This is a genomic window from Leptolyngbya sp. AN10, from assembly GCF_050565645.1.
Taxonomy (GTDB): Bacteria; Cyanobacteriota; Cyanobacteriia; order Leptolyngbyales; family Leptolyngbyaceae; genus Leptolyngbya.
This window is the reverse complement of record NZ_JBNXVP010000036.1, coordinates 1-56720: the sequence shown is the minus strand read 5'-3', so window position 1 is coordinate 56720 and position 56720 is coordinate 1. Positions and strand designations below refer to the sequence as shown.

At 47.2% G+C, this 56720-nt stretch carries 55 protein-coding genes and 3 tRNA genes (1 of these 58 running past the window's edge); 21 read left to right on the top strand and 37 right to left on the bottom strand.

Features of this window, described 5'->3' with window-relative positions; translation table 11 throughout:
* Window positions 1–434 carry the end of a S1 RNA-binding domain-containing protein gene (locus ACQ4M5_RS32650; RefSeq protein ID WP_430679983.1) on the top strand. 451 nt of this gene lie to the left of the window's left edge, so 434 of the gene's 885 nt are visible here — the last part of the coding sequence; the start codon falls outside the window, past its left edge; the stop codon is at window positions 432–434.
* Window positions 435–502: 68 nt separating this feature from the next.
* Here the strand turns inward: ACQ4M5_RS32650 and ACQ4M5_RS32645 are convergent, their stop codons facing one another.
* Window positions 503–1660: a putative N-acetylmannosamine-6-phosphate 2-epimerase gene (locus ACQ4M5_RS32645; protein WP_430679982.1), complete on the bottom strand. Its 1158-nt coding sequence runs from the start codon at window positions 1658–1660 to the stop codon at window positions 503–505.
* 621 nt (window positions 1661–2281) lie between these two features.
* Here ACQ4M5_RS32645 and ACQ4M5_RS32640 point away from each other — a divergent pair.
* Both ACQ4M5_RS32640 and ACQ4M5_RS32635 read left to right on the top strand, forming a co-directional pair.
* Window positions 2282–3238, top strand: a complete 957-nt coding sequence (locus ACQ4M5_RS32640) for a DUF362 domain-containing protein (RefSeq protein ID WP_430679981.1) — start codon at window positions 2282–2284, stop codon at window positions 3236–3238.
* Between the two features lie 118 nt (window positions 3239–3356).
* Window positions 3357–4157, top strand: a complete 801-nt coding sequence (locus ACQ4M5_RS32635) for a hypothetical protein (protein WP_430679980.1) — start codon at window positions 3357–3359, stop codon at window positions 4155–4157.
* Window positions 4158–4207: 50 nt separating this feature from the next.
* Here ACQ4M5_RS32635 and ACQ4M5_RS32630 read toward each other — a convergent pair whose 3' ends face one another.
* Window positions 4208–5401, bottom strand: coding sequence for a HetZ-related protein (locus ACQ4M5_RS32630; RefSeq protein ID WP_430679979.1), 1194 nt, complete (start codon window positions 5399–5401; stop codon window positions 4208–4210).
* Window positions 5402–5732: 331 nt separating this feature from the next.
* Between ACQ4M5_RS32630 and ACQ4M5_RS32625 the strand changes: the two genes are divergently transcribed.
* A complete protein-coding gene (locus ACQ4M5_RS32625; RefSeq protein WP_430679978.1) occupies window positions 5733–8297 on the top strand; it encodes a M1 family aminopeptidase in 2565 nt (854 codons plus the stop codon).
* Window positions 8298–8339: 42 nt separating this feature from the next.
* Here ACQ4M5_RS32625 and ACQ4M5_RS32620 read toward each other — a convergent pair whose 3' ends face one another.
* The 4 genes from ACQ4M5_RS32620 to ACQ4M5_RS32605 all read right to left on the bottom strand — a co-directional run bounded on the left by ACQ4M5_RS32620 (window position 8340) and on the right by ACQ4M5_RS32605 (window position 12120).
* On the bottom strand, window positions 8340–9473 hold the full coding sequence (locus ACQ4M5_RS32620) for a hypothetical protein (protein WP_430679977.1): 1134 nt from the start codon (window positions 9471–9473) through the stop codon (window positions 8340–8342).
* Window positions 9474–9708: 235 nt separating this feature from the next.
* Window positions 9709–10131 carry a hypothetical protein gene (locus ACQ4M5_RS32615; RefSeq protein WP_430679976.1) on the bottom strand — a complete coding sequence of 141 codons (423 nt, stop codon included), beginning with the start codon at window positions 10129–10131 and terminating at the stop codon, window positions 9709–9711.
* A 141-nt stretch (window positions 10132–10272) separates the two neighbouring features.
* Entirely contained in the window at window positions 10273–11292 is a 1020-nt protein-coding gene (locus ACQ4M5_RS32610; protein ID WP_430679975.1) for a long-chain acyl-[acyl-carrier-protein] reductase, read from the bottom strand.
* A 132-nt stretch (window positions 11293–11424) separates the two neighbouring features.
* On the bottom strand, window positions 11425–12120 hold the full coding sequence (locus tag ACQ4M5_RS32605; RefSeq protein WP_430679974.1) for an aldehyde oxygenase (deformylating): 696 nt from the start codon (window positions 12118–12120) through the stop codon (window positions 11425–11427).
* 176 nt (window positions 12121–12296) lie between these two features.
* Here ACQ4M5_RS32605 and ACQ4M5_RS32600 point away from each other — a divergent pair, with 176 nt between their 5' ends.
* Complete coding sequence (locus tag ACQ4M5_RS32600; RefSeq protein WP_430679973.1) at window positions 12297–13115, top strand: carbohydrate ABC transporter permease; 819 nt, start codon at window positions 12297–12299, stop codon at window positions 13113–13115.
* A 4-nt stretch (window positions 13116–13119) separates the two neighbouring features.
* Window positions 13120–14175: a histidinol-phosphate transaminase gene (hisC, locus tag ACQ4M5_RS32595; RefSeq protein ID WP_430679972.1), complete on the top strand. Its 1056-nt coding sequence runs from the start codon at window positions 13120–13122 to the stop codon at window positions 14173–14175.
* Between the two features lie 73 nt (window positions 14176–14248).
* Here the strand turns inward: hisC and ACQ4M5_RS32590 are convergent, their stop codons facing one another.
* Genes ACQ4M5_RS32590 through ACQ4M5_RS32565 form a run of 6 tightly spaced genes read right to left on the bottom strand, consistent with a single transcriptional unit; the run spans window position 14249 to window position 21951 of the window.
* Window positions 14249–16000, bottom strand: a complete 1752-nt coding sequence (locus tag ACQ4M5_RS32590) for a succinate dehydrogenase/fumarate reductase flavoprotein subunit (protein WP_430679971.1) — start codon at window positions 15998–16000, stop codon at window positions 14249–14251.
* A 30-nt stretch (window positions 16001–16030) separates the two neighbouring features.
* On the bottom strand, window positions 16031–16597 hold the full coding sequence (locus ACQ4M5_RS32585) for a hypothetical protein (RefSeq protein WP_430679970.1): 567 nt from the start codon (window positions 16595–16597) through the stop codon (window positions 16031–16033).
* A complete protein-coding gene (locus ACQ4M5_RS32580; protein ID WP_430679969.1) occupies window positions 16578–17786 on the bottom strand; it encodes a sulfite exporter TauE/SafE family protein in 1209 nt (402 codons plus the stop codon). The genes ACQ4M5_RS32585 and ACQ4M5_RS32580 overlap by 20 nt, the downstream gene beginning before the upstream one ends.
* Before the next feature lie 2 nt (window positions 17787–17788).
* Window positions 17789–18562: a class II glutamine amidotransferase gene (locus tag ACQ4M5_RS32575; protein ID WP_430679968.1), complete on the bottom strand. Its 774-nt coding sequence runs from the start codon at window positions 18560–18562 to the stop codon at window positions 17789–17791.
* Between the two features lie 3 nt (window positions 18563–18565).
* The gene (locus ACQ4M5_RS32570; protein ID WP_430679967.1) at window positions 18566–20167 is read right to left on the bottom strand and encodes a DUF697 domain-containing protein; all 1602 of its coding nucleotides are present in this window, start codon (window positions 20165–20167) and stop codon (window positions 18566–18568) included.
* A gap of 47 nt (window positions 20168–20214) precedes the next feature.
* Window positions 20215–21951, bottom strand: coding sequence for a tetratricopeptide repeat protein (locus tag ACQ4M5_RS32565; protein ID WP_430679966.1), 1737 nt, complete (start codon window positions 21949–21951; stop codon window positions 20215–20217).
* A 183-nt stretch (window positions 21952–22134) separates the two neighbouring features.
* Here ACQ4M5_RS32565 and ACQ4M5_RS32560 point away from each other — a divergent pair, with 183 nt between their 5' ends.
* Complete coding sequence (locus ACQ4M5_RS32560; RefSeq protein WP_430679965.1) at window positions 22135–22665, top strand: DUF937 domain-containing protein; 531 nt, start codon at window positions 22135–22137, stop codon at window positions 22663–22665.
* 97 nt (window positions 22666–22762) lie between these two features.
* Here ACQ4M5_RS32560 and ACQ4M5_RS32555 read toward each other — a convergent pair whose 3' ends face one another.
* Window positions 22763–23119, bottom strand: coding sequence for an RNA recognition motif domain-containing protein (locus ACQ4M5_RS32555; RefSeq protein WP_430679997.1), 357 nt, complete (start codon window positions 23117–23119; stop codon window positions 22763–22765).
* Between the two features lie 464 nt (window positions 23120–23583).
* Between ACQ4M5_RS32555 and pstS the strand changes: the two genes are divergently transcribed.
* The 4 genes from pstS to pstB all read left to right on the top strand — a co-directional run bounded on the left by pstS (window position 23584) and on the right by pstB (window position 27496).
* A complete protein-coding gene (pstS, locus tag ACQ4M5_RS32550; RefSeq protein ID WP_430679964.1) occupies window positions 23584–24699 on the top strand; it encodes a phosphate ABC transporter substrate-binding protein PstS in 1116 nt (371 codons plus the stop codon).
* An 88-nt stretch (window positions 24700–24787) separates the two neighbouring features.
* A complete protein-coding gene (gene pstC / locus ACQ4M5_RS32545; RefSeq protein WP_430679963.1) occupies window positions 24788–25744 on the top strand; it encodes a phosphate ABC transporter permease subunit PstC in 957 nt (318 codons plus the stop codon).
* A gap of 27 nt (window positions 25745–25771) precedes the next feature.
* On the top strand, window positions 25772–26647 hold the full coding sequence (pstA, locus tag ACQ4M5_RS32540; protein WP_430679962.1) for a phosphate ABC transporter permease PstA: 876 nt from the start codon (window positions 25772–25774) through the stop codon (window positions 26645–26647).
* A 42-nt stretch (window positions 26648–26689) separates the two neighbouring features.
* Window positions 26690–27496: a phosphate ABC transporter ATP-binding protein PstB gene (pstB, locus tag ACQ4M5_RS32535; protein WP_430679961.1), complete on the top strand. Its 807-nt coding sequence runs from the start codon at window positions 26690–26692 to the stop codon at window positions 27494–27496.
* Between the two features lie 33 nt (window positions 27497–27529).
* Here the strand turns inward: pstB and ACQ4M5_RS32530 are convergent, their stop codons facing one another.
* Complete coding sequence (locus tag ACQ4M5_RS32530; RefSeq protein WP_430679960.1) at window positions 27530–28309, bottom strand: LmeA family phospholipid-binding protein; 780 nt, start codon at window positions 28307–28309, stop codon at window positions 27530–27532.
* A 132-nt stretch (window positions 28310–28441) separates the two neighbouring features.
* Here ACQ4M5_RS32530 and ACQ4M5_RS32525 point away from each other — a divergent pair, with 132 nt between their 5' ends.
* The 3 genes from ACQ4M5_RS32525 to ACQ4M5_RS32515 all read left to right on the top strand — a co-directional run bounded on the left by ACQ4M5_RS32525 (window position 28442) and on the right by ACQ4M5_RS32515 (window position 29810).
* Window positions 28442–28786, top strand: coding sequence for a hypothetical protein (locus tag ACQ4M5_RS32525; protein ID WP_430679959.1), 345 nt, complete (start codon window positions 28442–28444; stop codon window positions 28784–28786).
* A gap of 122 nt (window positions 28787–28908) precedes the next feature.
* Entirely contained in the window at window positions 28909–29367 is a 459-nt protein-coding gene (locus ACQ4M5_RS32520) for a hypothetical protein (protein ID WP_430679958.1), read from the top strand.
* A 5-nt stretch (window positions 29368–29372) separates the two neighbouring features.
* Complete coding sequence (locus ACQ4M5_RS32515) at window positions 29373–29810, top strand: hypothetical protein (RefSeq protein ID WP_430679957.1); 438 nt, start codon at window positions 29373–29375, stop codon at window positions 29808–29810.
* Here ACQ4M5_RS32515 and ACQ4M5_RS32510 read toward each other — a convergent pair.
* From ACQ4M5_RS32510 to ACQ4M5_RS32495, 4 genes are all read right to left on the bottom strand, one after another.
* Window positions 29785–32907, bottom strand: a complete 3123-nt coding sequence (locus tag ACQ4M5_RS32510) for a toll/interleukin-1 receptor domain-containing protein (protein WP_430679956.1) — start codon at window positions 32905–32907, stop codon at window positions 29785–29787. The two genes, ACQ4M5_RS32515 and ACQ4M5_RS32510, sit on opposite strands and share 26 nt — an antisense overlap.
* Window positions 32908–33012: 105 nt before the next feature.
* Window positions 33013–33600 carry an L-threonylcarbamoyladenylate synthase gene (locus ACQ4M5_RS32505; protein ID WP_430679955.1) on the bottom strand — a complete coding sequence of 196 codons (588 nt, stop codon included), beginning with the start codon at window positions 33598–33600 and terminating at the stop codon, window positions 33013–33015.
* A gap of 21 nt (window positions 33601–33621) precedes the next feature.
* Window positions 33622–34554, bottom strand: coding sequence for an XdhC family protein (locus ACQ4M5_RS32500; protein ID WP_430679954.1), 933 nt, complete (start codon window positions 34552–34554; stop codon window positions 33622–33624).
* 7 nt (window positions 34555–34561) lie between these two features.
* Window positions 34562–34810, bottom strand: coding sequence for a hypothetical protein (locus tag ACQ4M5_RS32495; RefSeq protein WP_430679953.1), 249 nt, complete (start codon window positions 34808–34810; stop codon window positions 34562–34564).
* 139 nt (window positions 34811–34949) lie between these two features.
* On the opposite strand from ACQ4M5_RS32495, the gene rpsD reads away from it, so the two are divergent.
* Complete coding sequence (gene rpsD / locus ACQ4M5_RS32490) at window positions 34950–35558, top strand: 30S ribosomal protein S4 (protein WP_430679952.1); 609 nt, start codon at window positions 34950–34952, stop codon at window positions 35556–35558.
* Window positions 35559–36016: 458 nt separating this feature from the next.
* Here the strand turns inward: rpsD and ACQ4M5_RS32485 are convergent, their stop codons facing one another.
* The 10 genes from ACQ4M5_RS32485 to ACQ4M5_RS32440 form a co-directional block, all read right to left on the bottom strand.
* Complete coding sequence (locus tag ACQ4M5_RS32485) at window positions 36017–36163, bottom strand: hypothetical protein (protein ID WP_430679951.1); 147 nt, start codon at window positions 36161–36163, stop codon at window positions 36017–36019.
* A 43-nt stretch (window positions 36164–36206) separates the two neighbouring features.
* Window positions 36207–36917: a transposase family protein gene (locus ACQ4M5_RS32480; protein ID WP_430679950.1), complete on the bottom strand. Its 711-nt coding sequence runs from the start codon at window positions 36915–36917 to the stop codon at window positions 36207–36209.
* A gap of 291 nt (window positions 36918–37208) precedes the next feature.
* Window positions 37209–37391, bottom strand: a complete 183-nt coding sequence (locus ACQ4M5_RS32475) for a hypothetical protein (RefSeq protein ID WP_430679949.1) — start codon at window positions 37389–37391, stop codon at window positions 37209–37211.
* Between the two features lie 698 nt (window positions 37392–38089).
* On the bottom strand, window positions 38090–38404 hold the full coding sequence (locus ACQ4M5_RS32470) for a hypothetical protein (RefSeq protein WP_430679948.1): 315 nt from the start codon (window positions 38402–38404) through the stop codon (window positions 38090–38092).
* A 201-nt stretch (window positions 38405–38605) separates the two neighbouring features.
* Window positions 38606–38791, bottom strand: a complete 186-nt coding sequence (locus tag ACQ4M5_RS32465; RefSeq protein ID WP_430679947.1) for a hypothetical protein — start codon at window positions 38789–38791, stop codon at window positions 38606–38608.
* Window positions 38792–38797: 6 nt separating this feature from the next.
* The gene (locus tag ACQ4M5_RS32460; RefSeq protein ID WP_430679946.1) at window positions 38798–39751 is read right to left on the bottom strand and encodes an Arm DNA-binding domain-containing protein; all 954 of its coding nucleotides are present in this window, start codon (window positions 39749–39751) and stop codon (window positions 38798–38800) included.
* A gap of 185 nt (window positions 39752–39936) precedes the next feature.
* A tRNA-Thr gene (locus tag ACQ4M5_RS32455) sits at window positions 39937–40008 on the bottom strand.
* Between the two features lie 10 nt (window positions 40009–40018).
* Window positions 40019–40100 (bottom strand) — tRNA-Tyr (locus ACQ4M5_RS32450).
* Between the two features lie 57 nt (window positions 40101–40157).
* Window positions 40158–41708, bottom strand: coding sequence for an NAD(P)H-hydrate dehydratase (locus tag ACQ4M5_RS32445; protein WP_430679945.1), 1551 nt, complete (start codon window positions 41706–41708; stop codon window positions 40158–40160).
* A gap of 228 nt (window positions 41709–41936) precedes the next feature.
* Window positions 41937–42095: a hypothetical protein gene (locus tag ACQ4M5_RS32440; RefSeq protein ID WP_430679944.1), complete on the bottom strand. Its 159-nt coding sequence runs from the start codon at window positions 42093–42095 to the stop codon at window positions 41937–41939.
* Between the two features lie 106 nt (window positions 42096–42201).
* On the opposite strand from ACQ4M5_RS32440, the gene ACQ4M5_RS32435 reads away from it, so the two are divergent.
* Together ACQ4M5_RS32435 and ACQ4M5_RS32430 are read left to right on the top strand one after the other, a co-directional pair.
* Window positions 42202–43674 (top strand): TldD/PmbA family protein, encoded by a 1473-nt coding sequence (locus tag ACQ4M5_RS32435; RefSeq protein ID WP_430679943.1) that lies wholly within the window; start codon window positions 42202–42204, stop codon window positions 43672–43674.
* 393 nt (window positions 43675–44067) lie between these two features.
* On the top strand, window positions 44068–45408 hold the full coding sequence (locus ACQ4M5_RS32430) for a TldD/PmbA family protein (RefSeq protein ID WP_430679942.1): 1341 nt from the start codon (window positions 44068–44070) through the stop codon (window positions 45406–45408).
* 125 nt (window positions 45409–45533) lie between these two features.
* On the opposite strand, the gene ACQ4M5_RS32425 is transcribed toward ACQ4M5_RS32430, so the two are convergent.
* The 5 genes from ACQ4M5_RS32425 to ACQ4M5_RS32405 form a co-directional block, all read right to left on the bottom strand.
* Window positions 45534–45956, bottom strand: a complete 423-nt coding sequence (locus ACQ4M5_RS32425) for an ATP-binding protein (RefSeq protein ID WP_430679941.1) — start codon at window positions 45954–45956, stop codon at window positions 45534–45536.
* Between the two features lie 3 nt (window positions 45957–45959).
* Window positions 45960–47609, bottom strand: coding sequence for a SpoIIE family protein phosphatase (locus tag ACQ4M5_RS32420; RefSeq protein WP_430679940.1), 1650 nt, complete (start codon window positions 47607–47609; stop codon window positions 45960–45962).
* An 80-nt stretch (window positions 47610–47689) separates the two neighbouring features.
* On the bottom strand, window positions 47690–48451 hold the full coding sequence (locus tag ACQ4M5_RS32415; protein ID WP_430679939.1) for a hypothetical protein: 762 nt from the start codon (window positions 48449–48451) through the stop codon (window positions 47690–47692).
* A gap of 27 nt (window positions 48452–48478) precedes the next feature.
* Entirely contained in the window at window positions 48479–49207 is a 729-nt protein-coding gene (locus ACQ4M5_RS32410; RefSeq protein ID WP_430679938.1) for a PIN domain-containing protein, read from the bottom strand.
* A gap of 112 nt (window positions 49208–49319) precedes the next feature.
* Window positions 49320–50789, bottom strand: coding sequence for a site-2 protease family protein (locus tag ACQ4M5_RS32405; RefSeq protein WP_430679937.1), 1470 nt, complete (start codon window positions 50787–50789; stop codon window positions 49320–49322).
* A 424-nt stretch (window positions 50790–51213) separates the two neighbouring features.
* Here ACQ4M5_RS32405 and ACQ4M5_RS32400 point away from each other — a divergent pair, with 424 nt between their 5' ends.
* Together ACQ4M5_RS32400 and ACQ4M5_RS32395 are read left to right on the top strand one after the other, a co-directional pair.
* Window positions 51214–51822: an NYN domain-containing protein gene (locus tag ACQ4M5_RS32400; RefSeq protein ID WP_430679936.1), complete on the top strand. Its 609-nt coding sequence runs from the start codon at window positions 51214–51216 to the stop codon at window positions 51820–51822.
* 195 nt (window positions 51823–52017) lie between these two features.
* Window positions 52018–52905, top strand: coding sequence for an SGNH/GDSL hydrolase family protein (locus ACQ4M5_RS32395; protein ID WP_430679935.1), 888 nt, complete (start codon window positions 52018–52020; stop codon window positions 52903–52905).
* 209 nt (window positions 52906–53114) lie between these two features.
* Here ACQ4M5_RS32395 and ACQ4M5_RS32390 read toward each other — a convergent pair whose 3' ends face one another.
* The 3 genes from ACQ4M5_RS32390 to ACQ4M5_RS32380 form a co-directional block, all read right to left on the bottom strand.
* Window positions 53115–54164, bottom strand: a complete 1050-nt coding sequence (locus ACQ4M5_RS32390) for a tetratricopeptide repeat protein (protein WP_430679934.1) — start codon at window positions 54162–54164, stop codon at window positions 53115–53117.
* Between the two features lie 89 nt (window positions 54165–54253).
* Window positions 54254–55153 carry an alpha/beta fold hydrolase gene (locus tag ACQ4M5_RS32385; RefSeq protein ID WP_430679933.1) on the bottom strand — a complete coding sequence of 300 codons (900 nt, stop codon included), beginning with the start codon at window positions 55151–55153 and terminating at the stop codon, window positions 54254–54256.
* An 80-nt stretch (window positions 55154–55233) separates the two neighbouring features.
* On the bottom strand, window positions 55234–55722 hold the full coding sequence (locus tag ACQ4M5_RS32380; protein ID WP_430679932.1) for a hypothetical protein: 489 nt from the start codon (window positions 55720–55722) through the stop codon (window positions 55234–55236).
* Window positions 55723–55870: 148 nt separating this feature from the next.
* Between ACQ4M5_RS32380 and ACQ4M5_RS32375 the strand changes: the two genes are divergently transcribed.
* Window positions 55871–55942, top strand: a tRNA-Gly gene (locus tag ACQ4M5_RS32375).
* Window positions 55943–56140: 198 nt separating this feature from the next.
* Entirely contained in the window at window positions 56141–56344 is a 204-nt protein-coding gene (locus ACQ4M5_RS32370; RefSeq protein WP_430679996.1) for an Arm DNA-binding domain-containing protein, read from the top strand.
* On the opposite strand, the gene ACQ4M5_RS32365 is transcribed toward ACQ4M5_RS32370, so the two are convergent.
* Window positions 56259–56462 carry an NblA/ycf18 family protein gene (locus ACQ4M5_RS32365; protein ID WP_430679931.1) on the bottom strand — a complete coding sequence of 68 codons (204 nt, stop codon included), beginning with the start codon at window positions 56460–56462 and terminating at the stop codon, window positions 56259–56261. The two genes, ACQ4M5_RS32370 and ACQ4M5_RS32365, sit on opposite strands and share 86 nt — an antisense overlap.
* Window positions 56463–56720 lie beyond the last annotated feature (258 nt).

The following is a 56720-nucleotide window of genomic DNA, read 5'->3' as shown; positions in this document are numbered from 1 at the left end:
ATCTGGATGCCTTAAAAGGTCAGACGCTTTCTGCAACGATTTTGGACTTGGATCGCGATCGCAATAAGATCGTTCTCTCGAATCGTCTCGCTGCCAGAGCCGCCAACTTTAGTCAACTCGAAGTTGGTCAATTGGTTGAAGCCACCATTACCAGTTTGAAACCATTTGGAGCTTTTGCAGAATTCGATGGCACAACCGGATTGTTGCACATTAATCAAATCAGTAAGAACTATGTCGAATCACTGTCTTCACTGCTAAAAGTGGGGCAAGTGATCAAAGCAATGATTGTCGATTTGGATGAAGGGCGCGGGCGGATTTCGCTTTCGACGAGAGTGTTCGAGAACTATCCGGGAGAAGCGATCGAGGATTTCGCCAAAGTGATGGAAGAGGCAGAATCCCGACAAGAACGAGCTAAGAAGAATCTTTTGGGTTGAGATGGAATTGATTGATCGGATTGACTAAGCAACAGGCTGACACGATCGACAGTGCTCGATCCGATCAATCAAAACTCTTTCTTTAACTGAAAGAAACTATAGCCTGATGGATAATCATCGACCTGAGCAAACATTTCATACCCCAATTTTTCGTAAAATCCTTTCGCCTGAAAGCTAAACGTATCTAGAATCGCTTCAGTGCAACCGCGTTGTTTTGCCTCCTGCTCTGCCAGCATCATCAATCGACGACCAAATCCTTGATGCCGCAGCGGTTCTTCTACCCAAAGCGCCTCAATTAATAACCAATTCCAGCGAGTCAACCCGACCAATCCCGCTCGAATCTTTTGTCGATCGTCAATCAAAAAAATCTCTAGCGGCATTCCTCGCAATGCGCCCTGCTCAAAGAATCCATCTTTCACCGTACTTTCGCTGTTGTACTGGCGCAGTTTCGATCGCACATAGCTTCGATAAGACGGATGCTCCTGGGAAAACATCGCAAAATGATAGGCTTCGCTATGTTCAATCACCTGGGCTGGCAGTTTATGTCGGAGAGCACGATCGAAGGATTGAACTTGAGCTTCAATTCCGGTAATTGCAGTCCCGACAACTACAGCATAAGCTCCTAAATCAAGTGCCTGTCTTGCCATTTCGGGAGTTGCAATCCCGCCTTCACAAATGACCGGAGTCTTGATTTTCTCGGTAATTTCCCTCAAGAGATCGAACCCTGGCGGCGTATGTGGCTCGGTTTCTCTCGTGTAGCCGTAGAGTGTAGTTGCAATTAAATCGGCTCCTGCATCGACCGCCGCGATCGCAGCTTCTACACTATCCACATCCGCCACGACGGGCTTATGAAGTTCGGTGTGAATTCGCTCAGTCAGGGTTGCGACAGATTCAGGACGATCGCGTAAGGTTGCATCGATCGCGATCAAGTCGGCTCCCGCTTCAGCAATGGCGGCAGCGTGTTCAAACTTTGGAGTGATATAGATTTCAGAATCGGCAAGGGGTTGTTTCCACAGTCCGAGAATGGGAGCTTTTGTGCGTTGGCGAACGGCGGCGATATGTTCAGGCGTATCAATTCGGACGGCGACTGCATTTTGATTGAGAGCAGCTTCCGCGATCGCAGCAATAATAAATGGATGACGAAGGGGAGATTCAGGTGGGGCTTGACAAGAGACAATCAGCCCATATTCAAGCAGCTTTAAAAGTTGGGCGAAATCGTTCGTCATGAATCCGTTCACTACCTCCGTTTTTACGGGATTTCAGTTCGCTTGCCTTGTAAAGAGTTTATAGCAGAAATAACTCGTGCCTAAATATTAAACTCTAATGTGCGTTTAAGCAATCTTTTAGTAGAAGAATGAGGCGAAAGATTGGATTGAGATTGCAAAGAATTTGGCTGATATTTCGATTGAAAAACAAATTCTTTAGGCTTTAAGTCGTTATATATAAAGCGACTGCGCTAAATCATCAAAGATAAACTAAACCCGTTTCAGTAAAAAGATAAGTTGCTAAAGATTCAATAATCAATTCAGCATCTCTCTAATCCGGAGAATCTTTAAAAAGTGAAAAAATGTGACTGTCTGAAGAAAGATTTCTCCAGCATAAGAAAGAGCTTTCGGATTAGAAACTTAATTGCGATCGGACTTAAGATCCCGGATGAGAAAAACTAGAAAAGTCCGCAACACTAAACATTTCTAAGTTTCAGCAAGTTAAGTCGAGTGAATCAGTTGTTATTGTGCTGAAAAAGGTCGCATTGATCACAAGAATCTCATGGACGCAAATTGGTACAACAGATTGGAATTCTAGGAAATCGAGGGTACAGTATCAAAAACCTCTATCTCTCTGACCTTATGAATTCTGCTGTTAGTTTGCTGCGGGCGACTTCCTACGATTTGACTAAACTGCGAGCGGCACTGGAAACGCTGCTGGAACCGTTAGGAGGCATGAGCACGATCGTTAAACCGGGCGATCGCGTTTTATTAAAGCCGAATTTACTTACAGGCGCACGTCCAGGAAAAGAATGCGTCACTCGCCCTGAAATCGTTTACTGTGTGGCGAAAATGGTACAGGAAGCAGGCGGAAAGCCATTTCTCGGAGATAGTCCTGCATTCGGAAGTGCTCAGGGAGTCGCGAAAGCCAGCGGGTATCTGCCACTGATCGAATCGATCGACTTACCGATCGTAGAATTCAAAGGAAAATGCTACGAAACGATCAATGAAGAGTTCAATCATTTGTTGCTGTGCAAAGAAGCGATCGAGGCGGATGTCGTGATTAACTTGCCGAAAGTGAAATCGCACATGCAACTGACAGTCACAATGGGCGTTAAGAACCTATTCGGCTGTGTTCCTGGCAAGATGAAAGCCTGGTGGCACATGGAAGCTGGGAAAGATCAATCGCGATTTGGCACGATGTTGGTCGAAACTGCGAGAACGATCGATCCAGATTTGACGATCGTAGATGGCATTATCGGACATGAGGGCAATGGTCCAAGTGGCGGAGAGCCGAGAGAATTAGGAGTATTAGGAGCGTCGCGGGATGTATTTGCGCTCGATCGCTCGATTGTTGAAATTCTCAAAGTCGATCCGGCAACAGTTCCAACGATCGTAGAAAGTCAGCGGTTGGGATTGTGTTCGTCGATCGATGAAATTGAATTCTCACATCTGCATCCCAGTGAATTGCAAATTGCAGACTGGCGACTCCCTGATAAATTGATGCCGATCGACTTTGGTGCGCCTCGTGTGCTCAAATCAACCTTTAAGCATCTCTACATCCGATTTATCAAAGAACCAATGGCAGCTTATCGTTAATTGAACCTTTAGGGAGCTAGATCTATGGATCTGGCTCTTTTTATAAGGATCTGTGACTCGATCGCGCAACTGCTCCTCAAAATCACGTAATATCTCAGAGGTTTTTCGATCTACCGATATGAAGTTTCTGAGTCTGAGTATTCTACTTGCCAGCATGACCGTTTTTGCTACGTCTACTCCCGTGAAAGCTCAAGTTGCGACCCGCTGTCAAATTCAGCCTCGCGCCAATCAACCGAGTCCGTTAGGAATGCGTACTACACTCGATGTTGAAGAAAAAGGTGGAGATGTCACATTCACGTATAAGAATCTGCCAACTCCAGTGAGTGCTGACCAACCGCCTGCGACGATCGAGCAATCCCGCACGATGATTTTCTACAAGACCACATTGGCAGCCGCAAGAGAACGGATGTTGAAAGATCCGAAGTATTTCAATGAGCTTCGTGGTTCTAGCGATCCTCAAAGTTTCAAACCGATTAATGACTTGCTAGTGTGTCAAAATCAAGCCGCTCAGAGCAGAGCCACGATCGCGGATTTGGCAGATGGTTCCTACCGAATGTGGAATGGTGCACCTTCTTTCAACGTAACGGATCAACAATTGCTTGACAAAGGAGCTTATACTTTCCTGTTCACCAAAACCGGAAACAGAATTGTCGGTTTCTTTGCTCGTCCGAGTGATGATTCGATGTGCATCACCGGAACCGTTCAAGGCGATTTCATCACAGGCGTTGTGAATCCTCCTGCCAGATTTGCCAATCCTGCTTCGAGACAAAGACGAGCATTTGACCCGGCTGGAGCTTTAAGACTTGGAACTTGGACTAATCAGGGAAATCTGGGTGCTTTCAGCCCTTCCACGCTGGATTTAACGAACTTCAATCGCATCAACCTTGGACCGCGTAAAGCTCCAACTTTGTGCCGATAAAAAAACGGGATGGAGCGATCCGTCCCGTCACTCTACCAAGACCTAAAAGCTTACTTTGCTTGATTTCGTTGTTGTCGAGCTAAATCGAGCAAAGCGCCCCACCGTTTCTGGAGTTGCTTTGATGTGCATTTGAGAATTTGCACAATCTCTTGGTCACTGACTCCCGATCGCTTAAGGTGCAGTAATTGATGTTGCTCTTCAGAAATCGAGTCTAGGAACGCATCCCATTGATTCGGAGACAGTCCTAGATTCTGATCTAAATCGGCTCCTAACCATTCATGAACAATCTTCCAGTTTCCCGACGTGATGAACTTATCGACGTGGTACTTGAACCGCTGCTGGAGATAGTCCCGTTTGCGCGGAGTCAACCCTAAGATTTCATCAATCTCTGGGACTGATAGATCTTGAAGCTTCAAAGTGAGATAGTCTACACAGTCTTTTTGATCTTGAGATTTGAGGTAGCGCATTAGTTCGATCACCACTCGATCGCGTAACACCGATTCAGACGGATCAGCTTTTTCCGAAACCATCTGTTCCCGGATCATCTGCATAATTCCAGAGCGTCCATACGCTTCGGTTTCATCACCTTTCGCGGTTTCCATTGCAGTTTCAATATCTACTGCAATTTCTTGAGGTTGGCGACTGGCGAACCGTTGAGCGCGAAGAATGATTAACTGTTGATTGTGCTGACTGGGTAGCGTAATTCGCCGTTTCCCGTATTGTTCAGTAAATGCCATGTATTCTGCAAGTTCTAACCGGGTACGCGGCTGATAGTTCTCTGGCAGTTCATTTTCGCGGCGGAAGGCTCTGAGCGATTCAGTGTAAAAGCCTTGTAGAAAGTCTTCGATTAGTGTGTAACGCGCTTGGAAACTTAGCTGCAAATGAGCAGGCGCGATCGGGCGATACACCATTGTGCTAAGAGTACTGTGTAGCTCGACTCGTCCCCGTTGCGACCCAAGTTGGTAGAAATGCACACATTTTTGTAAGCGATACCGCGCCAAAGTCAGTCGCCAAGAGCTAATTTGTCCTGATGATTGAATCCGATCGCTCTTTGCACAAATGCGATCGACTTCAGTTGCAATCCGATGAGCCACACGTGCGATCGTGCTTCCGGTAATGTTCAATTCAGTAGAGAGTTCGGTAGCTAATTGGTTCGCGAGTTGTTCGGTTGGCGAGATTTCGGTTTCAGGAGCGGTGAGCAGAGCGGAATCGCAGTTGGGCGCTTTGGGAGACTTTGCTTTCATGAGGTTCGGTCTTGGTAGATACATCAGTCGCTACACGCCGCATCGACGCAGCTTCGGGAAATTCTCGCGAAGTGTGTGTCAGTTTCTTGAGTGGTCGAGCGCTGAATAAAACAGGGTTGTGGTTGTTGTCCCGTTTGAGTGCGGCAAAGTTCCGAATGTTCGTGATTCAATGCAGGACGGACTGGCTCAAGGTTGTGATCGAGTGTACCCTGATGAGAGTGACACTCACCACACTGGCTCGATTTGCGGGGTTTGCGTCAATTTTTTCCTCAGAGAGTTCAAATCAGCGAACTCTCGCTAAACTTGAAAATCGTAGGATCAGATAGAGATTATGCTTCATCAATTTTCGCTGGATACAGAGAATGGACACCGATCGTTTGAGCTTCCAGGCGCTCGTCCTCACTACAATCCCGATCGTCCTGGTCAAGTCGAGCATATTTTTCTCAATCTGATCCTTGATATTCCGAATCAAAGCTATCAAGGGACTTGTACGATCCGAATCAATCCGATTCGCAATGGTATTGATCGATTAACGTTAGATGCCGTTAACCTCAATATTGAATCGGTCAGTATTGATGATGTTCCTCAACCGTTTGACTATGACGGGGAGCAATTGCAGATTCAGCTTAAACAACCGACGAAGATTGGCGAAAAGATCGAGTTAGCGATCGCATATCACGTCGAAAAACCCCAACGCGGTCTGTACTTTATTGCTCCAACTGAGGACTATCCAAATAAGCCGACTCAAGTTTGGACACAGGGCGAGGATGAGGATTCGCGCTTCTGGTTCCCGTGTTTTGACTATCCTGGACAGTTAGCGACTTCGGAAATTCGAGTCGAGATTCCTAAGCCATTTATTGCGGTTTCAAATGGTGAATTGATTTCGACAGAAGATCGAGGAAAGACTCAGATTTTCCACTGGTATCAGAGAGAGATTCATCCTACTTATTTGATGACATTAGCGATCGGAGATTTTGCCGAGTTGCGCGATGACTGGAAAGGTAAGCCTGTTACTTACTATGTGGAGAAAGGGCGCGAAGAACAAGCCCGTCTTAGCATGGGTAAAACGCCTCAAATGATTGAGTTTTTTAGCCAGAAATATGGTTATCCGTATGCGTTCCCGAAATATGCTCAGGTTTGTGTGGATGACTTCATTTTTGGCGGAATGGAGAACACATCGACTACATTGCTTACCGATCGCTGTTTGATTGACGAGCGGGCTGCGATCGACAATCGAAGTACGGAATCTCTAGTTGCTCACGAACTAGCACATCAATGGTTCGGTGATTTAGTCGTGATCAAACATTGGTCACATGCTTGGGTGAAAGAAGGCATGGCTTCTTATGCTGAAGTGATGTGGATTGAGGAAGAATACGGACGGGAAGAAGCGCTGTATTACTTACTGGGACAGGCACGAGAGTATTTGGATGAAGATGCTTCTCGCTATCGTCGATCGCTGGTGACGCACGTTTATCGAGAAGCGATCGAGCTTTACGATCGACATATCTATGAGAAAGGCTCTTGTGTGTATCACATGATGCGAGCCGAGCTAGGAGATGACCTGTTTTATAGTGCGATCGCGACTTTTCTCAATGACAATGCTCATCGAACAGTGGAAACCATTGATCTGTTAAGAGCGATCGAGAAAGCAACCGGGCGCAATCTAGCATTCTTGTTTGATCAATATGTCTATCGCGGTGGACATCCTGATTTCAAAGTGAACTATGCTTGGGATTCTGATAGTAACCTCGCAAAGATTACAGTTAGCCAAACACAATCAGAACTCTTTGACTTGAGAATTCCGATCGGTATCAATTTTGCGAATGATAGCAAAGTCGATCAAAGAACATTCACGGTTCGCATTCACGAGAAAGAACAGAGCTTCTATTTCCCATTAGAGAAGAAGCCCGATTTTATTAGCTTTGACGTGAATAACTACCACCTCAAAACCGTTGAGCTAGAGTTTCCAATGCCCGAACTCAAAGCCCAATTGAAGTATGATTCTGACCCAGTTTCGCGACTTTATGCCGCACAAGCGATCGCGAAAAAAGGCGGACTCGAAGCCGTTAAAGTTCTCTCTGAAGCATTAAACAGCGATCGATTCTGGGGAGTTCGCGCAGAAGTGGCGGAAAGTCTAGCATCCATCAAACTCGATCAAGCCGTTGAAGCTTTAATTGCAGGATCGAATGATCCAGAAGCGAGAGTAAGACGGGCGATCGTCGGTTGTCTTGCTCAGATTGCAACACCTGAGAGCTATGCCGCACTTAGCTCGATCGTAGAAAAAGGCGATGCCAGCTACTATGTCGAAGCAACCGCACTCCGAAGCTTTGGAAAAGTAGCTGCCTCTGGACTGAGCGGCTCATCTGAAGAGCAAACCTTGAAATTGATTGAGACTGTTCTGAAAGAGCGACAAGGTTGGAATGAAGTTGTGAGATCGGGCGCGATCGGCGCTCTAAGCCAACTCAAAACTTCAGAAGCTGCCTTAAATCTAATTTTGGAATACACTCAGCCTGGAGTTCCCCAACCGCTTCGACTGGCTGCAATTCGAGCTTTGGGTCCAATTTCAACGGGACAAGACAAGATTAATTTAGAACGAATTCTGGAGCGGTTGAGAACGTTGTCGCGTGAAACGTTTTTCCTGACTCAAGTTGCGATCGCGGTTTCTCTAGGACAAATGGAAACCACAAAAGCGATCGGGCTTCTACAGTCGCTGGCGGATCAAACTCCTGATGGTCGAGTTCGCCGCATTGCTGAGGAATCGATTCAGAAGGTGCAAAAAAATGCTGGATCAGACAAAGCGGTGAAACAGTTACGCGAAGAACTGGATCAACTCAAGAAGGAAAATCAAGACCTGAAGAGCCGTCTGGAGAATTTGGAGGCAAAAGCAAAAAATTAATCAATCCTCTGGCTCTCGATCGACAGTTCATTCGGGAGCCACTTATTGCTGCAAATCAATCTGAATGTTCAGAATCCGATACGCATCTACATCTTTCGATTCCATCTTGACATCAAACGCCAAACTTCCGTCCGCATTCGCTTTCAAAATCAACGCATTCACGATCGATTGAATATCCGCTCTAGATTGAGGATCATTCAAATTCGGATTGTTCTGCAATGTTGGACTATCATCCAGCACACTTGCATCCACAACCTCTCCAGCTTGTGTAATCGTAAGACCTAATCGCAAATTCAACGTCTTCACAGGAAGCTTACTGGGAAAGTCAAACTCAATGTTCGGCAATTCAGCAGACTTTAAGGTGACCGTCCCTTTAGCAAACTGTTCAGGTCGGAATGTCGCTTCTTCCAGCCGTCCAGTTATTCGACCCTGAACGTTCGTCGCGATCACTAGCGATTCTCCTGAACCCGCTGGAGAACCTGTGCCTGCCGATGGTTCCCCAGAGGTTCCAGGGGTTTCAGGGTTTGGAGTTTCAGGGCGAGTCGTACTAGGAGGTGAGGGAGTCGTTCCAGGTTGATTCGTTCCGGGCGTAGTTGTCCCAGGAGTAGATGCACCAGGCGTAGAATTCGTTCCGCCTGAATTAGGTGTGGGGGTTGTCGGACGAGGAGAAGTTGTTGGATTTTGTTTGGGAGTTGTTCGATCGCTCGGTAATTGTCCTTGTGGTGTCGTGGGCTGCGATCGATTCGGCTGATTAATCGGAGTCGTGGGTGAAGGACTCGGAGAAGGCGTGATGCGAGGCTGCGATCGCTCTGGGGTCACTTGACGAGATTGCGATCGCTCTTGTTCAATTTGACGCGGCAGGTTTGCAATTGAATTCGGAGCCTGAGTCGTTTCCGTTTCTTGAGGCGGCGCAGCTTTGGGTAATTCTGCTTGAGTCTGTGTATTAGAAGGCGCGATCGGCTTTGCGTTCTTCAATGGAGGCGCATTCGGATCGATCTCAACAAAATCGATCGGCGCTTGAGTCAGTCCCGCTGGCGCACTTGCAGTTTGTGAGAAATACCAGCGACCAAGCAAAAGTAATACAAGATGCAAAAGGAGCGATCCAGCTACAAGAGATAGCCAGAGCATTGGAGAATCTTGGGATTTCGATCGCTTAGTCAGAACAGAAAACGCCATGCTGAACTCTCACACAGGGATGCCACGGGAACGATTCTATCCTAGCTCCAGTTCAAGAAAGCAGCGATCGAGAGTGATCCCGATCGCTCTGTAGCAATCCTAAATTAGTTGTAAGTTGCACGGTTGATCTAGCCCCCTAGCCCCCAATTTTGGGGGAACAAGACTCTTAGCCCCCAGAATTGGGGGTTTGGGGGCTTTCCCGAATCTTACAACTCAAATTGAATCGCTCTAGTTGCTAGTGTCGATCGCGTTGTAAATCGTACTTCACTTTCTCAATACACCACTGACGCGATTTTTCTGGATGTTTCCGCTGCATTTGCGAGATCAATCTTTCGGTTGCCGCTCGATCTTGGTGCATCAAGAGCAATAATTGTCGATCGAGTTGAACCCGATTCACTTGAGTACCAGAAGGCTTTCTCGATTGCGACCAACCGTAGCCAATCGCACCGAGTCCGAGAGCCGCAAGCACGATCGCAGCCGTCGATCGATTATCTGATTCTGGAGATTCGACTTGAATCGATCGAGGTTCAGAAAATTGGGCTGTGTTGAGCGGACGTGAAGCGAGTCCAAAAAATCCTTGAGCGGTCACAATACTTCCAACGAGTGCCGCCATCCAAACTGAGGAACGTTTAGCAGAATTTGAAGAGGGGTGAAACATCGTAAAGGAGATGAATCAGAAACGATATTTTTATGATGAAGAAGATTTATGACACCAGAATGACAGGGTAAATTGTCGCGAAAAATCCCCCGTATAGACGCGATTTACCACATCTACACGGGGGATTCGAGGGGAAATAAACTAAATCAACAATGGGCTGAATCCGTGTTTCACCGAAGCCGCACCAATTTGTTCCATTTTCTCCACCGTGATGCGATTGCGTCCCCAGGAGAAATTCGTGTGCAACTTCTCAAACTCCAACAGCATCGACTCGGCAAAACACGCAAACAATTGACGCGCCGGAACATCCATATTCACGATGCTCATAATGCGCCAATCGATATCGAGCGAATGCTCCACGATACCGCCATTCAAAACAGTCACACCCGGATGCTGAACCTTCGTGCCCAGGTTCTTCGGATAGCCGCCATCAATCAACAGACAAGGCTGTTTTAACTGGGTTGGATCAATCTCGACACCCTTCGGCATACTTGCCACCCAAACGATGATGTCCGCTTGCGGTAAAGCTTCCTCTAAACTCTGGATCTTGCCGCGTCCCAGTTCCGCTTGCAGATCGCGCAACCGTTCCTGATTTCGAGCAATCAACAGCAGTTCCGCAACATCAGTGCGAGAATTCAACCAGCGACACACCGCGCTACCGATGTCCCCCGTTGCACCACAGACCGCGACTGTCGCTTTTGATAAATCAATCCCCAATTGTTTCGAGGCTTGCTCCACCTGGCGACAAATAATATACGCTGTGTGCGTGTTTCCCGTCGTAAACCGCTCGAACTCCAGCATCACATTTCGCACTTGGCGAATCTGCGACAGATTGAAATTCTCAAAAATAATCGATGAAAATCCGCCCAGTGCAGTGATGTTAATGCCCTGCTTTTGGGCGTGAGCCATTGCATTAATCACTTTTCGAGTTGCAGCTTGAATTCGGCGGGTCGCCAGCATTTCTGGCAAAAAGCACGACTCAACGTAACGCCCTTCGATTTCTTGACCTGTGATGCTCTTGACCCGGATTGTATCGACAATCAGAGGGGGAGCGCTACACCAGAAATCTAACCCTTGATCCGCGTATTCGGGATACCCTAGCTCTCGTGCAACAGACTGAGCGTGTTCTAAGCTTGTGAGATGACCAATTAGACCAAACATCGATCGTATGAAGAAGCCCGACTACAGGCGGTGAGATGGATAAAAGAATTTAAAAAAGAAAATGCCACAAATCGGCGATGGACGCAAGAGAGTCCGGAGTCCATCGCCGGAGTATTAAAACAGCGGTGCGAGTTAGACCGCCGCGAGTCCGTGAGCCGACATCCGCATGACATCGCGGGTCGTAAAGCCAATATTCGTCAGCGCTTCACCGTATTGAATCATAAAGTCTTCGACCAGAGCTTCCCGCTCCATGCCAAGCACGTGAGCGTCTGCCTCAACTTGATTCAGCATTTTCCAAACTAAGGGAAGGTTCGCTTTGTTTGCTTCTTCCAGTTCGGCTTTGGATGCCTCGAAGTTTGCTTTCAGCCATTCTTCGCCGTAGTTGAGGTGGAGATATTCGTCTTTAATCACCCCTTCGGTGATTTTACGAGCGAAGTCGTCCGCAACGGGGATGTAAATGTTGTATGCCGAGATCGCGAAACATTCGATGATCAGGGATTGGATCAAAAGACAGGTGACAATTTTGCCTTCGGCTGCGGCAACTTGGAAATTGTTGTGCAGTTGAGCGAAAAACTCACGGGCAAAGTCCATGTCTGCAACGACGCTCAGATTCTTTCCACAGGCTTGGAAGCCTTTTTTGTGGCGGTTTTCCATGCGTGCGAGTCCGATTAACTGATCTTTGTCATCGGGCAGAAGTTCTGCCAATCTTTGATAGTTGGAATACGCTTCTTCTTCGCCTTCAATGACGATCGCGTTAATTCGGCTATAGGCATCTTTGTATTGTTCACTTTGGAAGTTAATCTCTTGGGTCGCCTCAAGTTGGGGCATAGATCAGATATCTCCTGGTCATGACAACAATTTGGGTACGGTTTGGGTACGGTATGCCCATTCTTTCCCTCTCTCACTTTACCGTCTTCGGTTGAGGATGACGCTAAGAATCGATAAAATATCTGCACTAAAGGGCATTGAGGCGCTAAAATGACCGATTCTCTAAGGGTTTTGGGATGAAGTGGAGAGAACGTTTTCCCGGTTTAAACCGCGCACTCAGCTTGGGATTGCTGTTTTTCGGGGCAGGAGTAATTCTGCTGCCGCTGATCGTGGTTCTAGTTACGTCGTTTAAGCCGCCAGGAAGTTCCCTGGATTCTCCTGGTTGGTCGATCGAGAATTATCGCGAAGCCTGGGAGCGGGGTCAGTTTCTCTTGGCGTTTGCGAATTCGATGTTTGTGGCGATCGCAGTAACGCTGTTTCAAATTTTCACTTCTGCACTGGCTGGATACGCACTGGCTCGATTAAAGTTTCAAGGAAAACAAGCGATTCTGTTAATCGTTCTCGCGACTTTGGTGATTCCGTTTCAGATTTTGGTGATTCCGATTTTTCTTGTGCTGAAATGGGGGCATTTGATTAATACGTATGGGGCGCTAATTCTACCAACTGCGGTGAATGGCTTTGGGATCTTTTTGATGCGGCAATTTTTTCAGGGAATTCCGATCGAGTTAGAAGAAGCCGCAATGTTGGATGGAGCCGATCGCTTATCAATTCTCTGGAAAGTAATGCTGCCGTTGTCGCGTCCTGCCTTGGTAACGTTATCGCTGTTTACGTTTATTGGCGAATGGAATGATTTGTTTAAGCCGCTGGTATTTACAACGCGCCCAGAGTTGAGAACGGTACAGTTAGCGCTTGCGAGTTTTCAAGAGCAGTTTACGAATAGTTGGACATTGCTAATGGCTGCGATCGTCATTGCAACGATTCCGATCGTGGTGATTTTCTCGATCGGGCAACGTCAACTAATTCGCGGTATTGCTACAACTGGAATTAAAAACTAAAACGATGTCTTCTTACTTTCGCTCTAGTGTTGATGCGATGACCGGATATATTCCCGGTGAGCAACCCAAACCCGGAACTCCGATCATCAAACTCAATACGAATGAGAATCCATATCCACCGTCACCGAATGCGATCGCGGTTCTCCGTTCTCTCGATCCTGAATGGCTCCGTCGCTATCCCGATCCGTATGCGAATGACTTTCGACAAGCGACAAGCGAAGCTCTAAACATTCCCAAAGATTGGATCATGGTTGGGAATGGTAGCGATGATCTCTTAAATGTGATTGTTCGAGCTTGTGCGGAACCAGGACGAAAAGTAGTTTATCCGATGCCGACTTATGTTTTGTATCGGACTTTAGTTGAAATGCAAGTTGCCGATCGCGTAGAAATTCCCTACGGCGAGAACTATGAATTTCCGATGGATAAACTAATTGAGGCTCAAGGAGCTATCACGTTTATTGCTTCTCCAAACAGTCCATCCGGTCATAGTGTTGCAATTTCAGATTTAAGACAGCTTGCATCAAAATTAGCTGGTGTTCTCGTGATTGATGAAGCTTATGTCGATTTTGCTGAAGAGACTGCTTTATCCTTAGTGCATGAGTTCGAGAATGTATTGATTCTTAGAACACTTTCAAAAGGCTACTCTTTAGCAGGATTGCGGCTTGGATTTGCGATCGCACAACCTCACTTACTCAGCGGACTATTCAAGATTAAAGATAGCTATAACATTGATGCGATCGCGACTTTAGTAGGTACTGCTGCAATGCGAGATCAGGACTATAAGAACACCTGTGCAGAGAAAGTGAAAAAATCGCGTAAAGCTCTAGCACTGGACTTAATGCAACTGGGATGGAAGGTTTGGGACTCACAAACAAACTTTCTGTTGACTCAACCTTCAAACAGTGCAGAACAGATTTATCTCGCTCTGAAAGAACGCGGAATCCTGGTGCGATATTTCAAGCAACCAGGATTAGACGACAAACTTAGAATTACGATCGGAACTGATGAACAGAATCGAACATTGATTGAAGAATTGAAGGATGCTCTGCAACGGTTATAGAACATCCCATAGAGCTACTGAGATCTTACTCAAGAAGAAACTGCGATCGAGCAATTGTCGCTCGCAGTCGTTTCTAATACTTCCGCTCTTGAGGCTCGAACTGATTGATCACCACAGGCATATAGTTAATGTCAATTCCAGCCGCAGAATAATACGCCAAGGTATGTTTTAGAAATGCAGGATCATTGCGTTCAGCATAGTCCTCTCGGAAATGTGATCCTCGGCTTTCTTTACGATTGATCGCAGAAAAGAGAATCATTTCCCCAACTACAAACAGCGATCGTAGTTCTAAAGCTTCAATCAGTTCTGTGTTCCAAGATTTTCCTCGATCGTCTAATCGAATCTGCGTGTATTTCTGCTGCAATTCCCGTAATTTACTGAGTCCCGTTTGCATCACTTCCTCAGTTCGGAACACGCCACAATGTTCAGTCATGCAGTCCTGATACGCTTGTCGAATTTCTTGAATCCGGTACTGTCCAGATTGATCAAACAAAGCTTGGATCTGTTCTTTCGCATCTTGAATATAGCGATCGACGTTCAACTCCGGTAGCTTCCGATTTTGCACATATTGAGCGATCGACGCTCCAGTTCTGCGCCCATACACCACACATTCAAGCAGCGAATTACTTCCTAACCGATTCGCGCCATGCACTGACACGCAAGAGGTTTCACCCGCTGCAAAGAATCCTTCAACGAACTCATCGGCTCCCGCTCGAACTTTTCCATCCGTATTGACTGGAATTCCGCCCATACAGTAATGCACCGTAGGACGAACGGGCATGGGTTGAGTCACCGCATCAACTCCGACCAAACGATGAGCTTCTTCCCAACAGAAAGGAACGCGACTCATGATTTTTTCTTTGCCCATGTGCCGCAGATCGAGATAGACATGATTGCCGCCTGCGCTGCCATCGGGATTGATTCCGCGTCCGGCTCGAATCTCAGATACGATCGCACGAGAGGTAATGTCACGCGGTGCAAGCTCCATTCGACTCGGAGCATAGCGCTCCATAAATCGCTCACCTTCGCTGTTAATTAAATACGCACCTTCACCCCGAACGGCTTCTGAGATCAGCACTCCAACCGGATACAAGCCTGTCGGATGAAACTGCACAAACTCCATATCTTCGAGCGGCAACCCTGCCATTGCAGTCATCGCCAGCCCGTCACCCGTCGAAGCATAATCATTAGAAGTGGTATTGTAAACACGCCCATAGCCACCTGTTGCAAACATCACAGCTTTGGCGCGTACTACTTCGATCGTTCCATCTAACAAGTGATACATCACTACGCCTTTCGCCTGTCCATCTTCCAGGATCAGCCGCATCACGTACCATTCTTCGTAAATCTTGACTCCATATTTCATCAAGTTACAGATTAATTCATGCAAAATCGCGTGTCCGGTTTTATCTGCGGCGTAACAGGTGCGATTGTGCGAATGACCTCCGAAAGCGCGTTGAGCAATCCGACCATCCGGAAGGCGCGAGAACAATACGCCCATGTGTTCGAGATCGATCACGACATCGGGAGCCTCTTGGGTCAAAATGGCGACTGCATCTTGATCCGCAAGATAGTCTGAGCCTTTGACCGTATCAAAAGCGTGAGCTTCCCAAGAATCGGTTTCATCGACGTTTTTGAGAGAAGCTGCCATGCCACCTTGAGCGGCAACAGAGTGCGATCGAATGGGGTGAGTTTTCGCAACGACGGCAATACTCAGACTCGGATTCGTCCGCGCAATTTCCAACGCTGCACGCGATCCAGCGAGTCCACCACCCACAATAATGACATCGTGATCAATCATGGTTCGTCCGGGAATGTTTCGCATTTCCCATTTTCGCCTGATTTCGGGATTCTGCTAGTTTTTCACGCTTCTTTTTACAAACCAGGCAGTGGTGAGAAGGACAATTCCAGCGATCGTACCTGGAAGCAACCAATTCGGTTGAGCTTCGGGTGCTGGATTTTGAACGGTTGGAACTTGCGCTATAGGACTCGATTGGGGAGCGGCTCCTCCTTGAACCGTAACATCGTAGGCAAATTTGAAATTATTAAAATCGTTTTTGGCTTTAGGAGCACCACTAATCTCTAGTGTGTAAATTCCGGCTTTGGGAAAGGTGATCTGTGCGCCTGGAATGCCTTTGTATTGTTCAGCAGAAATGGATTCGAGTTGAGGTTGCGCGATCGTTTGATTGTTAGAAATGACTTTTAACTGGCAATTACAGCGATCGAGTGAAATGATTTCGCCGCCTGCTTTGGTCAATGCAAACCAAGCCTTAGAAGGTTCTCCAGCTTTTGGATTGTGATTCGGCTCAATGTGAAAAATCGATGCGACATTGCCCTCTGTCTTAACATTGTGGGCGTAAACAGGTGAGGCAATAAGTAAGAAAGGAACAAGATAAATAGATTTATTTTTTAGCTGAGACATACCATTTTTCTAATGACAACAAAGACCAGAAAAAGCGCGATCGCACTAACAATACGCTGATCACCAAAAAGATTAAAACGCCAACTCTTACACGATTATTAAAATCAATGCTAATCTCACCTAAGTAATTTGATCCAGCGAAACTGGTATGAATCGCTGCAAGAATCAAAGCAGGAATACTAAATAAATGAATCTTTCGCCAAGCCGAACCCAGTTTAGAAACCGCTTGATCAAAACTTGTCAACGCTGCGGGAATCATTAAGCCAAATGCTGAAATTCCCGACCACATTCCGAATTGTTGAGTCGGAAGTAGAAACACGATCGCGCCTAAATTCCAATTAAACGTGTGATCCAAAAAGTGACTAATGTGCGCCACAGATAAAACAAACGCTCCCACCCCCAACGCCCGTCGATACTTCATCGGAGCCGCCCAAATTCGGCTGATTGGTCGAGCAATTAGCGCCAACATCAGACAAATTAAAGCTGCGTGTCCGGTGTAATCGACCATATCGCTACTTCTGAGCAAAGTCAAAAGACCGATCGTCAAAGTTACCCAACCGCCTAATTTGAACAATTGACTTCGACGATCGCGACTCAGTGCCGACGCAAATAATCCAGTGCTAATCATCATTGGCGCGGTTCCCAATCCGAACGCCAACATCGTGATCGCGCCCTGTGTCGCATTCCCAGTTTCGGCAGCTTTAATCTGTGCAGTGTAGAGAAATCCACAAGGAATCAAGCCCCAAATCATTCCCAGTAATGCAGGTGTTCCCCAATGATTCGATCGAGCTAATTCCGACATGAGCGAATTAAATCGATCGTGCAATTTTCCCTGAATCGGATGCAAAATCGGAACTCGTGGAAGCCAACTCGCATTAATATTTGACAATCCAAACCAAATCAAGAGCAATCCAGTGACGATCGCGAGTCCCCGACGCAGTCCGCTATCAATTCCCGCCAGTTGTCCACCCGCAATCAGCACCGATCCCAAAGCTCCGATCGCAGTTCCCACGATCACATAACTCAGAACCCGTCCAAGATTCAGCAGAACATTAAATCGGACTTGCTGCCACCGAGATTTGCGCTCATGAGACAGCGAAAACGCCACGGTCAAAGGGCTACACATTCCCAAACAATGCCCGAAGCTTCCCAAGAATCCGACGCTGGCAATCAACAATAAATCAAGCATTCTCAACTAAATCGCACAGGTAAGCCGTCCTGAAATGCTAACAATTCTCCAGGCTCGATCGTTGTCCAAACCTCATTATCGGTTAAAGGCGTAGTTGCGATCACTGCGACTCGATCGTTCGCTGTGGTTAATTCCTGAAAATCCACGGTCAAATCGGCATCAATCAAATGCGCTGCTGCAAATGGAGCCTGCCGCACAATGTAGCAAAGTTTCGTCGAGCAATGAACGAAGAACGTTTCCCCATCAGAGAGCAAATAATTGAATGTTCCGTAGTTCGCGATCGCACTGGTGATCGATTTCAAAACTGGATACAACTCAGCAGCGTTCGGTTTCTCGATCGGAAATGCTTGGCGCATCGTATTCAACATCAAACAAAACGCCCGCTCACTATCGGTTTGTCCCACAGGTCGATAGATTCCTTCTGGCTCTGGCTCAAAGTTCGGCAAATCCCCGTTATGAGCAAACACCCAATACCGTCCCCAAAGTTCTCGCCGAAACGGATGACAATTCTCCAAAGCAACTCTCCCAAAAGTCGCTTTGCGAATATGAGCAATCACATGAGTAGAACGGATCGGATAGTTACGAACTAATTCCGCGACTGGAGAACTGGTTGCAGCTTTAACATCAATAAATGATCGACATCCTACTCCTTCAAAAAAAGCAATTCCCCATCCGTCTTGATGTTCATCGGTTCGCCCGCCCCGCGCAGAAAATCCTTCAAACGAGAAGCAAATATCAGTCGGGACGTTGCAGTTCATTCCAAGGAGTTGACACATCGTTTATTTCCAATCGTCGATCGTATCTTCGCTCGATCGCGGTAGTTCCTCATATTCTGGCATTCTTAGTTCTTCTAAAGGTTCTGGCTCATATTCCGCTTTCATCTCAATCTGCAAGGGTCGAATCACTCGCGTCACTGCTTCCTGCATAAATGACTTGATAAATTCATCGCGCCGATTCAGTTGGAATTGTTTTTGCACCACTTCAGAAATGCCACCATCACCCCAACTTTGATTGTTGCGGAAATATTCGATAAAGCTTCTCCCCGCAATTCGAGTGAGATAAGCAGCACTGACACCTTGAATGGCTCGACCTGCGATCAATCCAGCGACAGTGACTTGCATTGCAGTGGTGACAAGCTCGATCGCACCGCGCACAATTCCCAATCCCACGAGTGTTTTTGCAAGTGAAATCGCCATTTCTTTCGCGTGTTCAGTTGTAATCTCACAGCCATAAATCCGCCCAATTTCTACGACCATTTGAGCATTCACAGCCGCAGTTGCTAACAAATCCACCACAGGAATTGGTGTTGCTGCAATCACTCCTGCTCCAATCCATTGATATCGATCGACTAATTTCTCGGCTTGTTTTCGTCGCTGTTCATCAATCAATCGCCGCGCTTCTTCGCCCAATCGCTGAGACTGAATCAAAATATTGTCTGCTAATAAATCCTCGCCTTCAGTTCTGAGAATATGAACAATCCGATCGATTAAATCCGTAACTTCTGGATCAGGGTAAAGCCAGTCTCCAGTCTCAGTTTGCATTCTTGGCGGATTAGCCGCGATCGCGACCACATCATCTAGAGCAACTGTTCCCCGAACTCGCTCCCGCAATCTTGCCAAAATCGCCTCTAAATCTTCTTGCGTATAGAGATCGGCTTTGTTCAGAACCACAATCGATCGCTTTCCAATCTGCGTCAATGCTTGCAACGGCTCATATTCCGACTGTCGCAAATCGTTATCCAGCACAAATACAATTAAATCCGCCTCAGTTGCCAATCGTCGCGCCAATGTTTCCCGTTCAGTTCCCGCGACTCCCGCTTCGAGAATTCCAGGCGTATCAGTAATCACGACTTCTCGATCGACTCCCTGCAATTTCATTCGATAAATTGCGCCCGCCTCAGTCGTTCCCATCGGTGCGCCCACTTTCCCAACGATTTGCCCCATTAGCGCATTCACAAGCGAAGTTTTTCCCGCTGATCCCGTCCCAAAAATTACCAATCGAAATTCTCTTCGGGCAAGATCTTGCTCAATTTGTTTCGACCGAGCAATTAATTCCCGTCGCGCAATCTCATCCTGAATCTGCGCCACCTGTTGCCGCACCGCTTGTAAATTCTCTTGAGCCGCTTCAGTTTTCACCTCTGAAACTCTCGGAGGCGGCATCCTCTTGCGTCGTCTCGCTCGATTCGGCAACCAGAAAAAATAATAAGTAAACGCTGCAATCAACACGCCGAGCAGCACAATCACCAGGAAAATCACCAGATTTGCCAAAAACGGATTCGCGATCGCCCAACTCAATTGCGTGATCGAATCGATCAGCCAGATCACCAGTCCTAAAATGACCGCAATACCGATAACTAGCGTAATCAGTCGAGATGGACGCATAGCGCTAAACACTTGAGGGATGTCTTCTCATTCTGACGGATTCTGCATTATTGCGATCGTTCCATCAGCGTCCTCCAGCGATCATCTTTGTGAAGAGTGTCAAAATCAGGGTCGGTCGTTGCTCTTTGCCGATATTCAGAATCCAGTGAGATCGCAGCTTTGAGATTCTCGATCGCCTGTAAAGCATCTCCAATCCTTGAGTAGCAAGCGGCTCTGGCATAAAGCGTATTGGCATCATTGTGTTTAACCTGTAGCGCTTTGTCATACAGAAAAATTGCGTCTTGATACTGTTCATTTTTCTGTAATGCCTTTCCATGCCGATACCAGACCGCAATATCATCTGGCTGGATCTCCTGAGCTTTTTGATAATCTGCGATCGCTTGTTCTAGATTGCTGACCTGATCAAATGAGTAAGCACGTCCCAGCCATGCAATATAGTCGTTTGGGTCAATTTCTAGCGCTTTGTTGTAGTTCTCGATCGCGGCTTCATAACGCTCTAATCGCCCGTTCACATGAGCGCGATAATGCCAGATATCTGAGTCATTTTCGCCTAATTCTAGCGCTTTATCGTAGTTCTCGACTGCTGCTTCAAAGCGTTCCAATTGAGCAAACAAAATACCGCGACAATACCAATTTCGAGCATTATTCGGGTCGTAATTGATTGCTCTACTGTAAGCTTCAATCGCCGCTTCGTAGCGTTCTAAACAATGGAGGGCAAATCCTCGATTGCTCCAAACTTGCTGATATTCTGGATTGAGTTTTAAGGCTTGGTCATAACTCTCGATCGCATCTTCGTAACGTTCCAGATTACTCAGTAACAGCCCACGATTGTACCAAGCTTGATAGGAGTCTGGTTTGAATTGCAGCGATTGGTCATAGCTCTCGATCGCGGCTTCATAGCGTTCTAATTGCTCAAGTGCAACGCTCCGACTATACCAAACCTGAAAATCGTAAGGTTCGTATGGCAAGGCTTGGTCGTAGTTCTCGATCGCGTCCTCATAACGTCCTAAGTAGTGTAAAGAAATTCCACGGTTATACCAAGTCCATGCAAAATTTGAGTTGAATTGCAGAGATTGATCATAGTTTTCGATCGCTTCCTCGTACCGTTTCAACCGATGAAGTGCAAGCGCCCGATTGCCCCATGCGGTGTGACAGTCAGGCTTAAGTGGAATCGCCCGATCATAACTTTCGATCGCCGCTTCATAGCGTCCCAAACACTTCAGTGCAATTCCTCGACATTCCCAGGCATTATGATTGTACGGATTGAGTTCTAGAGCATGGTCATAACACTGGATTGCTTCTTCGTAGCGTTCTAATGCCGCACATGAATAACCGCGATTTCTCCAAGTCTCATGATTATCTGACTCGAATTTTAGTGCTTGGTCATAACTTTCGATCGCGTCTTCATGTCTCCCCAAATCTTTCAGCGAATCGCCCCGTTTTTTCCAAGTTTCATGATGTTCTGGCTGCAATTCAAGCTGGCGATCGTAACTTGTGATTGCCTCTTCTTCAGATCCCATCGCATCTAACGAATTACCACGATGAAACCAAGCATCTGAATAATCCGGCTTGAGATGAATAAGTCGATCGTAACTATGAACTGCCTCCGTGTAACGTCCTACTTTATAAAGCAAATGAGCACGATCGTACAGCGCGATGAGGTGATCTGGCTGAATCTGAAGGAGTTCGTCATAACTCTCGATCGCTGTTTCAAATTCCCCAAAGGTGCGGTACAGATTGGCTTGCTCTAGCAAGATTTCTACTGGTTCTGAATTGGCAGACATGAGTTGACGATCGCATTTCTTGAGACTCCAAAAGTTTTCCCTGTTCAAATCTTAAAACCACTGCTTTCCTTCCACTAAATCAATTCCTTTCTCCTAAAATCACAATTCTTACCCCCTTGATTTTCTGAATTAGATTTTTTATCGTCAGGAAGTTAACGCTCACAGATTTAGAAGCACAACATTATGAGCCTTTTTGATCAAATTATGAGTGCGGTCGCAAATCCGCAACAGCAAGCCTCAACCAATCAACTGGGCAGCATTTTAGGCATGGCTCAACAACTCACAGGCAACCAAGGACTCGACTCAAACGCCACTCAAGCCGTAATGTCCCTCCTCGGTAGTCATGTTCGATCGTCCTTACAGAACCAGCAAGCCAGTCAAGGCAGCGGACACGTTCAATCCCTCGTGAATCAATTCGCTGGACTCGGCAGCAATCCACAAGCCGTCAGCGCTCTCTTTCCCGGAGGCGCACAGCAGCAAGTTTCTGAAAACATCGCACAACAAACCGGACTGAACGCTGGAACGATTCAATCAATGCTGCCTGTTCTCGTTCCACTCGTGCTCAATCTGCTCCAAAGCGGCTCAGTCCAGCAAGGCGGACAGTCGGCAGGAAATCCCGTCCTGAACGCCTTTTTAGATGCCGATCGCGATGGCGATGTCGATATGGGCGATGTCATGGGTATGGCTGGACAATTCCTCAACCAACGGCGCTAGAGCCAACTGGCAGACGAACCGAGATTCGCCTCCACTCGATCGAGTCCCAAAACCAGAAGAGCGGGCAGATCCTCAAATCCACCCGCTCTTTTCGCGATTAGTAATTTCCTTTACTGAAACTCTTTGCTCCGGCAGGACGCGACTCACGTGACTCACGCGGCTTCGCCTTATTCACCTTCAACTCTCGACCCAGCCATTCTGCACCATCCAACTCCGCGATCGCGGCATCTTCTTGGGCATCGTCCGCCATTTCGACAAATGCAAACCCGCGTTTCCTGCCTGTCTCTCGGTCTGTCGGAAGGCTCACTCGGCTCACTTCGCCGTACTCCGCAAACACTTCTTTAAGATCGTCTTCAGTCGCCTGAAAGGACAGGTTGCCAATATAAATAGTCACGTTACTCTCCAAACCATTCGTGTGAGGGGCGAACTCGGAGAAAGCCGATCGAGCAGAAATCAAACCGCTCAGCCATTTAGCTGTCGCCGAACTCTTGTTTTGAGAGTATTATACTAGACTCACCTCGAAATGAGAAGCACAAGAACTGCCATTCGTCTACCTATAAAAATAGGAATTTCTATCGTTCACCCTGTGAAATCTTATGAGTCTTCCGATGGAATTTGTGACGAAACATTTTTTCAATCCTATGAATCAAAAGAATAATTCTCAGAAAGTTGACAAAACGTTACAGTATTAGGGAAGCTTAAGAATAGGAATCAGTGCTAGTGCGCTGTCCTAGACCGAGCGAGTTTATATCGGAAATGAAGAGGATTCCAAATTTTTTAAGAATTACTTCATTTCTGTCTGTAGCGCAGGCAACAAGCCGTAAGGTTGGGCAAGAAAAGATACCTTCTTAACCTTGCCTTAAGTCTGTAGGTGTACCGTAATGGAGATACCTACATACGTTGCCCTGCGTTTTATTTATGGCGTTTTTTCAAAAGAAAGCTCAACTCGGAGCGTCTCTTTCCTCCCTCGCTGCCCTGACCTTCGGATTGGCAGCTTGTACTCCTCAAACCGCAACCGCTCCTCCTCAAGGCGGTGGCACAACGGGAAGTAGTCCTGCTGCGCCTGCTGCGGGTGGCGGAACTGTATCGATTAATGGAGCGGGTGCTTCGGCTCCGAACTTGTTGTATCAACGTTGGTTTCAGGAATACAACAAGCAGAACCCGAATATTCAAATCAGCTATGACTCGGTAGGTAGCGGCGCGGGTGTCAGACGATTCTTGGATCAAACCGTCGATTTCGCAGCAACGGATGATCCTTTGAAGGATGAAGATCGGGCAAAAGTGCCTGCCGATCGCGGTAAAGCGGTTCAGATTCCATCCACCGGATTGTTTATCGTCATGGCGCACAATTTGAAGGAAGTGCCCGACTTGAAACTGTCACGTGAAGCACTCTGCGGCATTGTCGATGGTTCGATCAAAACTTGGGACGATCCAAAGATCAAATCGAATAATCCCACGGTTCCCAGTCAGCCTCTTACGTTTGTTCACCGCTCAGACGGAAGTGGAACTACAGCAATTTTCACCAGCCACATTGCTAAAGCTTGTCCAAATTGGAAAGGCGGCTCTGGGAAAACAGTGGAATGGCCCACGGGAACTGGAGCGAAAGGAAACGAAGGTGTGACCGCTCAGATTCAGCAGACTCCAGGCGCGATCGGATATACCGAGTTTTCGTTCTCTAAGCAGAACAACTTACCGACTGCGAGCTTGCAGAACAAGTCGGGAGCTTTTATCGCTCCGACTCCTGAAGCGGCTGCAAAAGCATTAGAGGGCGCAACGGTGCCAGATACATTTGCTGTGAGTGTGCCTGATCCAGAAGGCAAAGACGCTTACCCGATCGTGAGTTTGACCTATTTGCTGCTGTACGAAAACCCCAGAGATCCTGCGAAGGCGAAAGCGTTCAACGACTTCATGAAGTGGGCTTACAGCGACGCTGGGAAGCAGTTTGCAACTGAGTTGGGTTACCTGCCACTGCCTGAGACGATTACTGCTAGAGCCACGTCGGCATTAGAAAGCATCAAAGTTGCAGCGAAATAAGCGAGATTGATCGACTAGAGGGATTATTCTCTCTAGTCGATGTGCGATCGCATGGTATTGTTTTCATCACTTTGAGTAAAGAGTTGTTATGGCTACGTCTGCGGATCGTTCATCGCGTATGTCTTGGCGGCGCACAGGTGCGTCTCGCTGGATCGATAATGGATTTGTCTGGCTGACGGCTGCCTTTGCGATCGGGGTCGGCGTATTGCTGTTGACGATCGCAGGTCGAGTCGGAACAGATGCGCTTCCAGCCATTCAAAAGTTTGGACTGGAATTTTTGGTTACAAGTCGGTGGAGCGTTCAAGATGAAATATTCGGCGCACTGACTCAAATCTATGGAACGCTGGTCACTTCGTTTTTGGCGTTGTTGTTAGCAGTGCCCGTCGGCGTTGGAGTGGCACTGTTTTTGAGTGAAGATTTCCTGCCGCCACGAGTGAAACAGCCGATTGTGTTCATGGTGGAACTATTGGCAGCGATCCCCAGTGTGGTTTATGGACTTTGGGGTATTTTCGTCTTGATTCCAGTTCTACGTCCGTTTGGAATTTGGCTAAATGCAAACTTCGGCTGGATTCCGATTTTTAGTACGGCTCCCGCAGGTCCAGGAATTTATGCGGCTGGAATCATTCTGGCAATTATGATTTTGCCGATTATTGCAGCGATTTCGCGAGATGCGCTGGTTGCCGTTCCTGGAGAATTACGCCAAGCCGCGTATGGATTAGGCGCAACACGCTGGGAGACAATCTTTAAGGTACTCTTGCCTGCTGCATTTTCGGGAATTGTGGGCGGCGTGATGCTGGCACTGGGTCGGGCAATGGGTGAAACGATGGCAGTCACGATGGTGATTGGAAACGTCGATTCGATTCGATCGTTCTCGATTCTGGCTCAAGGTTCGACGGTAGCATCGTTGCTGGCGAATCAGTTTGCGGAAGCGAGTGGACTGCAAGTCGCATCCTTGATGTATGCGGCATTGATTCTGTTCTTGCTGACACTGGTGGTTAACGTGTTAGCAGAATTTATTGTTCGTCGATTCAGTATGAAGCTCTAGGCACTCTCGAATTAGTTAAGGACTTGTATGACTTCTCCAGAATTTGTGTCTGCCGGACGGGGCTTAAAGCGCAATCCCAAGTCACCCCGCACCTTGTTCTCTTCAGTGATGACGGTTGTGGCGTTTATTTGTGCTGCACTGGCGCTGATTCCGCTGGCTGCTGTTACCTTCTACGTGGTGGTGAACGGAGCTTCTCGATTGACTCCGAGCGTATTTTTTGAATTGCCTCCGGCTCCAGGATTAGCGGGGGGTGGATTTGGGAATGCGTTTGTGGGAACGTTACTGACTGTTGGAATTTCGGCACTGATGTCCATTCCGTTCGGCATTATCGCGGCGATTTACCTGTCCGAGTTTGGACGCGATACGAAGCTGGCGGAGTGGGTGAGCTTTTTAACCAATGTCTTGAGCGGGGTTCCGTCGATCGTGATTGGTGCGTTCGCTTATGCGATCGTGGTTTTGAACACAGGAACCTTTTCAGCCGTGGCGGGTGGATTTGCACTTGCGGTGTTGATGTTGCCTACGATCGTAAGAACTGCGGCTGAAGCACTCGAAGCGGTTCCAAACGAGTATCGGCAAGCCGCGATCGGGTTAGGATCAACTCGAATGCAAACCACTTTACAGATTGTGCTTCCGGCAGCGATCCCCGCGATTACGACAGGGATTATGCTGGCGTTGGCGCGGGCAGCGGGTGAAACCGCTCCGGTCTTGTTTACGGCTTCGTTTAATCGATTTTGGGCAACTTCTTTATGGGAGCCGATCGCAACGATGTCGCGGTTGGTGTTTGATTTTGCAACTTCTCCCTTTCCGGCTCAGCAGCAACTTGCTTGGGCGGGTTCGTTAGTATTGGTTCTGTTGGTGCTGATTACCAGTGTTCTGTCTCGCATGGTGATTAAACGTCGGTAAAACTTTTTTGAAACGCTCCATCCTTTATCTTTCATGTAACTTATGACTTCCAAAGTTCAGAACGCTCGTCAAACTGAGACGGTCTTTCGCACTGAGAATCTGAATATCTACTACGGCAGTTTCTTAGCAGTGCGGGATGTGACGATCGACATTCCTAAAAATGCGGTGACGGCTTTTATCGGTCCTTCGGGTTGCGGTAAAAGTACGGTAATTCGCTGTTTGAACCGATTAAATGATTTGATCAAGTCGTTCCACATCGACGGCAAAATTTTCTATCACGATCAAGATTTGTACGCGCCAGAAATCGATCCGGTGGAAGTGCGGCGACAGATTGGTATGGTGTTCCAGAAGCCGAACCCGTTCCCGAAAACGATTTATGACAATATTGCGTTTGGTCCTCGACTGCTGGGCTACAAGGGCGATATGGATGAATTGGTTGAACGATCGCTGAAGCAAGCGGCACTTTGGGAGGACGTGAAAGATAAGCTCAAGGCTTACGGGACGGATCTTTCTGGAGGTCAGCAACAAAGACTTTGTATTGCTCGTGCAGTGGCAGTTCAGCCGGATGTAATTCTGATGGACGAACCTTGCTCAGCACTTGACCCGATTTCTACTTTGAAAGTGGAAGATTTGCTGCAAGAGTTGAAGCAGAATTACACGATCGTGATCGTGACTCACAATATGCAGCAGGCTTCTCGCGCTTCGGACTACACGGCGTTCTACAACGTGGAAGCGAACTCGAAAGGACAAAGAACTGGATATATCGTGGAATACGATCGTACCGAGCACATTTTCCAAAATCCACAAGAGCAAGCGACTCAAGCGTATGTCAGCGGTCGTTTTGGTTAATTCTGCAATTCGATAGGCTGGGATAAGGAGGCGCTAGTTTGCCTCCTTTTTTTGTGGGTTGCGGATTTGGATGAAAGTTGCAACTTCTAATCGAGACGGAGCAAATTTCAGGTCGAGAATTCGAGCGGTGATGTTTGAGGATTCGAGCAAACGAAGATCAGTACGCTCTCGAATTACGTTCGCGATCGCTCTTGTAACAGGTTCTGGACTTTCTTGCCCGTTTGCCCAAATTCTTAAATTGTTCAATTGCAGCGATCGACCTTGAATGATTTGCGGTTGTGCTTCTGCAACAATCCTCAGTTTCGCAGGATCGCCTTGTTCTTGGAGTTCGACTTGGAATCGGACGCGGTTCTCTGGCAGTAAGGTGAGTTGCGGATTGAGAAAGTCGTATCGCTCGACTTGTCTGACATCGCGACGGAGCAATCGAATTCCGAGATTTCTTAGTCGAGCGGTGACAAAAGGAGATTTGAGAGCGCGATCGAGATCTGCTTGAGTCAGAACCATCCGAACGCCTGCCTGTAAGGGTTTTTCTAATCTACGGGTTTTGAGTTGAAGCGCGATCGCATCGGTTTCAAGCTCTAAAGTATCAATGCGGAGGTCTTTAACTGGAAACAGTCCGCGTCCTGCAATGCGAATGCGATCGGCGCGACCTTGAACAATCTGATAGCTCGGAGCATTATCGACGCGAACTTGTAGCTGTTCTGCGGCGATGAGTTGCTTGCGGATTTGAGATTCTGCAATGCGATCGACCACGATTCCGGTCGGGGAAAGAATGCCAAATAACGTTGAGAGTAGGACAGTGAAGAAATCCATACGAGGGCGAACTACGTTTATCGTTAAGGTTATCAAGTTCTTTATCAATCTGATGCTTGGGCTTCCGTCACTTTGGGTTGTGCTACGATCGATGAGCTAAGCGAGTAGTACATAAGATTATCAATCGACGCTATGCCTGAGAATGTTCGTTACATTACTGATGAGACTGGCAAACAGATCAGCGTAGTACTCGATCTAGAGGCATATCAGCAGCTTTTAAATCCTCTATTAATAGATAAGAAATGTTTAGTTGGGCTAACCCGCGAGGAGTTGGAAACTCTAGCAAATTGCCGACTTGCATCATCTGAGCAAGCTGGTTTAGAGGAGCTTTTGATCAAGCAATCAGAGGGTTCTATTTCAGCAGCAGAAAGAGTTGAAATGGATCGGATTCTGGTTGAGGCTGATCGGCTCATGGTTCTGAAAGCACGTGCTTCATATACTCTGAAGCGACTTGACGAGGCGGCTACCGTTGGATGAGTCGCTATATTTCTGTTGAATTACAACGCCAGCTTCGGACTCAGTTTCGCGATCGCACTTGTTTATTTCGATCACTCTCTTGTCCGTGTTTCTGGATTGAACTTTAGGCTTGGATCGATTGATTGCGCTTGGCGGTATTTGGCGATCGACATCTCAAACGACTGCAACCTCGCACCCCACTCCGGGCACATCCTTCTCCCGATGCCGAAAGATTAACAACCACCCACGGATATTTGATGGTACATGCTACGATCGACGAATTCTCTCAGAGCGCTGATATGACTCTTTCGATCAATCATTCTACTGCTAATGAGATCGCGGCTTCAATTTCTGCTGAATTGCTGGACTATTTACAACAGCAGCAGGAATTGTTTGAACAGTCTCGATCGCGATTAGTGGAAGGGTATGAAAGAAAGTTTGTCTGGTTTGAAAATGGGCAAGTCTTAGATAGTGATGTAGACGAGTCTACTTTGTTTTTGAGAATATCGGCTGAGTTTCCTGAGCGTCCTTTGTTTATTGCACAAGTTTTACGAGCAGAGCCGAAACGAGTTGTGCATTCAGGATTTCTGGGAGCTAGGTAGAGATCGTGACGAGTTTTGAATATCAAACTTTTGCAGATGGAATTCCAGCGATTCCAATTTTATCTGTGAGACTGTTTCAGCCTGGTCAACCCACCTCGGCGCAGTTTGAATGTGCAAGCATTTTAGATACAGGCTCAGACTGTACGCTCTTACCTTTACCTGTTCTGGTGAAGGCGAAGGGGCAACCGATTCACAGAATGACTTGGATTCCAGTTTGTGGAATGGAAGTCCTTGCGATTCCGATCATTGTTGGATTGGTATTTGCTCAGCATGAGCTTTTAAGTGTGCGAGTTTACGGATGTGCTGTTGAGGAAATTGGAGAAACAGGTTTAATGGGTCAAGATATTTTGAATCGCTTTCAGATCGAGTTTGATGGACTAGCACTTACTTTCCATGTTAGGAAGGTGTCTCCACTCCCTACCCCTGTGGACACACCTTCCTAACATCTTCTCGATGCCGAAAGTCCTTCAACTTTTCACACCCTTGCCGCAGCAGGTCATCAAGTCCGCCATCAACGGTGAGTCCTTTGTCGATATCCCAGATACGGAGAATACGATTGTTCGTAAGCGTAAGAATTTGAGTGCCATCTTGAGTAAACCCAAGCGCAAGATTGTCGGATTCGCGGCGGCTTATCTGTCTAAACTGCAAATTTGATGAAGTAGAGCCTGAGTATTCTGCAAGTAATCTGCCTCGCAAATCGTAAAGTCGGGTGATGTCTTCCTCTATGGAAGTTGCCAACACTTGCTGACCATCTGGGCTGAAAGTTGCAGCAACACCTGGAACTTCTAAAAGTTTCTTACCTGCCAAATCATATAAATAGCTTGTATTCTCATCGTCAAGCAAAATCTTCTGACCATCAGGACTGAAGCTGGAGAGTATGCCTGGAAATTCAACGAGTTGTTTGCCGGATAAATCGTGCAGATATGTCTTACCGTGATGTCTAACCAAGATATGATTACTGCTAGGGGTAAAGGTGGAGTCGCTACTTTGAAACTCTGCAAGTTGCTTTCCTGTTAGATCATGTAGCCGACTAATTGCACCAGATCCAGTGGTAAGGATCTTCTTGCCATCAGGGCTAAAACTGGCAGAAACACCTCGAAACTCTGACAGCTTCTTCCCAGACACACCATACAACATTTGAGCGTTTGCAAAAATTGAAGTAAGAATCTGCTTACCACTAGAACTGAACTGCTGAGGAGCGCCTCGGAATTCTACAAGCTTTTTACCTGATAGCTCATACAACTGACTTCTATCATAATTTCCAGCAAGGACATATTTGCTATCAGGACTAGAGATAGGATTACTGCCCTGAAATTCTGCAAGTTTTTTACCCGATAGATCATGGAGATAACTCTTATAATCGTCCCAAGTAAAAATTCGGCTGCCATCTAAGCTGAATTTAGGCATAGAACCTTGAAATTCTGCAAGTTTCTTGCCAAAAAGATTATACAACCGAACTCTCTTGTCATCTGAAGTGAGGATTTTTTGACTATCAGGGCTGAAAGCATTCCGTTCTTCTAATGAGATTTGTAGTTTTTTACCTTCCAAATTGTAGAGCCGAATATTGCCAAAAAGATCCTGAGTGACAACTCCCTGTCCGTTGAAATTAAAAAAGTGAGGAGAAGAACCTCGAAACCTCAAAAGCTCTTTACCCGACAGATCATACACTTGGCTGATTTCGCCATTTCCCGTAATAATATGATTACTGTCAGCGCTGAAGCTAGGAAAGCTCCCTTCAAAGAGTTCATTCAGTGTTCCGTCTGTGAAATTGTATCCTTGAAGTGTGTTCCCATTCCACGTTTTCAATTCCGCAAACAAGAAAGATGTCCCAAAGTTGCCCCGAAATTCTGTAAGCTTTTCACCTGTTAAAGCATGGATTTGGATTACGTCCTCACTGACAGTCATTACTCGTCTACTATTTGGGCTAAAGCGAGGATATTTCCCTTGAAATTCTGCTAATTTCTTGCCTGCTCTATCGTATAGTCGAATTGTGTTATCTGCCCAGGTCAGTATTTTTTTGCCATTTGGACTAAAGCTAGAATTGATCCCTTGAAATTCTACTAATTTCTTGCCTTTCAAATCACATAGCCAAGTTTCAGTACCATTTTGTTTTAGAATCTGTTTGCCATCTGGGCTGAAGCTGGGAAAACTCCCCTGAAATTCTGCCAGCCTTCTACCTGCCAGGTCATATAACCGAATTTTTGAACTATCCCACGTTAAAATCCGTTTGCCATCTGGGCTGAAGCTGGGAAAACTCCCCTGAAATTCTGCCAGCCTTCTACCTGCCAGGTCATGTAATTGGCTTTTGGTACTATTGCCAATTAGAACCAGATTACTGCTCGGACTAAAACTAAGAAAGCTCCCCTGAAATTCTGCCAGTTTTCTACCCATGAAGTTATGTAAGTAGATTTTGTTATTATTATGTACTCCAATCTTTTGGCTGTCGGGGCTAAACTTAGAAAAGATGCCTTGGAATTCTGCTATTTTCCTGCCTGATAGATCTTGAAGTTGAGTCGTCGAGCCAGTCCCGATCAAAACATACTTATAATCGGGACTGAATCTGGGAAAGAAGCCTTGAAATTCTGCTTGCTGCATGTTTAAGTTTACTGCTGTCCTTAGTGCAAGTAATGGACTAACTGCAACAAGGGCATTGTTACTATCTAAATTCTTTTTATGCGTTAGCGATTGAACTTCACGACCCAGCTGTAATGCTTCGACTAGCACAGAGTAATCGCGGTAATAGTGGATAGGCTGTCTTAGAAGTGATATCCCTTTGCGCTCTAGCACTGTTCCTTGCTGGACAGTTTCTTTCTCTAATTCTGCTGCTTGTCTAGCTTTCTGCGCCTCGATCGACCTTACCCCTAAAAAACCTGCTCCAACTGTAGCAACTCCCAACATTGCGGCACTGATTCCAGTTGCTATTGCCAGCCGCTTCTTTGCTTGGTCTTCCGTCTCTTCAACTGCTCGACTCGCCCGAATATAGTTCTGTTGCAACTCAGTCGGTTTTGGCTCCTTCGTTTCTCCCTGCCTTAACCATTCCTCAGCCACACGCAACTCATCGCCCTTTAAGCCAAAGCTCTCATTTCGCTTTTGTTCCTGCCACTCGATCGCTCTCAACTCCAGTCGAGTGTGCATTCTCACATGCTCCAAATCCCGATCCATCTCGGTGATCAATCTCTGAAACTGCGGCTCAAATCGATCGGGGTCTTGAAAAAAGATCCACTGCACAGGCTGAAGCGCAGCATGAACTGGAACCCCATCAACCGCACGATACACGATCGGGATCAATCGCTTATTGTGCTGCACCGCATGATCAATCTCCCGTCCACAAACCTGCGAAACCAAAGAATCTGGACTAATCACAAACACAAACGTATTTGCCGCCTCAATCCCACGCTGAATTTCTTGCCACCATTCTGCGGTGAGTGGAATATCATTCCAATCCACCCAAGTATCACGGTTTTGCGCCTCTAGTGCTTGATGTAACTTCTCGACAAACGGCTTATCCTTCCGGGAATAAGAGATAAAAACGTCGCGCATGGTGCTTTCGTTGATTTTTTCTCAGCTTCCCATACTATAAAACCTCAGTGGTCGAAAAAGGGGATGTGCTGAATGTTTTTGCAGATGGTTCGTGTAGGAGGAAAGTTAAGCCTCTTTAAGATCGATCGCGCCTTGTCTCAAGATTTGCCATCCGTCACCCGTCCATTTTGCAACGGTTGAGGGTGTTCCCGATGCGACTTCATCAGAATTCGACTCTAGGATTAATACTTCTGGAAACTCTGCGGCAATTTCTGCCATTGATAGCAGTGCAGGTTGTCCCGATCGATTGGCGCTCGTAGTGGCTAATGCACCTGTTTTTGCGAGAATTTGACGGGCGATCGAATGATTCGGAACTCTTACACCGATCGTGGTTGGGTCAGCCGGATTCATTGCCGCAGGGACGCGATCATTTGCGGGAAGCACTAACGTTAATGCACCGGGTAAGTATTGTTTCGCGATCGTATTCCAGGTTTCTAATTCTCGATCGCTTCCGGTGACGTATTGCCAAAGTTCTTCGATTTCGCTTGCCATTAGAATCAGCGGTTTATCAAGACTGCGCTGTTTTGCGGTGTAGATTAAATTTGCTCGATCGGGCTTTGCTGCTAGAGCGGGAACGGTATCAGTTGGAAAACTCGCGAGATGTGTTCCGGCGCGAACGGATTCAACTAGCGTTGCAAAAGGGACTTGTGGCATAGGTCATTCAAATTGAGGCTCTTAGTCTATCATTCTCAACGATTGTGAGAGCGATCGCCCTGTTCCCCCACGTCGAACTAAGATCAATTCTGCACTGATGCTGATTGCGATCTCTTCGGGGGTTAACGCTCCAATGTCTAGACCGATCGGGGCATGAATCGATCGTAGTTTTTCTCGTGAAATTTCTGAGGTTTGAAAGACTTGTCTCACGCGCTTTTCACTGCCAATCATTCCAATGTAGCGACAGGGAATTGCTCGATCGACTAACGCTTTCAATGCTGCTAAATCGTATTGATAGCCGCGTGTGACTAAGGCTGCATAAAGTTGTGTGTGTGTTGAAAGAGTGCTGACTACTTCATTGATTGAGTGATTGAAAATCTTTGCGTTGGGATAGCGATCGACATTTGCCCATTCCGTTCGATCGTCTTGTACTATCACTTGAAATCCAATCAAATCTGCAACTTTCGCGAGTTGAATTCCACAATGTCCTGCTCCAACAATTAATAGAGTTGGCGGAGGTTCGATCGTTTCGATAAAAGCTGAATCAGGACAATCATCGGATAGATAGGGGAATGAATCGAAAGGAGTCACGATCGACACGGATTGCCCCGATTCGAGTTGGCTTAAGATTTGCTCGATTAAAGTTGCTCGATCTTCGTCCCATCGTTCCAACCAAACCCGCATCACGCCGCCACAAATGCCCTGAGTATCCCGCTGCGGTGCGCCTGTGAGATCAATCTCTACCGATTGGTTTTCGCCTGTTTCCAGTACTCTTAATGCCTGTTGAATGACTTTTGCTTCCCCGGCTCCACCCCCGATCGTGCCAAAGATTTGCCCAGTTGCATCAATGATCATCTTTGCACCCACTTCACGCGGCACAGACCCTTTGATTTGAACGACAGTTGCTAGTACAGCAGGCAGTCTTTTGAGAAGCTGGCGATAACAATCAAGCATAGTGAAATTAGGTTGAGATGACTTGGCGGGTGATGAGATGCAGAAGTCGATCGACGTTCTCAAAGATTTTAACGATGTTGGAGAACTGGAAACACGATCGCTCTATCCTTCGCCTGCCACTCATAACACTTGCTGATAAACTAAAATCGATGACGCTGGCTTGCACTTCCATCCGAAATTTAGTAATGCTTTCAGTCATTTGTTTCACCTGAATCGATAAAAATTTCGATTTTTCGTTATTGTCCAGGTGAGACATATCACGATTTCAAATTTGGTGAGTATAAGTACACCACCTACACATCACGAGAAAAATAAATTTCGGTTTATCGCTCGACCCGGCTAGGTACTATACTAGAAAAGTTGTTTAAATCTTCGAGTCAAACGAGGAACGTTCAATGTCGCGATATCGAGGACCCCGCCTCAGAATCACCCGTCGTCTGGGAGAATTACCCGGACTGACGCGAAAATCCGCTCGTCGAGCTTATCCGCCCGGACAACACGGACAAGCTCGTAAAAAACGCTCAGAATATGCGGTTCGTCTGGAAGAAAAGCAAAAATTGCGATTCAACTACGGTGTGAGCGAAAAACAACTGCTTCGCTATGTGCGGAAAGCGCGTCGTGCAGCAGGTTCGACCGGACAGGTTCTTCTGCAACTGTTGGAAATGCGGTTGGATAACACCGTCTTCCGTTTAGGAATGGCTCCCACAATTCCGGGTGCCCGTCAGTTGGTCAACCACGGTCATGTAACTGTCAATGGCAAAGTTGTAGATATTGCAAGCTACAACTGCCGTCCGGGAGATGTGGTCGCAGTGCGCGATCGCGATCGTTCTCGCAAGTTAGTCGAGGCGAATCTGCAATACCCTGGATTGTCTAACTTACCGAGTCATTTGGAGTTCGATAAGAACAAGATGACTGGAAAAGTGAATAGTGTGATCGATCGTGAATGGGTCGCGCTGCAAATCAATGAACTGCTGGTCGTTGAGTACTACTCACGTCAAGCTTAAGGTTTTGTCCGACATCGATATTCACCGCGGCAATTGAATATCTTAAACAACCTCCCACGTTCCGTCAGCGTTGGGAGGTTTCGTTTTCTAACGATTTGAATCGATCGCCGCTCTCGAAATAGATTCGTCCTGTAGATCCCTGTGATCAATAAGCCGAGTAGTCCGAGACCATTGATGATCAGAAAAAAGGTTTCCAGTCAATGTGATCTGAAGCTAGATGTAATATTGGCAAATTGACAAGACTGCCAAAAAAAATCTGCTACAGCTATAGCAATCCTACCTGAGATATGAAATAGACCTTTCCAGAAATTTACAAGCGTTACTGTTCCTGGGTTTGAGGATGGTCTCACCAGAATAGTTGCCGAACGCAATCATGCGGGTTTGCAGCAGTTTCCATCAGCCATGAACAATCAACATTGAGGACTTACATCGTCATCACCTCCCGTTTTTTCTACTGCTTAAACAGGCAATTGAATTGCTCCTAACCGCAGTCGGACTAAGCCACAAATCGCTAAAATCACCTCTGAATAATTATCTTTTCTCAATCGCACAACCTCTTTGGCAGCCCGGAAGATTTTCAGGTGGCGCATCAGATGTTCAATCACAATCCGTTCCCCTGCAAAAATGCGATTGGCTTCGATTTGTGGCTCACTGAGTTCCCGTCATGAGCGGCTTTTTGTGCGGCGTGCGAGTGCGATCTGCTCCTTGATAGGCTTTGTCTCCAGCAAAGGTCTGCATCTGTTGAAACTGAGACTGCTGTTGCCGAAACAAGGTGACATCCGCACTCGGTCCGGGATGGGCAACGGTGACATCGACAATATCACTGCCATCGGGCAAGCCAATCACCGATTGCTCGTAGGTCGTCTGCTTCTTTTTGCCAGAGTAGTGTTGCTTCTGAAGTTCCAAGTCACCAGGGCGTTGACGCACCTGCTCGGTGCTATCAACAATCAACTCCCACTCCACCAGCATTTCTGTGATGACTGCCCATGCTGCCTCGCAGTCCTCAAATTCCTCACACAGACTCGCGGGCAAAGCTTGGCGCAAAAACTGCACCCAATAGTACACCACTGCATGAGCTTGGCTGGCACTCACCTCAAACGTTAAGCCTAAAATCTCATACGTCGGGTAGTGTCGCAAGTAGTACAAGCACAACAAAATCTCGGTTTCGGCACTCAACGCGCTTGGACGACCTGCTCCAGCGGCATTGACTCGAATCTTGCGGGCATTCTGTTCGGCTTGATGGTCTGCTTCTAACTGTCGGAGATAGGTGATTAACGGCAACAATTGCTCATATTCAATCCCCAAAAGTGAGCGACTGCGATGCGGAAAAGTCTGGATATAATGGAATAGATTTTTCATTCGATGGTGAGCGGTAAAAATTCCGTCCTACCATCTTTTTTCTGCCTAATTTAATTTTTGAATACGTCTAAAGGAACCTGAATTTGGCTGAAGGGGTAAGCGATGACCGTTGTATTCGCTGTACTCTCCGGGAAGTGCATAAGCTTTACAGTTTGGAAAAATCTCAAGCTGTCCTAGAGAAATTGAGATTTCCTGCGCTTCTAGGCAACGTTTAAGAGTTCTCGCTAATCCAAAAGTCGAAACCTCATAAGGAAGTGGAATGTAAAGATGCAATCCTTCTGAGTAACTAGATCAGATGAGAATTGTGCGATGGATGCCGATCGTTTCTAGTGCAGCTTGTATTAATGGAAGTGATTCTGGGTTCTGAACAAGGTGGTAAGCACTACCTCGATCGATGTCAATCAGAGCGTATTGAGTCTTAGAGCCAAACCTTACACCGATTAATTCGTCTTCCTGCCGCTTCTGCCATAACAAACGAGGACTCAGACAATACTTAACGGTTCTCCACTCTGAATCAGGCTCATTAGCGCGGGCGATCGCCTTCCATTTGTAAGAAAAAATCTCACTCAGACGTTGAGCTATTCAGCAGCAGCCCCGCGCTCTATGCGAAGCATGAGCGTCGGGAAGAATGCGAGCGAGTCGAGGAGCGTTCTCCGACCAATGCCGCAGGCGAGGGAGGAGAACAGCGACGAGACGAGCAATCTCCTATGCTGCAAACGAGTATGGTACAATTGGCTTACCCGCCAAAGTGGGCTTAGTGTTTCAGGGCTTCCCGCCTTGCTGTCTAGCTCGAATGCCTCTGAACGACTTGCGAGAGTCGTCATGTACGATGAAGGGCTAGAACTGGGAGTAGAAAGCAATTTCTTCACAAGTTTTCTCGCAGATACAAACTCAATACGTTGTCTCCGGTGGGTCATCACGGGGACGTAAAACCAAAGCTCAGGAAATGTCCGATGCAATAGCAGGAGTCACTGAGAAGCCCGCGTTCTATCGCTTTGCGATGAGCGTCGGGAGATGTCACCTATTGGATTACCTGGTAAAGCATCACGAGACTTATCAGGGAAAGCCATTTCTATTTGCCTCTATGAATTTCATCAATGTGGAATTTGAACTCTAGTGAATTTACTTAGCTACTGGTAATTGATAGTGAGTGCTTTACAGCATCACAAACCTTAAAAAGTCATAGTGTCACTGGGGCGTTTTGATTTACGCCAAGCCTTTTTTTGGTTGCTAGGTTGATTCTCAAAGAAGATTGCGATCGCTCGTTCATGCGCGTGCAAATCATTGCGGTTAATCATCCAATCTAGAAGAAGACTTTTGTTGTAGCGGATCGATCGAGAATTGACTCTAATCCAATGGATGCCTTCTCGCAAAAGCCCTTTAGCTCTGAACTTCTTCAAAGTGTCTGGAGCAAATCCAATGAGCTTCGCAGCTTCATGCTTGCCAATAAAAATGCACTGTTCGGAAAAGTCGCAATTATTGTTCAAAGTTGTTTACCTTTTACACAGTAGGAGGACTAAGCGCAATCACTTGCGCGGATTAAGAGGTCCCATTGCGAGGTAAACCGATAAATTTTAGCGCTCCAGTCTTTTCCGCTATCTAGCTAGATTTCGTGAAGCATAGGCAACACTAACACGAGAATCGGAAACGATCGCATTTTTTTGAGATTATTAGCTCTGTTGAAATTGTTAAATTTCAGGAAGTGCGGGATGACTGCCAACAACTCCAGCATAATGCTTCAACAACGTTTCCAAATCGTGCCCAGTGAATTTCGCAACTAGCACAGGACTCTTTCCACTTGCAAGAACAAGACTGATGTATGTATGGCGAGTGTTGTAAAACTTTCGGTAGGAGACACCCGCCGCTTCTAACATTTTCCTCTAGCCGCGCTGCGAGAAGTTGTGGTCATCAATTCCTAGTCCTCGTGGCGATGGAAAGACCAGATCATCTGGTTGTGCATTGGCTGATTTTCTAGCCAGTAAGAGATTTTGTACTTTGGGATTGAGAGCGAAATGCCGGTCCTTGTTCATTTTTGGCGGGCATCGTTTTCCCCGACTCCATATCTCACCGATCCAAATCCTTGAGCAATTATCGAATAGATGCTTCCAACGAAGACCGATCGCTTCACCAGTTCTACAACCTGTGCAAAAGCAAAATTCCACCAGGTCAGCGTACCAGGCATAATATTTGTCCCGTCGAAATGCCTGGATGATTGCCTCCATTTCCTGTTTGCTAAACGGTTTAGGTTTCTGCTTGGGCGGGACTTTGACCCGCTTCGCCGCTGTTTTCCAAGGGTTGTGGCTTTCTTCATGCCATTTCCAAGCTGCTTCTAACTCCTGCAAGCGGCGTTTGACCTGGTTTTTAGACAAGCCCTGTTTAAATTGATGCTTGACGAATTCTTCCACACTGCGATCGTCCAAGAGTTTCACAGACTTATTGGGAAAATGCTGTTTCAAATAATTGCAAGTCGCTCGGTATTTCTCCATTGTTTTGGGCGTGACTTCTTTCGCTTTATATTCCATAAAGTTGCGAAACAAGGCGATTACGGTTAACTGAGGCGACTGCTCGATCTCCGCTTGTTTTTGCGGCTTATACCTTGCAAGCGTTGGGTCAAAGTGCCCAGATTTAATATCCAGCTCAATTTGCGTCGCAGTCTGTTGTGCGATCGCTCGGTTCGTTTTGGTATCGGGCAACCCAATGGCAAAAGCACGGCGTTTCCCTTGATAGGTAAATCGCAAGCGTAACCACCCTTTATCGGCTTCAGTTTTAACCGTTCCTTTAGGGGTCTTAGCAGCGTTGCTTAATTGGCTCACACTGGTTCTAGCAGCAATCATAAGCGTCAACGTTCCTTTAGTACGCTCGCATTATATTCGCCCGATTTTCGTCTACCAGTTGTCTACCAATAATGGGTCTAAACTTCCCAATAAATCCCCAATCTAGTGCCTTGTTGAGAATGGGCAGCCGATACAAATTGAGCATAGAAACGCGAAAACCCGCTCATTGAGCGGGTTTCAAATAAAGCCCGTGACGAGGATTGAACTCGTGACCTCACCCTTACCAAGGGTGTGCTCTACCACTGAGCCACACGGGCAGGCTGTGAATGGGCCGAGCTGGATTTGAACCAGCGTAGGCGTAGCCAGCGGATTTACAGTCCGCCCCCATTAACCACTCGGGCATCGACCCTTGCCATTCACAGTTACTAATCATAGCACAGGATTGCGGATGAGAAGACCTAAAAATCTAAGATTTTTTGGACAGGACGATCGCAGGAATCAAAAACTGAGTCAACGTATGGGCATCAACCCCAAGTTCTGTCCGGGTTTGAGCCGCCAAAATTCCCGCTTCAGCGTGCCACCAAGCAGCCGTTTGGGTGAGATCTAAGAGCGGAACTTTGCTTTGAGCGGCTGAATTTTGCGCTAGGAGTCCGCCGAGTAGCCCAGTTAGCACATCGCCACTACCACCGCGAGCCAGCGCGGGAGTACTTTCTGGGTTGATTCGGACTTGTTCTTCAGGAGATGCGATCGCAATTCTCGCCCCTTTCAATAAGACGATCGCACCCGTCGATTTCGCCGCTTCTTTTACCGCAGTTGCCCGACAATTCATCTCCAAATCGGGAAATAATCGCTTGAATTCCCCTGAATGCGGAGTCAGAATCGTTGCCGCTTGGCGCTTTTGTAGAGTGGGGATTGTTCCAAATTGCGCTAGAGCATTGAGTCCATCGGCATCTAGGACGATCGGGAGATCGCTTTCCAAAACTTGCTGAACAATGGGAGCCGCATCTAAGGTTAGACCAGGACCACAAGCGATCGCATTAAATGAACTTAAATCGAGATCTGGCAGTTTCGCGATCTCGCCTGATTCCGTTTCAGGGCAGCCGATAATCAGCGCTTCAGGAAGATGAGAAGACAGCATCGGTTTGAGCGATTCAGGAACCGCGATCGATAACATACCAACTCCGCTCGATCGTCCTCCTAATCCAGTCAGTAACGCGCCTCCTGCATACCGACGCGACCCGCAGATTAGAAGTGAATGTCCTATCTTGTACTTATGCGTTGAGGCGGGACGCTTCAGAGGCAGAGCGGACATTGCCCAGTTTGAAGTCACTCGCTGAATTTGAGGAGAATTACCGAGAATTGCGGCAATGTCAGCGAGGGGAATATCAAAATCAATCAGTTCTGCCTGTCCAACGAATTCTAGAGCTTCGTCTTGCAGTAAACCGAGTTTCCACAAGCCGAGACATAGAGTATAAGTGGCTCTGATCGCAGTTCCGAGCGATCGACCTGTATCGGTGTGAAGTCCGGACGGTAGATCGATACTGACGATCGACACATTCCATTCATTGATTCGATTGATCAGCGACAAAATCGGTCCCTCAATCGCTCGTGTCAATCCGAATCCAAACAAGCCATCGATTAGAAAATCGGACGATCGCAAACTCTCAATATCTGATTCACAAGGAATCCCCAAACTTTTTGCATACCGTAAATGGCTATCAGTTAACTCTTTGAATCGAGAAAAGGGACAGCACAACCGCACCTCATAGCCCCGAAAGTGCAACTCTCGCGCCACCACCAGCGCATCTCCGCCGTTGTGTCCAGAACCGACGAGAACTCCAACCTTACAGGGCGGAAAAAGATTAGAAATACGATCGCTTAATCGTCCCGACACTTTTTCCATCAATGCCGCGACAGGCATTCCCGCATCGAAAAGACGGTGTTCAATCGATCGCATTTGATCCGCAGTCACGATCGTACGGTGAATTTGCTCTAGCCTGAACTCTGAAGAATGCACAACACAATTCCAATCACAGCACTTTCAGGCTACCAAGCAAACTCAAACTCGCAAATTCGATTTTTACGAGCTTTTTGGCTGCATTAAGCGGAGAAACGTAAACGTTGTTACAAAAAAGAAGGGCACGAAAAACCATTCGGGCGAATTGCGGTACACCCAAATCATAAGAACCAGCCAACAAATTAGGCTGACCAGAGCGAGAAGATCACGCATAGCGCACCTCGGCGATTACCAGGGAATTTTTATATTCTTCAGCAGTTGTACCGAGCGCTCAGTCAAAGTTGCTGCTAAATCAATTAATTCTTCGTGAAGATTGCTGTCGATCTCACACCATGACTCAGGAATCCAGTCCAGACTAGATTTACCGGACTCCGCAATCTTACGCATCTCACTTAAGAAAGACGCTGTGAATACGGACTGTCTCGAATCACATGTGTCCCGGAAGCGGAATGACTTCGCTAAAATAGATGAAAACCAGCGCGAGGCTTGCTTGATGCAATCACCGACCCTTTTGATTTCTAAAGAGCTACCCAGCTTGAACTATTCCTACACCCCGGACAGATTTGATGAAACGTGGGAGGCTCCCTTGTCGATTCTGCTTGGACTGGGGCGAGCGGCTGGAGCAGATTTTATTGAATTTTTCTTAGAGCGCGTTAATTACATTAGCTGCATGGCGGAAGATGACGCGATTACTAGCATTGCACCCCGATTGGCAACGGGCGCAGGGGTTCGAGTGTTTCGCGGCAAAGCAGATTGTTATGTTTCGACGAATGATCTGTCGTTTAATGGACTGAAAGCCGCACTTGAAAAAGGGTTATCGATTATGGGCTTGCATTTGCCTGCTCCCAATTCGTTTATTCCTGAAATTCATCTCGAACTGTTGCGCGATTACGCCACCAAAAAGGGCAAAGAAGCGTGGCTCGGTCAGTCGAGTTCGATGCGGGAAATGGGCGATGTCTTGCTAGCAGCGAATGGATCGCTTTCTCAAAAGGCAACTCATGTTCAGTCGCGCCGAGCCGTTTATTTCCGTGATTGGCAAGAGGTTCTGGTCGCTTCGAGTGATGGCACGTTTGCACGAGATATTCGCTTAACCCAGTCGGTGGGTTATAGCTTGCTGTGTGCAGATGGAACGAATCGATCGTCCATTAATAAGCGTGTCGGCAGTACCAGCGAACCCGATTTCCTCAGAACTTGGAACTATGCCAATGATGCGGAAGAAGTGGCAGAATCGGCTGCGAAAATGCTGTATGCGGATTATGTCGAGTCGGGCAACTATCCCGTTGTCATGGCGAACGAATTCGGCGGTGTGATTTTCCATGAAGCTTGTGGGCACTTGCTCGAAACGACTCAGATCGAGCGTAAGACCACTCCATTCGCTGAGAAGAAAGGTGAGAAAATTGCTCACGAAAATCTCACTGCCTGGGATGAAGGCATTACTGCTGATGCGTTTGGCACGATCGATATGGACGACGAAGGGATGCCTGCTCAACGCACGTTGTTGATCGAAAATGGCATTCTGAAGAACTTTATCAGCGATCGAGCTGGCTCAGTGCGAACTGGACATCCCAGAACCGGAAGTGGTCGCCGTCAAGGTTATACTTTCGCTGCTGCAAGCCGGATGCGGAACACCTATATCGCTCCGGGTGAGTATGAGATTGATGACTTGTTTGCGTCGATCGACAAAGGAATCTATTGCAAAAAGATGGGCGGCGGTAGTGTTGGACCGACCGGACAGTTTAACTTTGCAGTCGATGAAGCGTATTTGATCGAAAACGGCAAAGTGACCAAGCCGCTCAAAGGTGCAACTTTGATTGGAGAAGCCACCGAGATCATGGACAAGATTTCGATGTGTTCCAAAGATTTGGGATTGGCAGCGGGATTCTGTGGTTCTGTCAGCGGGAGCGTTTATGTCACGGTTGGACAGCCGCATCTGAAAGTAGATTCGATCACGGTCGGTGGACGCTAAGGAATGTGAATTTATTAATGCCGAGAATTTCGCCCTCATTCCCTAACCCCTTCTCCCAGAGTGGGAGAAGGGGAACCGGAACTCTTGCTCCCCTCTCCCACTCCTACCGTGTATACATAAGTCTCTTGCACTTCGTTGTGGTCAGATCGTGCCCCCTAAATCCCCCATTCTGGGGGACTTTGAGCCAGAGAAATTTCTAGAATTCCAAAGCGTTTTTATCTTCAAAGTCCCCCAAATTTGGGGGATTTAGGGGGCTGAAGCCGATTCAACCGAAGCAAAAACGACTTGTGTATACACAGTAGCTCTCCCACTCTGGGAGAGGGGTTGGGGGTGAGGGCGAGTCGTCTTTGCAATTACCGATCTTATTTAATTCACGATCCTAAGGAGAAACAAATGGCAAAGGTTCAAGAGATCGCAACGGCAGCCCAGGAAGCCGCAAAGAAATTGGGTATCGAAAAATTTGATATCTATGGATCGTCGATCGATGAAACGAGTGTTCAAGTCGATCAAGGCGAACCTCAGCAAATGAAAGCCTCTCAGCGATCGGGTGTTACGGTGCGCGTGTGGAATGAAGACCATAGCGTTGGTGTGACTTCTACGACTGATGTTGATCCGATCGGTTTAGAGCTTGCATTAAAAACCGCAAAAGAAGCAAGCTACTTCGGAGTCAAAGACAATGCTCCCGATTTCAGCCCAGAAGCAACGGCAAAAACGGCTGAAGTGAAAAGCGAGCATCTTCCACAAGCTCCGGTTTCTCATTTGTTAGAGACGCTAATCAAAGCAGAGAAAGAACTATTAGCGGCACATCCCGCGATCGCAGGTGTTCCCTACAATGGATTGGCGCAACGAGATATCGATCGTTTTTATCTCAATAGCCAAGGTGCATTACGACATGAGGCACATTCTTATGCGTCCTTGTATCTGTACACCAAGACTGAAGAAGAAGGTCGCAAACCTCGAAGTGCAGGCGCGTTCAGAGTTAGTCCCGGCATTGAAAAGCTCGATGTCGAAGGTTGTCTTAAAGAAGCCGCAGAAAAAACAATTAGCCATTTGAACTATGACAAAGTAAAAACGGGTAAATATCGCGTGGTATTTTCGCCCGAAGCTTTTCTCGGTTTGATGGGTGCATTTTCTAATCTGTTCAATGCTCAGAGCATTTTGGATAATCAGAGTCTTTCGACTGTTGAATCTTTGGGAAGTACGATCGCTTCTCCATTGCTCTGTTTAGATGACAATGCTTTGCATCCTGAAAACATTGGTGCAGAGGCGTTTGACGGTGAAGGAACTCCGACTCGTGCCATTTCTCTGATTAAGAATGGTGTGTTGTCAAACTTCTTACACAGTTCAGGAACTGCAAAACGGATGAATGCACAACCGACTGGACACGCGAACATGGGCGCGAAAGTTACGGTTAGTCCGCACTTTTTCCATGTGTATGCGGGTGAACCTGCGGCACAAGAATACAGTTTGGACAATGCAGACAATCTGATTTTGATTGATGATCTGAGTGCGCTTCATGCTGGAGTCCAAGCTTTACAAGGCTCATTCTCACTGCCGTTTGATGGTTGGTTGATTCAAGATGGAAAGCGTACCAGCATTGAATCGGCAACTGTGGCAGGGGACATTCGAGAGGTGCTGAAGTCGATCGTTTATGTGGAAAAAGAGACAGAGTTCACAGGCTCAGGAGTTGCTCCGAGAGTTTGGGTAGATGAACTGTCGATTACGGGCGAGTAAATGATTTAGCAATGCAGGAAACGATCGAAGAGTATCACCTCTCCGATCGTTTCCTGCATGATGCCTTGGCAAATCGAATTCCAACAAATCAATCACAGCGCTTCATTCCGCGATCGCAGCTTTTTCTAGACCACACTCATCAAATTCGCTTGGAGTCTCAGACAGTTGCGACCATTCACCTGTAATTGGTATTCCACCCGATCCATCAAGCGGTTCAGAATCAACCAACCGTAGCCGTGTTCCTGCATTGCTTCTGGGGAAGGTGCGAGATAAGTAGAAAGATCGAAGCCTTGACCGTGATCCCAAATCTCGATCGCTAAATCTCGACCTCTTAATTCCAACCGTAGAATCACAGGTAGATCCGGCTGATTGCGATGGGCGTGTCTCACTACATTTGAGTAGGCTTCGACCAGTGCCAACCGTAAACGACTCGACTGACGTGACCAATCGACCTGCTCACCCAGTTCGATCGCTAAACTATCGAGTAGCCACCGCTCCACAATGGTGAGAAATCTTAAATCGCTGGGGATATGAAGCTCAGTTCGCATCGGTCACAAAACCTCCAGGGAGAGAATCGTCTGGTCATCTTCTTGAATCGCATTGTGGGCTTGAATTTGAGCCAGAAGCTGCTTGAGATCCAAGCGTTCCCCGGTTTGCCGGAGCAGTTTCCAAAGTCCAGTTTGTCGTAACATTGCACCCGCACTATCCATCGATCGACTCAATGCTTTATCCGGCTGAATCGTTGCCTCGGTAATTCCATCACTGGTGAGCAGGAAAATTTCGCCATCTTTTAGGGTGAGACTGCCTGCGATCGCTTTCCAATCTGGCAAAATTCCAAGCGGGACACCTCGGACTTTGAGATAGGTCGGTTCGATATTCGATTCGATCGTTTGTTTTGACCAAACGAGCGGGTAAATGTGTCCCGCATTGGCATAAACAAGCTGATTGGTAGCAGGCGTGTACCGAGCTAACACCATCGTGATGAAACAATTGGTTCCCATCAAATCATCGGAAAGAATGCTGTTCAAGTTTCGCATGACCTGATCGGGTTCTGGAGGGGCTTCCTGTGACAGTTCTCGACGCAGAACAGAAATCGCACTTGCCATAAAGAGCGCGGCTGGAACTCCTTTCCCAGAGACATCGCCCACGGCTAACCATAAATCGCCTTGAGGATGGTAGTAGACTTCAAAGAAATCGCCGCCGACTTCGCGAGCTGGATGGCAGCAAGCTTGAACTTTGAGCTTTTCTAAAGTGGGAAGCGTTTGCCGCAAGAGATTAGTTTGAATCTGACGCGCTACGGCTAATTCTGCACGAATTTGTTCCGCTTGCTGTTGAGTGCGACGGTATAATCTCGCTTGAGAAATCGCCAAGGCAGCTTGCTCTGAGACGATTCCGATTAAGTGAATATCTTCGGCTGACCACATCGGTTTGTCGATCGAGCGATGCAATGACAAAATCGCCAGTAACTCTTGCTGATAGCGGAGGGGCAGGACGAGATGCGGTGGATGGTTCGAGGTCAGGTGCGTTGAGCGATCGAAAAAGACACGCCGGACAAGTTCTGATTGGCGATCTGCTTCACTATCTCCGATTGGTATCTCTTCTGCACAATACATTGCAGAGTACGATCGCAGATGATCGTCTTCGATCGGATGCAGCATGCAGCAACTCGCTTCAAAGGTAATGCCGATCGTTTCGACGATCGTTTGCAGCATATTTTGATAGTCGAGCGATTCACGAATTGCGGTCATGATCGCGTTGAGAGAAGATTCGCGGCGGAGGGCACGACGGAGATCGGCGGTTCGCTGCTTCAGAATGCGGTAAGTCTCTGCGGCTTGTCCAATCACGACTTCAAGCTGTTGGGGTTTCCACGGCTTGGTGATGTACTTGAACACTTTGCCCGAATTGATCGCATCGACCAAATCCTCGACATCGGTGTATCCAGTCAGGACAATCCGAATCGTGTCGGGAAAGCGATCGGCGGTGCGACTGAGAAATTCGGTTCCCAGCATTTCGGGCATCCGTTGGTCGGAGATAATAATTGCAACTTCGCCCTGTTCATCTAGAACTTTGAGGGCTTCGATCGCGCTTTCTGCCCGAATCACCGTGTAATCTCGACGAAAAGTGCGGTAAAGCAAATCGAGATTATCTGGCTCATCGTCCACGATTAATAGTTTGAGCTTGGGGCTTGATTCCCGCCTCATGCAATTCCTCGGATGCGTTGTAAAGTCTTTACGAAACGTACCCGCAGCATCCGGGAAACTAACAGTGGCGCTGTCGGTGTTTACCGCAACGAATCCCAAGCTTGGATCACGGTTTTAAGCGATCGAGGCAATTTCTCTTGCTCAATGTCGGCATATTCGACGCTGCTACTTGGACTGGTCAGGCGAACGACGAAGAAATCTGCGGCTCCTGGGGTAGCAGGAAAGGTTTGCTGATTGAAAGTTTGGAACTGTTCACGATCGAGCAATTGCTGAAACTCTCGAACTTTTTCAGGAGAAACCCGCCAAGAGCGAACCGGGGCATTTTTTCCACCGACAAAAGTGATTTTCTGTTGAACTCGCCCATCGGTGAAGAGAACGGTTTCATAAGATTGACCCGCGAATCCGCCTGAAGACTGCGATCGAAATACCACGTTTCTCGGTAAAGTCACTGCACGATCGGCGGATTCTAATCGCATCGATCGACCCGTTGCATCGGTGTGATACGTCCAAGTTTGCTGTCCGTGTGCGACGACAATTCGCCAACCTTCTACCAATTGTTGAGCGCAGAGTTCATCGGGTGCAGCGAGTTCCAAACAAGCATCTCTCCAAGTTTGTCGTTGAGCTTCCATCACGCGCAGATTTTTTGCAGGAATGCCAACTCGTCGAGCTAAATCCCGTCGCACTCGCCAACTCAGCGATTTCGGATAAGCATAATCGAGTAATTCCGTGGTCGATCGCGCTGGAGCGGCAGTAGCTTGCAACAGTGGAATGCCACTCATTAGGGACAAAGTGCCGATTAGGGCGATCGAGGAAATCAGCTTCAGGGGCAACTGGGAACGCATAAGACAACCGACAAATTTCTTTCTATGTTAACGACGAGGAAGTTCGATCGTAGGTTTCTCCGTACTTTGAGACAGAATCAACGAATGGGCAATAATCCATCCCAAAGTGAGTCCACCGAAAATGATGAACAGCGGCATCAATCGATCGATCCACGAGTTCTGATACACCGGATGGGATGGCAACTTCGGAGAATCGACGCGAGAAATTGAAGTGCGAGAACTTCCAGTTGTCAGAAGTAGGGAATGGGCTTGCATCGATCGCGATCGTTGAAGCACGATCGGGGGTTGTCGCTTGCTTCGGCTCCAAGTCAGCAGTGTACTCACCGGAATGCCCGCGAGATTGTCTAAATTCAAGGCTTGAACTTGCTGAATTAAAGCGCGATCGTTCGACACGACGACGACTAATCGCCCAATGCTCGATCGAGCTAAATCTTCAGCCGAATTTTTTACATCTAATGCGAGCCGCGCCCGACGAGTCATGGGTCTAGATTCGGTTGAAATTAACGGTCCCTTCGGGGTGTGCAGGGCACAACGTGTTAACTGCCAATCGCTTTCGAGCATGAATCGACGAAATTCTCTAGCAATTTTGGATTCGTGTGATTGGCTCCGACTTGTTGCCCAAGTGTCTAATTCTTCATAAACAATGTGCGGCACATAACAGCGTCCAACTTTGCCAAATTCCAGCCATTCGTAAGGCTTACAGGCGAAAAAAGTATTGAGATCAATTAATAAAAAAATCTGAGGAGAATCAATCATAATCGAGGGCGAAAAAGAAACGTTAACTCTAAACCTTTCAAATTCTCAAAGTCCCCCAAATTTGGGGGATTTAGGGGGCAGAAGCCGCTACAAACGAAGCCAAACAATTTCCTCAACCACCAATTCCCAATCTTCCAGCAAGGCTTGGAGTCAGCGGTAAAAGAATCATCACCATCAGAAATAGAACAACTAACGCGATCGCTGCCCGCGCATCATCTGGCTCACTAATTTCATTCAAACTCGGACGCTCTGGATTCCGTTGCAGCACCACAATCACGATCGCCCAATACAGCGCTAATGGATTAACCAACGAAGCCAGACCGAGAATGACGATCGTGGCGACCGTTGCCCGACTTGCAATCTTTCGTCCATAAACGGCTTGCACAATCCGTCCACCGTCAAGCTGTCCCGCTGGCATCACATTAATCGCAGTTACGACCAATCCAATCCAGCCCAGAACAACGAGAGGATTCACTTCCACGATCGATTGTTGAACTGCTGTGCCCATAATCACTCTTGCCAAGGTTCCAACCAGAATCGAACCTTCAAAGAACTGAGACGGAACTTTGAATCCGGCTCCTTCGTGAGACAGAAACAGACCTGTCACCAGCATTCCAAACGCAACTAAACCGCCTGCGATCGGTCCTGCCACCGCAATATCAAACAGAGCCGTTCGACTCGGAAGCAGCGACGCAAATCGAGTAATTGCACCAAACGATCCAATTTGCCAGGTGGGAATAAAAAACGGCAAATTCATCCGAACTTGATAACGCTTTGCTGCGATCCAGTGTCCCAATTCGTGCGCCAATAAAACACTAAGAATTCCTAAACTGAACGGAAGCACTTCTGGATAGCGCTCTGGAGAACCATAAAAATCAAAGCCTAGAAGAATGCCACCCGTTTCTAAGCTCGCTGCGATCGTTGCCAGGAAAAGCACGATCGATAACAACGTCTGCGTCACATTCAACGGCTTCGGATCGTTCTTACTGGGTAAAACAATCACCACGGGCTTTTCGTCCTGGTTTTCGATTAGAAATAACCGATATCGATCGCCCAATTGCGCTGTCAAACTGCCCGTTAGCTTTGCCAAAGTCGGCTCAGGTTCACCGCGCAGATTGCCTCTGAAAATGACTCCATCCTGATACGGAATCGTTTCAGTCAAGAAAAAAGTATCGATTCCAAAAATCCCTTTAATCGTTTGCATATCCTCATCAGGAATCGAAACGGCATCAGGTTGAGGAACAGGAGCAGGGGCAGGCGAGGCTCCGGAATCAGAATTGGACAAAGCAGACTCGATCGCTACTTTCGCCGCCGCTCGTTTCGCCAAAAACTCTTGTCCTTCTGTGCGTAACTGCCGTCCAATCCAGATATACACTCCAGTCGAAACCACAAACAGCAGCAGCATTCCCGCCAGATTGAGGTAAATTCCTGCGGCAAATAAGCCAAAGAACAAAATCCACGGAGCCATCAGCACCACTGACTGAAGCCATGCCAGAATGCCAATTTTGCCGTAAGGACGTGCCCGATTAAAGCCCCATGCCAAAATTCCTAAAGCGACTAGAATTGTGAGCGCAGTAAACATCTCAACTCCCCCAAACGATCGTGCTAATTTGGTCGCACTGGTCGAACTACAAATCCAACTACAATCAGTCAGAACACAATATCTACTGTATTAGATTCCGCTGCATCAGGGATTTCTAGATCTTTCGCGTTTTAGACTGAATCCCTTACCTCAGTCGATTCGTATTCCTTTGAACTAACGCGAACAAACATGAAAAATCGTATCGGGTCTCGTAATAATCTGCCTCCAAACTGAAAAACCACGGTAAAACCTAAAAATAGTCTTGAGTTTCTCCGGTATCTGACCCGACGCAAGGTATATCAACTCATTTCTCTGACACGATGAGTTGCTGGCGAGGTCGAAGCCAGACAAACCTACGTTTATTCACTAAAAAGTGCTCTCACTGGAGACGAGCAGGCTTTATTAAACTCACCAATAAATTCTTATGCAACTTGTACCCCGTCCACACCGTCGGGCTGTTTCTTCGATCGATGAAGCAGTTCATCCGATTTCCGCTCGACCTCCCTCGAATTTACTCCTCGATCCCGAATCCACTCACGATCGCGTTGGCATTTTCATCGATGGTTCTAATTTGTTCTATGCAGCGATGCAACTCGGACTCGAAATCGACTACTCGAAACTCTTAAGTTATCTCGCAGCGGGTCGGCGATTGCTAAGAGCTTATTTCTACACAGGCGTTGATCCCCACAACGAAAAACAACAGGGTTTTCTACTTTGGATGCGTCGTCACGGCTATCGAGTCGTGACCAAAGATTTGATTCACAATGCAGATGGATCGAAACACGCGAACTTAGATGTCGAAATTGCCGTTGATATGCTGGAACTCGCACAATACTGCAACACGATGATTTTGCTCAGTGGCGATGGCGATTTAACTTATGCGGTGAATACGATCGCGTATCGGGGTGTTCAAGTTGAAGTGGTCAGTCTACAATCGATGACGAGCGATAGTTTGGTCAATATTGCCGATCGCTATGTGGATTTGGCAAAAATCAAGGATCTAATCCAGCGCGATGAGTTGGTCATGTCCTGAAATAGAAAAGGGTGTCACAGTGCAACACCCCCGATTACTGACCCATATTGTTCTTTTACACTGTAGTGAAAAGCGAAAACGTGCTGCATTAGTCCAAAGGGAGATTAAGCATCGCTAAATCCTAAGTATTGTAAAGGGGAGTTTCTATTGAAAGGAACTCCTCTTTTTTGAGTTTGTTCCACTGTGTGAGTAGCGATGAAGCGTCCGTTTCGACTTCCAAAAATAGCTTTATTTGTCGCTGTCGTTTTAATTGTTGCAGCGATCGCCATTATGATTTCTTCTCGATCGCAGCAAGCCCAATCTACGGTTCAGCAGCCTACGGTTCAACCGATTAATCAGCTTTATGTCTTCGGAGATAGTCTATCTGATAATGGTAATGTCTTTCGAGCAACAGGGGGTGAAACTCCCGCTCCGCCTTATTTTGAGGGACGATACTCGAATGGACGAGTTTGGGTGGAAGAACTTGCTGCAAAATTAGCTCTCTCTGACGATCGCTTTGATAATTTTGCCTGGGGTGGCGCGACAACGGGGACAAATGGACTTAATCGCGTTCCAGGCGTTCTTGCTCAAGTGCAAACCTTTGTGCAGAATCAACCGAAAATCGATCCGCAGGCACTTTTCGTGATTTGGGCAGGTGCAAACGATTATCTCTACAGCACTGAAACGCCAACGAATTCGATCGAGAATCTCAGACGATCATTACAATCCTTGATTGAATCGGGTGCAAAACGTCTTTTAGTTGCAAATTTGCCGAATTTAGGACAATTACCTGCAACTCGCAATACGGAAGCCTCACAGAAATTAACCAATTTTGCGATCGCGTACAATCAGTCGCTTGCATCTACGCTTGATCAATTCCGCAAGCCGGATATTGCGATCGCAGAACTCGATGTGTTTGACATCTATCAGACTGCAATCAAAAACCCAGGACAATTCGGCTTTACCAATGTGACTGCCGCTTGTCTGGGTTCTTCTGCAAACTGCGATCGTTATCTATTCTGGGATGGCATTCACCCCACCACCGCTGCTCATAAAGTTTTAGGAGACTTCGCGTTTGAGCAAGTGAAACCGACAATTCGTTAAGAGGGTGTTTGAGAAGTCATCGTTTATCGCATTCACCCGCCCGGAAATAAATCTCCGGGCTAATCAGGGGAAGCCCACTCAACTGGGCTAAGAACTCCGTATGACTCTCTTAGCCCGCTTCAGCGGGGTTTCCTCCATTAGCCCGAAGATTTATTTCCGGGCGGACTGGCAACGCAGCAAAGCCGCTTTTTATCCTTCTCAAACACCCTCTAAGCGTGACGTAACTGAGGACTATATTCACTCGCTCTGCTGTAATCTCCTAACATCGAAAACGCGGCTTTCAAATTGCTCATGATATAGAATTCTAGACGCTCATCTTGATGCCGTCTCGCTAACTGCAATCGGTCTTCATAACATTCGATCGCCAATTGCGTTTTTCCGAGCGCTTCGTAAGCGACACACAAACTTCCCAAGGCTTGCTCCTGAGTGCGATCGTCGTTCAACGCCTTCGCAATTTCTAACCGCTTGAGGTTGTATACGATCGAATTCTCATGCTCTCCCATCACGTTGCAAGCATTTCCCAGATTTCTCAAAACCTGCATTTCCAACCGCTGATCACCCAATTGACGCGCAAGCGCTAACCGCTGTTCGTAATATTCGATCGCTTGCTCAAAATCTCCCAGCGCATAATACGCATTGCCAAGATTCTTCAAAATCTGACCCGTCGCCACATGATCTTGCAAGTCTTGAGCAATCTCTAATGCTTTGCGCTCACACTGAATTGCAGCTTGTGGATCATTCGCTGCTTTATACGCCAATCCCAAATTGTTCAAAGCCGCCATTTCGCTACGCTGATCCCGAAGCTCCTGTGCCAGCGTCAAACTCTGTTTCTGATAATCGATCGCTCTGTCATGATCTGCCAAGTGTCGATACGCATTCCCCAGCGTTCCAAGAATCTTCACGCTGCTGAGATAATGCCGAATTCGTTGTGCCAACACCAAACTGCGCTGCGAATAATCGATCGCTTTGGCATATTCGCCCATTGTGTAGCAAACCAGTCCCAAGCCTTCCAACGCTTGCTTCGTACCCTGCTGATCTCCCACTTCCCAAAAGATTAAATGCGCCTTCTGTAAAGTTGCGATCGCGGCTTGCAACTCTCCCCGCTGATTCAATTCCATCCCTTGCTGCAATAACCGATTCGCCTCAGCAAGATCAAGATTGGGAGAATCGCTCGTTTCATGCAATTCGTCGATCGGCATCAAGGTTTCGCGCTCTGGCGCATTGGATTGCTCATGCTTCGGACTGTTTTTTAGACTCATTGACACCCTCACTGTTTTAAGACAGAGTTTCAGGAATTTCAATTCAGAGCCTAACCTGTCTAACCAATGAGGGTGTTCCGTGAAACCGCCTACTTTTTACCGACGGTGCGATCGAGCCACTGAACAATCAACGGATTCACAATCTCTGGACGCTCATCATGTGGGCAATGCCCCGTATTCGGAATCGAAGTAAATTCCACAGGTTGCGACTCAACCAGCGATTGGTAAATTTTTGAACCTGCGATCGGAGTCCACGGATCTGCTTCTCCCCAAATCACCAACAGCGGCGCTTGAATCTGCGGTAAAAGCTCGGTCGGTCTCGGTCCCGGAGGAGCCATCAGAACCGAGGCAAAAACCTGCTGTGCGCCTGGATGACAAGAAGGCTCATACAGCAAATCGACCAATTCATCGGTAATCGCTTCCGGATTGCGATAAACCTGTCTCAAACTATTCCGAATTCGCCCTTTCTGCCGCACTTGATCAAACATCCACCGCCCGAACTGCTTCGAGCCAACCACCTTAGAAAAGGTTCCCATCACAAATCGCAGCGGCGGATTTAACTCGTCTGGACGGTGATTCAATCCACCTGCCGGATTTAGCAAGACTCCACCTGCTGCAATTTCGGGATGCTGCGCTAACACCATCATGCAGAGTAATCCACCGATCGAATTTCCCACGAACACTGCCGGACGCTGAATATTCGCTGTCCAGAAGTCTTTCAATAACTCGACCCAAAGTTCGACAGTGTAATCCAAAGCAGGCTTATCAGACCCACCAAACCCAAGCAGGTCGATCGCAAACACTTGATACCCGGCTTCTGCCAGCACTGGAATATTTTTTCTCCAATGTCCGATCGATGCCCCGAACCCATGCACCAAAACCAAAGGCTGACCCGTACCCATAACCGTGTACTGGATTGAATGCCCTTGCCATTCCCAGGTCAGTTTTTCCAGAGTTGGAAGCGCTCTTGCTTGCTCAGTAGTTGTCATTCTTGTAAAGATTTCTTAACTGAGTCTGATCATAATACGAACCACCAAAGAAATTCCAGGATGCAATCGTTCGGATTCTGCTACTTCTTCTTCGTCTCTGGTTCTGAAAGGGCGCGATCAAGAATCGTTCGGGCTTCTTCAGCTTGCGATCGCGCTTCTCGATATCTCAAGTTCGTTTGGGCATAACTCTTCAGCACTTTGAAGCCTTCTTTCAGCCCATTAATTTCTTCCTCAGTCACAGACTCATCCGTAAAGAGAATGTCAATTTGTTTGCGAACTTGCAGCGCCTCCGATTTCGATTCCTGCGCCTTTAGTTTCAACGTCGCCAGACTACTCAACGTCTGCACTGCCTGAGTAATTGCATCTTCATCGCTTGCAGGTTGACTCCCTGGATCTTTAACTTCGATAAAATTCTGCGGACCGAAGCCATCGGCTAAATCCGTTGGAAGCTTGCCCTCGTCCATCAATTCCATCAGTTGATCCATCGCCTTATCTCGTGCTTTTGGCGAGTCTTTACCAGGAACGGTGAGAATGATTTCGGGGCTTTGAGCGAGGGTGTACTGAACCATTGAATCTAGCTATCATAAGAATATTCATACTAATCTTATCTTTGATGGCGTAAATTTGACGGATGATTTAGCGATCGAGCTTCCAAGTTTTTCATCAACTAAGCTTGACAATTCCGAACCAGTCTGAGATATTACTAAAGTACCAAATGCGGGTATAGCTCAGTGGTAGAGCGTCACCTTGCCAAGGTGAATGTCGCGCGTTCGAATCGCGTTACCCGCTTTCTGACAGAAGTCTCTCACGACTTTGATTTCAAGGGATTTTAAGGTTTAATAGTAGTATTTATCTAGCAGCAAATTTGGTGTGATAGTACTGGCATTTGGGCGATTCCAACTCATTTTGGGAGTAAAGGCTGAACTCTCTCCCCGTGAAGGATTCCTGATATATTCCAACAACTTGTCTGGTAAATCAAACAAAAGTATGGTTCAGCCCAAAATTTCAAATAATTGGTTGCAACTTGTCTTCCACGTCGGAGGCAAGCCGCGCTATTTATCGACAGGGTTCATCGATATGCCCACAAATTGCAAACTGGTAGAGTTCAAGGCGAGAGAAATTGAGAAAGATATTCTCTGCGAGCGGATTGTTTTAGAAGTTCTTGATAAGTTGTGTTCTGAATTAGCATGAGCCGATATTGTGCAATTAAAAATTCTTGAGCTTGCTCACGGGACATCCTGCGAACTTGATCTGTGAAATCTCTGAGGCTGAATTCCTGTTCTAGCGTGAGTTCGATCGATGGATTCATACTGACCTCTGATACCAAATCAAAAAATACCTGCGTCAGATAGGGCATCTAAGATGAAGCTAAATCCTGTGACAGATGCAACGGTATCATTTGTCAGGTCAGCAAGCAGCTTGTCTACCTTCGTTTGCAGTTGATCTAGTGCAGAAAAGCGGAAATAATTCTTCAGTTTTAGGAGCGAATTTCAACTTTTCAGTAATGTGAGAAAGTAAGTTCCAATTGATCCTGCCATGCCAACCCCAGAAGCGAGTGTGATGGTTC

Excerpts from the sequence above, each read along its gene's own strand:
- ACQ4M5_RS32645 (WP_430679982.1), bottom strand. The coding sequence starts at position 1,660 with ATGACGAACGATTTCGCCCAACTTTTAAAGCTGCTTGAATATGGGCTG.
- ACQ4M5_RS32640 (WP_430679981.1), top strand. The coding sequence starts at position 2,282 with ATGAATTCTGCTGTTAGTTTGCTGCGGGCGACTTCCTACGATTTGACT.
- ACQ4M5_RS32635 (WP_430679980.1), top strand. The coding sequence starts at position 3,357 with ATGAAGTTTCTGAGTCTGAGTATTCTACTTGCCAGCATGACCGTTTTT.
- ACQ4M5_RS32630 (WP_430679979.1), bottom strand. The coding sequence starts at position 5,401 with ATGAAAGCAAAGTCTCCCAAAGCGCCCAACTGCGATTCCGCTCTGCTC.
- ACQ4M5_RS32625 (WP_430679978.1), top strand. The coding sequence starts at position 5,733 with ATGCTTCATCAATTTTCGCTGGATACAGAGAATGGACACCGATCGTTT.
- ACQ4M5_RS32620 (WP_430679977.1), bottom strand. The coding sequence starts at position 9,473 with ATGGCGTTTTCTGTTCTGACTAAGCGATCGAAATCCCAAGATTCTCCA.
- ACQ4M5_RS32615 (WP_430679976.1), bottom strand. The coding sequence starts at position 10,131 with ATGTTTCACCCCTCTTCAAATTCTGCTAAACGTTCCTCAGTTTGGATG.
- ACQ4M5_RS32610 (WP_430679975.1), bottom strand. The coding sequence starts at position 11,292 with ATGTTTGGTCTAATTGGTCATCTCACAAGCTTAGAACACGCTCAGTCT.
- ACQ4M5_RS32605 (WP_430679974.1), bottom strand. The coding sequence starts at position 12,120 with ATGCCCCAACTTGAGGCGACCCAAGAGATTAACTTCCAAAGTGAACAA.
- ACQ4M5_RS32600 (WP_430679973.1), top strand. The coding sequence starts at position 12,297 with ATGAAGTGGAGAGAACGTTTTCCCGGTTTAAACCGCGCACTCAGCTTG.
- hisC (WP_430679972.1), top strand. The coding sequence starts at position 13,120 with ATGTCTTCTTACTTTCGCTCTAGTGTTGATGCGATGACCGGATATATT.
- ACQ4M5_RS32590 (WP_430679971.1), bottom strand. The coding sequence starts at position 16,000 with ATGCGAAACATTCCCGGACGAACCATGATTGATCACGATGTCATTATT.
- ACQ4M5_RS32585 (WP_430679970.1), bottom strand. The coding sequence starts at position 16,597 with ATGTCTCAGCTAAAAAATAAATCTATTTATCTTGTTCCTTTCTTACTT.
- ACQ4M5_RS32580 (WP_430679969.1), bottom strand. The coding sequence starts at position 17,786 with ATGCTTGATTTATTGTTGATTGCCAGCGTCGGATTCTTGGGAAGCTTC.
- ACQ4M5_RS32575 (WP_430679968.1), bottom strand. The coding sequence starts at position 18,562 with ATGTGTCAACTCCTTGGAATGAACTGCAACGTCCCGACTGATATTTGC.
- ACQ4M5_RS32570 (WP_430679967.1), bottom strand. The coding sequence starts at position 20,167 with ATGCGTCCATCTCGACTGATTACGCTAGTTATCGGTATTGCGGTCATT.
- ACQ4M5_RS32565 (WP_430679966.1), bottom strand. The coding sequence starts at position 21,951 with ATGTCTGCCAATTCAGAACCAGTAGAAATCTTGCTAGAGCAAGCCAAT.
- ACQ4M5_RS32560 (WP_430679965.1), top strand. The coding sequence starts at position 22,135 with ATGAGCCTTTTTGATCAAATTATGAGTGCGGTCGCAAATCCGCAACAG.
- pstS (WP_430679964.1), top strand. The coding sequence starts at position 23,584 with ATGGCGTTTTTTCAAAAGAAAGCTCAACTCGGAGCGTCTCTTTCCTCC.
- pstC (WP_430679963.1), top strand. The coding sequence starts at position 24,788 with ATGGCTACGTCTGCGGATCGTTCATCGCGTATGTCTTGGCGGCGCACA.
- pstA (WP_430679962.1), top strand. The coding sequence starts at position 25,772 with ATGACTTCTCCAGAATTTGTGTCTGCCGGACGGGGCTTAAAGCGCAAT.
- pstB (WP_430679961.1), top strand. The coding sequence starts at position 26,690 with ATGACTTCCAAAGTTCAGAACGCTCGTCAAACTGAGACGGTCTTTCGC.
- ACQ4M5_RS32530 (WP_430679960.1), bottom strand. The coding sequence starts at position 28,309 with ATGGATTTCTTCACTGTCCTACTCTCAACGTTATTTGGCATTCTTTCC.
- ACQ4M5_RS32525 (WP_430679959.1), top strand. The coding sequence starts at position 28,442 with ATGCCTGAGAATGTTCGTTACATTACTGATGAGACTGGCAAACAGATC.
- ACQ4M5_RS32510 (WP_430679956.1), bottom strand. The coding sequence starts at position 32,907 with ATGCGCGACGTTTTTATCTCTTATTCCCGGAAGGATAAGCCGTTTGTC.
- ACQ4M5_RS32505 (WP_430679955.1), bottom strand. The coding sequence starts at position 33,600 with ATGCCACAAGTCCCTTTTGCAACGCTAGTTGAATCCGTTCGCGCCGGA.
- ACQ4M5_RS32500 (WP_430679954.1), bottom strand. The coding sequence starts at position 34,554 with ATGCTTGATTGTTATCGCCAGCTTCTCAAAAGACTGCCTGCTGTACTA.
- ACQ4M5_RS32495 (WP_430679953.1), bottom strand. The coding sequence starts at position 34,810 with ATGTCTCACCTGGACAATAACGAAAAATCGAAATTTTTATCGATTCAG.
- rpsD (WP_430679952.1), top strand. The coding sequence starts at position 34,950 with ATGTCGCGATATCGAGGACCCCGCCTCAGAATCACCCGTCGTCTGGGA.
- ACQ4M5_RS32480 (WP_430679950.1), bottom strand. The coding sequence starts at position 36,917 with ATGAAAAATCTATTCCATTATATCCAGACTTTTCCGCATCGCAGTCGC.
- ACQ4M5_RS32465 (WP_430679947.1), bottom strand. The coding sequence starts at position 38,791 with ATGTTAGAAGCGGCGGGTGTCTCCTACCGAAAGTTTTACAACACTCGC.
- ACQ4M5_RS32460 (WP_430679946.1), bottom strand. The coding sequence starts at position 39,751 with ATGATTGCTGCTAGAACCAGTGTGAGCCAATTAAGCAACGCTGCTAAG.
- ACQ4M5_RS32440 (WP_430679944.1), bottom strand. The coding sequence starts at position 42,095 with ATGCGTAAGATTGCGGAGTCCGGTAAATCTAGTCTGGACTGGATTCCT.
- ACQ4M5_RS32435 (WP_430679943.1), top strand. The coding sequence starts at position 42,202 with ATGCAATCACCGACCCTTTTGATTTCTAAAGAGCTACCCAGCTTGAAC.
- ACQ4M5_RS32430 (WP_430679942.1), top strand. The coding sequence starts at position 44,068 with ATGGCAAAGGTTCAAGAGATCGCAACGGCAGCCCAGGAAGCCGCAAAG.
- ACQ4M5_RS32425 (WP_430679941.1), bottom strand. The coding sequence starts at position 45,956 with ATGCGAACTGAGCTTCATATCCCCAGCGATTTAAGATTTCTCACCATT.
- ACQ4M5_RS32420 (WP_430679940.1), bottom strand. The coding sequence starts at position 47,609 with ATGAGGCGGGAATCAAGCCCCAAGCTCAAACTATTAATCGTGGACGAT.
- ACQ4M5_RS32415 (WP_430679939.1), bottom strand. The coding sequence starts at position 48,451 with ATGCGTTCCCAGTTGCCCCTGAAGCTGATTTCCTCGATCGCCCTAATC.
- ACQ4M5_RS32410 (WP_430679938.1), bottom strand. The coding sequence starts at position 49,207 with ATGATTGATTCTCCTCAGATTTTTTTATTAATTGATCTCAATACTTTT.
- ACQ4M5_RS32405 (WP_430679937.1), bottom strand. The coding sequence starts at position 50,789 with ATGTTTACTGCGCTCACAATTCTAGTCGCTTTAGGAATTTTGGCATGG.
- ACQ4M5_RS32400 (WP_430679936.1), top strand. The coding sequence starts at position 51,214 with ATGCAACTTGTACCCCGTCCACACCGTCGGGCTGTTTCTTCGATCGAT.
- ACQ4M5_RS32395 (WP_430679935.1), top strand. The coding sequence starts at position 52,018 with ATGAAGCGTCCGTTTCGACTTCCAAAAATAGCTTTATTTGTCGCTGTC.
- ACQ4M5_RS32390 (WP_430679934.1), bottom strand. The coding sequence starts at position 54,164 with ATGAGTCTAAAAAACAGTCCGAAGCATGAGCAATCCAATGCGCCAGAG.
- ACQ4M5_RS32385 (WP_430679933.1), bottom strand. The coding sequence starts at position 55,153 with ATGACAACTACTGAGCAAGCAAGAGCGCTTCCAACTCTGGAAAAACTG.
- ACQ4M5_RS32380 (WP_430679932.1), bottom strand. The coding sequence starts at position 55,722 with ATGGTTCAGTACACCCTCGCTCAAAGCCCCGAAATCATTCTCACCGTT.
- ACQ4M5_RS32370 (WP_430679996.1), top strand. The coding sequence starts at position 56,141 with ATGGTTCAGCCCAAAATTTCAAATAATTGGTTGCAACTTGTCTTCCAC.
- ACQ4M5_RS32365 (WP_430679931.1), bottom strand. The coding sequence starts at position 56,462 with ATGAATCCATCGATCGAACTCACGCTAGAACAGGAATTCAGCCTCAGA.